Below are 51,179 nucleotides of genomic sequence, written 5' to 3'. Positions count from 1 at the left end.
GAAAGCCGCGATGAACCAAAAAAATGCCGTTGATTTGATCAGTCTAATCAACGGCATTTTTGGATCTGTTAAGCAGCTAAGCGATCAAGCAGCCTAAGGCGCTAGGCGATCAATATCCCAACTGTTGTCTTGGCGTGAGAACAAGAAACGGTCGTGCAAGCGGTGTTCACCACCCTGCCAGAACTCAATACTATCCACACGAACTCGGAAGCCACCCCAGAAAGAAGGCACAGGAATCTCGCCTTTGGCAAACTTCTGTTTAAGCTCTAGATACTTACCTTCTAAAATCCCACGCGCTGAAATGCGGCTACTCTGCTTACTTGCAATCGCGGCCAATTGGCTCTCTTTTGGACGTGACGAGAAGTACTTCATATTTTCCATAGCGGTCAGCTTTTCAGCCGTGCCCGTAATATGAACTTGTCGTTCGAGTGGATGCCAAGGGAAGTGCAAACTGATTTTGCTGTTGTGCTCAAGCTGGTGCGCTTTGCGGCTACCTAAGTTGGTGTAAAAAACGAACCCGTCTTTATCCACATTCTTCAGCAGAACAATTCGTTGGAATGGCTGACCATTTTCATCAACCGTAGCAACTGTCATGGCAGTAGGGTCCGTCAACTTCGCTTCAATGGCTTGCTCTAGCCATAAATTGAATTGCTCAATCGGGTCTGCGGCCAAGTCTTTGCGTCTCAATCCACCCTTAGCGTATTCGCGACGAATATCTGTCAGTTCCATTTGGTTGCTCCTTTTAATTTTTTTGTGATTTTGCGCCGTAATCCTTTGAAACACAAGTCTAAGCCATGGTTTTGTCTCACAGAAGGTGCTCTGTGTTAACAAGATCTCGGTACTCTCTCCATCATATTGATAATCTTTATACAAACCGATGACAAGCTGAGATCCGAGTGACCAAAATACTGCCTAACCTAATGACGCCCTTTGTTTTATTCTCATTGTTATTGGGAGCTGCAGGGCTGACCGCAACCCACTTTATGGCAGTACAATTCCAAGAAAAAATCGTCACTCAGCAACTCGATGAAGCGGCGAATAAAGCCAATCTACAAATCGATTCTGAACTGGATAAATTCAAACAGATCCCGGATTTGCTCAGTCATGACCCGCGCTTGCTCTCTTATTTTGACTCATCACAACGAGCAAACAAGATTTCCGCTGCGCAGCTCAATCAATTGCTGTTTGAATGGTCGAATCAAAGCCAAGCCGACACCATCTATATTCATGACCCGAGCGGTACTGTGGTCGCTTCCAGTAATTACCAAAAGCCTCGTACCTTTGTAGGTGAGAACTTCTCGTTTCGTCCCTACTTTGCTTCTGCCATTCAAGGTAACAACACACAATATGTCGCGCTAGGCGCTCGTTCGAACGTTCGCGGTTATTTTCTGTCTTCACCGCTGTATGTTGAGAATCACATTGTGGGGGTTATCACCGTAAAAGTGAGTTTAGAAAACCTCGAAAACATCCTGACCAGCGACGACTTTGAGATCGTAGTACTCGACTCGAACCAAGTGGTCTTTCTATCAAGCCAAGCTCCATGGCTTTTTCATTCACTGTTGCCATTAACGCAGCAACAACAAACGGATATCGCACTTCAACGCCAATACGGTCAAAGCGAAATTTCGATCATCGAAGCCTTTCGTTCTTCAAGATCTCAGTCAGAAGCTAGCAACGCCAATCAATCTAGCAACCTTCAATCCAATGAAATCCGAAAAGAGCTCACCGCCAACCAGTTATTCAAGCTTGGTGCTTTTAATCTTTACCCCGCTACCATCAGCAACAACCAGTACCAAGTCGTCGCCCTAAAAGAGACCAGAGCTGAACTTATTAAAATCTTTCAGATCGATGTCATCTTCGTAGTGATTTACAGCTTGGTGATGCTCATCGCTTGGTCGTGGCGCCAGACTTATCTCGCGAAAGTGGCGTTGACCCGACTCAACCAAAACCTAGAGCAAACCGTTGATAAACGTACCCACTACTTGAAGCAATCCAATCAGCAGCTGCAACAAACCCTTTTTCAATACCAAGAGTCGCAGTCGAAGTTGAAACAGACAGAACAAGAGCTGACACAAACCGCGAAACTAGCGGTACTCGGTGAGCTGTCAGCCAGCATTAACCACGAAATCAACCAACCGCTTGCAGCACTGCGAACCTACAGTGAAAACAGCTTAAAGCTACTGGAAATGGAACGAACCGATTTAGTGAAAAGCAATCTTGAGAAAATGATTGGCCTCAACAACACCATTACCGACATCATCGCGCGACTCAAAGTCTTTACTCGCAAGGTCACCAAACAAGAACATCATGTGGCGAACCTGCATCAAGCGGTCAATAACGCCACTAGCATTCTCAGTGCGCTGATGATCAAGCAAGGCATTACGCTAAGGCTAAGCACGGTGCCAGATGACATCAATATTGCGATTCATCCAACCGAACTCGAGCAAGTACTAGTGAACCTGATTCACAACGCGACTCAAGCGCTGCAACAACAAGTTCTTGAACACAAAATCTTGCAGGAGCAACAAAACCTGGAAAGCGTTGACCAACAGGCTAGCCCACAGATAGGCATCGAATGGCAACTGCATCATGACTCTTGTCAGCTGATCATTTGGGATAACGGAATTGGCATGCCGAACGATAAGCTAGAACAGCTGTTCGACCCGTTTTTTACCACCAAACCGGAAGGTTTAGGGCTAGGGCTTTCAATATCGAAACGGATTATTGAAGCGTATCACGGCACGATCAGCGCGAACCGGTTAGAGCCTTCAGGCATGGTATTCTCGCTAAACATCCCGTTATATAACGATAAGGGCTAACACGCCGTTGTTATCGTTGATTAGAAAACGAATCTCACCTACAGCTAAGGACTCGACTTTTGCAATCTATGCCTAAACTCTATTTTGTCGACGATGAACCCACCATTCGAGACTCCGTAGAACAAGCCATGCTCATTGAAGGCATCGATATCGTCTGCTTTCCCAATGCTATTGAGGCATTAAAGAAAATAGATACCACGCAAGCCGGAATTGTCGTCACCGATATTCACATGCCGGTGATGGATGGCATTCAATTGACGCAAAAGTTACTGAGCCAAAATCCTCATTTTCAGGTCATCGTACTTACCGGACATGGTGACGTGCAAACCGCGGTGTCCTCGATGAAAGCCGGCGCTTACGATTTTCTGGAAAAGCCATTTGTGGTCGATGCCCTACTCACTGCCGTTAAAAAAGCCGCAGATAAGCTCGCACTGGTTGAAGAGAACAACCTATTGCGTAAAGAGTTGGCAATGCAAAATCAGGTTGGCCCGAAACTGATTGGTCAATCACCATCAATGCAGGCATTACGCCGAGAATTGATCACCCTAGATACCAAAACTAACCCACTTCTATTATTTGTTGGTGATTTAGGGACGGGGAAAAGGGTCACAGCACAATACACCCATGATTTACACAGTCATCAAACCGCGGAGCTTTGCCCTGTCGCTGCGTTTAATTTGCCACGCAGTGACGAAGCGACATTCCATCAGTTTATTTTGCAACTGTTCTTGAAGCATCAAGGTGGAACACTCTATATCCATGAGACAGAAGCACTAACTCAGGATCAATGGCTGTGGTTAGCGAACCTAAAACCCACTCTACTTCGTGAAAACTCATGCAAGACCAATGCAACTTGTATCATTATCGCAACTACAGTAGTTCCTACTACAATTACAGGTGAACTGCGCCGATTTAATTTACTACCCTTGGCGCAAAGAACGGAAGATATTGGCTCTTTGTTCAAACACTTTGCTCGTGGTGCAGCCAGTCGCTATCAACTGCCGCCACCCGTCATTACAGAAAAAGAGATTCAGCGACTCATTGCAACACATTGGACGGAGAACATTCGTCAGCTTCGCCAACATGCTGAACTCAGAGTGCTGACTCAAATTAAGCAGCCGTCGCTCGACAGCGATACTGATGAGCAAAATGAACTCGATATGAGCATTGAAGAGCAACAACAGTCGTTGAACCAACGCACCGATAGCTTTGAACAAATTATCTTGATTGAGGCGCTACATCGCCATCAAGGTCGTTTAAAAGAGGTACAACAAGAGCTGCAGGTGTCGCGAAAAACACTGTATGACAAACTAAGAAAGCACCAACTCGATAAAACAGATTTCAAGAACCGATAAGTCTTAAAAAATATATAAATTCAAAGATTTAAAGGAGCAAAATCTTAACATTTATCAAAAGTAAGAATACACTCAATAGGCTTGCACTTTTATTTAGCGAACAAGGACTGTTATGAGTCAGAAAAATTTCAGCAAATTGAACGAGACCGAGCTTGAGTATGTCGATGATAAAACAGCGGCACTACTCCTCAATACGCCCACCAGTGCGCGAATTATGTTGTGGGTGATCGTTCTGTTTTTTATTGCTGCTATTGGGTGGTCTGCATGGGCAGAGATCGACAAAGTTACCGTTGGCCAAGGCAAAGTGATCCCCTCCTCTCAGATCCAAGTGGTACAAAACCTTGAAGGTGGCTTGGTTAAAGAGATCTTAGTTAAAGAAGGCCAACGCGTTCAAAAAGGTCAGCAGCTACTGTTGATCGATGACACTCGATTCCGTTCGGACTTCCGCGAACGTGAACAACAAGTGGCGAACTTAACCGCCAACGTGTTGATGCTATCCGCTTCATTAACCAGTGTCGTCATTAACGAAGAGTTCTCTGTTGAAGAGTGGAAAAAAAGCGTGTTGCTTGATTACGGTAAACTCGCCTTTCCACCCAAGTTCTACGAGCTTCAGCCTAAACTGGTTAATCGCCAAAAAGCCGAATATCGTCAAGATCTGAATAACCTAAAAAACCAACTTTCTGTTTTTGATCAACAAGTTGAACAGAAACAGCAAGACCTAGTTGAGATTAAGGCGCGGGTTCGCAACCTAAAACAGAGTTACCAGTTTGCTCGCCAAGAACTGGATATCACCAAACCCCTCGCCGATGAAGGTGTGGTACCACGAATTGAATTACTTAAACTGCAAAGACAAGTGAACGACACTCGCCGAGAAATGACCTCAAGCGAGCTAAAAATCCCTCTGCTACGCTCAGCAATCAAAGAATCCATGCTCAGCCGTATTGATGCCGCACTGAACTTCCGCTCCGAACAACAAGAAAAGCTCAATCAAGCGCAAGATAAGCTCTCTGCAATGACCGAATCGGCTGTTGGCCTTGAAGACCGAGTAAACCGTACTGTGGTGGTTTCTCCTGTAACTGGCACCGTTAAAACATTGGGTATTAATACTGTCGGTGGTGTTATCCAACCGGGTATGGACATCGTTGAGATTGTACCGACAGAAGACTCTTTATTGGTTGAAGCGAAAATCGCCCCGCAAGATATCGCTTTCCTACGCCCAGAATTGACTGCCATCGTTAAATTCAGTGCCTATGACTTCACTAAATACGGTGGTCTAGAAGGCGTGCTAGAGCACATCAGTGCCGATACCACTCAAGATGAAGAAGGCAACAGCTTCTACATCGTGCGTGTGCGCACCGAAAAACACAATTTTGGACAAAACGAAGAGTTGCCAATCATTCCGGGCATGACCGCCTCAGTCGATATCATCACAGGCAAAAGAACCGTGCTTGAGTACATGTTGAAGCCACTATTAAGTGCTCAAAACAATGCACTAAAAGAGTAAGGACGTTGGATGTTTGATAACGCCTTTCAGTACGCAGTAAATAGACAAGAGCAGAGGCTATGAAGTCTCGGATTTCGCTATTGCTGCTAGTTCTTACCTCTTTTACCTCTGTGGCGCTCAACAAGAGCGACCAAAGGTGGATAGATGCGGTGACCAAAACCTACGGCGATAGAGCCGGAAAGCGAGTGGCAACGTGGCGTTCAAACATGACGTCATACGACGGATTAAGTGAAAAAGAGAAGCTCAGGTCAGTGAACCAATTCTTCAACCAGATGTACTTTGTCGATGACAACATACTGTGGGGAAAAAACGACTATTGGGCAACACCACTGGAGTTTTTAGGCAGCAATGCTGGTGACTGTGAAGATTTCACTATCGCAAAATACTTCTCTTTGCTTGAACTGGGCATCCCAGATAAGAAATTGCGATTAGTGTACGTAAAAGCACTGGAGTTAAACCAATTCCATATGGTGTTGGCGTACTACTCAACACCGAGTGCAGAGCCACTAATTTTGGACAACTTAAACCCTGAAATTAAACGCGGTTCCAAACGCCCAGATCTACGACCGATTTACAGTTTCAACGGTAAAAATCTTTGGCTGATAAAATCGGCAGCGGGCAGCGGTAAATTAGCAGGGAAATCTTCAAGATTGAGCTTATGGAACGACTTACGTTCTCGTGAGCGCTCTCTAAAATTAAACAAACCCATTATCAATTACGATGAGTAGGTACAATGACTTTATATAAACAGCTTGTGGTCGGGATGGTTGCAGTGTTCATACTGCTGATGACGTCAGTTTTTATGATCGAATTCAATACCACCCGTGGATACTTAGAGGAGCAGCAACGCTCTGAGGTAAGTAATACCATTAATACTGTTGGACTGGCTCTCGCCCCTTACCTAGAAGAAAAAGACAAGGTGGCAGTGGAGTCTGTAATCAACGCTCTGTTTGATGGCAGTTCTTATTCCGTCGTTCGATTGATCTTTCTCGACAGCGGTGATGACATTCTCCGCTCATACCCTGTAAAGCCAACTGGCGTACCGGAGTGGTTTACCAACCTAAACCTGTTCGAGCCTGTTCATGACCGCCGCGTGATCACCAGTGGCTGGATGCAACTGGCAGAAGTAGAGATCGTAAGTCATCCAGGCCCTGCCTACGATCAACTTTGGCAAGCATTCATCCGCTTATTAAGCATCTTTGGCACGATCTTCTTGCTCGGTTTAGTGTCTATCTCTTGGATCCTTAAACGCGCTTTACGCCCGCTCTCGTTGATCATTACTAAGATGGATCAGATCGCCAAGAACCAGTTTGGCGAACCTCTAGCTCGTCCAAAGACAAAAGATCTAACCTTGGTTGTCGACGGTATCAACCACATGTCGACTCAAGTTGAACTGGCATTTAAAAACCAAGCGAAAGAAGCTCAAAAGCTGCGTGAAAGAGCATATATCGACCCTGTATCTCAGCTAGGTAACCGTGCTTACTACATGTCTCAGTTAACTCAATGGTTAGAGGAGTCGAGCTTAGGTGGTTTAGCGGTACTTAAAGCGGAGTTTATCAGTGAAGAGTACGATGAAAAGGGCTATCAAGAAGGTGATGCCTTGGTTCATCAACTGGCTGAACAGCTGCAAGCTTCAATTTCATCTCCAGATATCACCATCGCTCGTATTTCTAGTGACGAGTTCGGTTTCATCATGCCAAACATTGATGAGAGCGAACTGAAACTTGTCGCGAGCAGCATCGTAAACTGTATCCAGAGCCTAGGTTCAGACCCAACAGGCACTGCGAATCCACATATTGCTCTTGGTGTGACCTACAGCAACAGGCGTAAAACCAGTACTGAAATCATGTCGCTGGTGGATAACGCACTCTCAAGTGCCAAGGCGAATCGAGAGCTGTCTTACGGCTACGTAACCGCAGACGATCACGGTGCTGTGATGGGCAAACAACAATGGCGCATGTTGGTCGAAGAAGCGATCATCAACGACCTCATTACCTTCCGTCTGCAGGCTGCAAACAATGCCTTTGGTAAAACGTATCACCAAGAAGTATTCTCTGCGATTGAAAAAGATGGCGTGCGTTACGGTGCCAACCAGTACTTATACGCGCTAGAACAGCTTGAAATGAGCCACATTCTCGACCAATACGTTATCGAGAAGATGATTGAAAAGCTCAATGCAAAAGAAGTAACCAGCCCTGTCGCTATTAATATTTCACCAAGCAGTATTTCTCAACCAAGCTTCATCCGTTGGATCGGTAAGACGCTTGAACAGAATGCTTCAATCGCTCACCTGTTGCACTTTGAGATTCCAGAAAACTGCTTCATCAACGTTCCGCACTACACGGCACTTTTGTGTAACACCATTCGCAACGCTGAAGCGGTGTTTGGTGTCGATAACTACGGACGTAACTTCCAATCACTGGATTACATCAACGAATACCGTCCAAGCTATGTGAAGCTAGATTACCTGTTCACACATAACCTTGATGACGAAAAACAGAAGTTTACCTTAACGTCGATCTCTAGAACCGCTCACAACCTAGGCGTCACCACCATCGCGTCTCGAATAGAAACTCAGACTCAGCTAGATATTCTGTCTGATAACTACGTAGAAGTGTTCCAAGGCTTCATTGTTGATAAATAGTTGTAAGGGTTATATCACATGCAAGATCCACTATTGAACTCACTGATCTACGTTAGCCGGTATTACGGGTTAGCTAACTCGCCCGAAGCGTTGATCAATGGGCTACCACTATCCGATGGAAAGCTAACCCCTTTCCTATTCCCACGCTCTGCTGAACGAGCAGGATTAGTGGCAAAAGAAAACCGTTCCGACTTAGAAAAGATTCCTCACCTGATACTGCCTGCGGTCTTACTACTTAAACAAGGTGAGGCGTGCGTTCTCAACAGTATCGATTTAGAGAAGCAAGAAGCGGAAATCATTACTGCGGAAAGCGGAATGGTGCCAATCATCATTCCTGTCGAAGAGCTGAAAGAACAATTCATCGGCCGCTACTTCTTGGTAAAGAAACAGTTCCGTTATGATGAACGTTCACCAGAAGTTCTAAAAACACGTAAAGGGCATTGGTTTTGGAGCACGATTTGGGAATCTAAAAACATCTACCGAGATGTGTTGATTGCCTCCATTCTTATCAACATCTTCGCGATTGCCGCGCCGATGTTTACACGCTTGGTGTACGACAAGGTAGTTCCCAACCTCGCCTTTGAAACTTTGTGGGTGCTGGCAAGTGGTATCTTTGTCGTGTTCCTATTCGATTTGCTGCTCAAATTGATGCGCAGCTACTTCATTGACGTTGCCGGTAAGAAATCCGATATTCTCATTTCCTCCAAACTGTTCAGTAAAGTACTGGGGATTCGTATGGAAGCGAAGCCTGCTTCTGTCGGTGCTTTCGCTAAAAACTTGCAAGAGTTCGAATCCATTCGTGAATTCTTTACCTCTGCAACCATTGGCTCGTTAATCGACCTCCCCTTCGCACTGATGTTCTTAGCGCTAATTTGGTTAATGGCTGGAAACCTTGTGTTTGTTCCCGTTGCTGGCGTGGTCATTTTGATCGTCTATGCATTGCTAATCCAAGGTCCACTGCGCCGTACCATTGAGGAAGGCTCTCGTCTTGCTTCGCAGAAGTACGCGAACTTAATCGAGAGTTTGGCAGGGTTAGAGACGGTTAAGCTGTTCAGTGCGCAAAGCCAATTCCAATTCCGTTGGGAAGAAGCCGTTGCTCACATGGCGAATTGGAATATCAAAAGTCGACGCATCACTGACAGCATCCAAAACACCGCCGGCTTTGTTCAGCAAAGTACTAACGTTGGTATGATCATCTTTGGCGTGTATCTAATTGCAGAAGGTGAACTTACGATGGGTGGCTTGATCGCTGCAACCATGTTGAGCGGCCGAGCGATTGGCCCGCTTGTTCAACTGTCTTTGCTTTCGACTCGTTACAACCAAGCGAAGTCATCAATGACTCTGATTGAGCAAGTCATGTCGATGCCAGATGAACAAGAAGAAGGTAAGCGCTACATCCACCGCCCTATTATTCAAGGTCATATCTCGCTCGACAAAGTGACGTTCCACTACCCTGATTCGCCCGTGGCTTCTATCAGAGATTTAACTCTGCATATTAAACCCGGTGAGAAAGTGGCGATCATTGGACGTATCGGTTCAGGTAAAACCACACTAGAACGTCTGATTATGGGCCTCTACAAGCCCACAGAGGGCCATGTACGCATTGATGACACCGATATGGAACAACTGCATCATGTCGACGTACGACGCAATATAGGCTGTGTGCCGCAAGACAGTAACTTGTTCTACGGTTCGGTAAGAGACAACATTACTTTAGGTCGCCCTTTAGTAGATGACCGTGACGTGATGGATGCAGCAAACCGTGCAGGGGTAACCGCGTTTACTCAACAAGATCCGGCAGGTTTGGAACGCCAAGTGGGTGAAGGTGGTGCCTTGCTGTCTGGTGGTCAACGTCAGTCAATTGCCATTGCTAGAGCCTTCCTTGGCCGTCCGCCAGTGTTGTTGATGGATGAGCCGACCAGTGCTATGGATAACCGTTCAGAGATGCACATCAAACACCAACTTAACCAATTGCTACCAAGCGAGACGTTAATTCTGATTACACACAAAACGTCGATGTTGGACATTGTCGATCGAGTGATCGTAATGGAGAAAGGCTGCATCATTGCAGATGGTCCAAAAGCACAGGTTCTTTCAGACCTTAAACAAGGCCGAGTGAGAGCCGTTAGTTAGAGCGCTCAAGCCACCTAAATAAATAATTATCAGTAGAAACCAAAAGGGGGAGCATCAGCTCCCCTTTTTTTATTTGTCAGTATCGGCACCTTAACCATACGTAACTTTGTGTTCAGCACAAAAGTCTACAAAGCAATATCCTCTTGCTCCATCTTAAACGAACATTGGATCTCGTATTGGTTGAATGAGAAAACACTTCCGCCGTGGGTCCGCTTGGTTGTGACTGTCTCATCACCAAATTGAATCGTCACTCGGGTATACACTTTTTCGTGTACCTCTACAGTGCATTCAGCAAGGTTGGTTGCAAACTCCGCTTCGAGTGTATCTAGCTGCGACTTTGTGTTTTCTATTGCGAGGTTATTCTTCTCACGTTGCTGCTCTATTTCTAGGGCTTGCTCTTCGCTTCTCTCTGCTTTCGGGCGCTTCTTAAATTCTAACTCTTGGCGAATCACACCCATGGTTTGCTCTTGAGTGTATTTATAAGTTTCCTTCAGCTCGGCTATCTTTTGGCGGTAACCATCGTAGCGCGCAAAACCATGTACCTTAGTTGCGGTGTCTCCCTCAACACCTAAGAAGACACATTCTACTTTTCCGCCAACTTTGGCTTCACCACCGCTTAGCGTGCCGTGTTTTTTCAAACTGTCCATCACGATAAGGTTGTTACCACAGCGAATGTCATTACTCATACTGTGTACACCAAGTCGAAGGTCGTTGGCCGTTTGTAGCTCAGCATTCTGTGCGTAGCTTGCTGTGATAGAGCCTTTACTGAATACCTTACAACTTTTTGGCTCACCCTCTTTGGTCGTGTGGCCGATAATGCCTTTGGCGACTTTTATATCCCCCTGAGCTTGCACTTCGGCCGATTCGATAAAGCCACCAACCGTAACACTTCCGGTCGCCTTGACGATCATCCCCGGCTCGATGTTGCCAGAGACAAAGACATTACCTTTAAATTTAACGTGCCCAGTTGAGACATCGACGTTGCTGACACATAAGGCGTCATCCACTTCGATGGTTCGGTCTTTAATGATGGGCAATCCAGGGTGTGAGGCGAGTAGTAAATTGGGATCTTCAGGGGAGATGTAAGTGCCCTTTCCAGGCTTGATTAAACTGTCTTGTCCAGGAAGCGGTGGGATAATTCGGCCTTGAACGGTAAAGCCAGCGATGCCTTTGGTAGCGGGGGTTCGTTTCATTAAGTGATCATTTTGACCAACGGTAATGGTTTGTCCCAAGTCTCGCATATCAATCTTGCCTTCGTCTTTACTGCGAGGCTTCAATACTTGACGAGTAATATCTTCAACCAAAGCGGCAAACTTAGCGTCTTTACCTTTTACTGGTTGTGTCCCTTTAGCGGCTGGCTGAGTAAACTTTTCGCCGGGCTTAAGTTTGCTACTCATCATCAGAACTTTTCTGAGCGCTAACTTATTTATTCCTTTTGTTATTTGAGCTTGAGATAAACAATGAATGATGTCGCTGCCACGCAGTGGGTGTCCATTGTAGGGACCAGTGACCACGAGGCTCGCCAACATCTCATCATCAGACAGTTCGACCGCAACAGTGGCATTTCGAACTTCGGCAATCAAGATTCCTTCATAAGCTTCACCCTTACCTTCTTTAGCAAGAGTAACGAAACGCAACACCTCTTCTTCGAAAAGAAAATAGTTTGATGCATTCAAAGCTTCCAAGGTTGGTGGCAGCGTCTTGTTATCAAAGCTTGCGTCAACCACAGTCCCGGTTGGCAGACATGCCATTACTTGTTGCTTGTCTTCCGACAATGTAACGATGTTATCCCACATTCGAATTGAGTATCCCTAATGACTCAGTTGTTATTCAGTCTATATAATTCATTCTGCGCTGAGTATCACATTATTAGAATAATCAGCGTCACATCACTTACTTTCGATTCTGCAAACATGACTCATAAATAAGACTTACACATTTTATGATCTGCTTCGCCTTTACAAATACATAGGAAAATTTTTTCAGAATATTTCGTGCGATTGAATGTTGATTCGATGTAGGGCTAGATAGTAAAGGCGAATAGCTTTAGAAGATTAAAGGCTGTACTGGAGAGATAAAACAGAAATGATGTAACAGATAATCAGGGTAAAAACGGGTTTCAATATGGAGCTTCAGTTTACAGTGTAAATCCAATATTCTAATTTACACTGTAAATCTAATTTGTTGCGGTCAGTCTATTTAAATGATGGCTAGCCTATTTACACTGTAAATTTGCTAACAGAGCATCGACATCTTTACGAAACTGAATCTCTGCTTGTTTACGACCAACAAGATTAAACTGTTCAACACAAGTCCCCCACTCTTTCTGCTGAACAACCTTTGCGATGAGTAAGTCAGAAATACCTATGTTTCGATCGTTACTGAGTAGAATCAAGTTCAGTACGCTGAAGCTGATCGCATCATAACTGTTGCCACCGTTCACGTAATTTCTAACTAACTGAGTTTCAAACTCACTAACGGTGTGAACACTCTTTGGCAGCAGTGCTCGCACCATATCGGTTTCAAGTGAAACCAAAGAACCTGAAACAAGAAAACAGTAGCTACGCTCGAAGTGATTTTGAACTTGGTTTATCCAGCCTTGAGAGTTTGAGTTAAGCGCCTTAACCATCAGAACCGAGTGACAGCCACTGGCCTGATCTCGCTGGTGGCCGATGTGCACAGCTTCAAATTCACTACCACGCCAAAAAGAAATCAATTCGCTGGTCGCGCCAAAACTTGTCGCCAGATAATCTGCTTGGCTGGTTTGCTGTGATAACTGAGCCAACATCCAACGGCCAATACCCAAACCTTGATGACGCGCTGAAACAGCAATGCGCATCACTCGAAGGCAACGACTGCTCGCCGCATGAGTACAGCCAAGTTGGTTTGCCAGTAATACTGGAGCAAGGTGACCTTGAGGCCTGCGTTTTCCAAGTTGAATTTGAGTAATCAACTCGCTGTCCAAACCACCCTCTTCCGTCACCAACATACAACCTAAACATTCACCTTGCTGCCAAGCGGCGTATAAACGGATTGCTGGATTGTTGAGAAACTGCATTAAGTCATTAGGCGAGGTCTGATAGTGCGCATCCACAAGAAGAGAAAAACATTGTTGTAGCTGCTCAGGATTAGCCAAGCATTCTGCTTTTGATAACTCGACTAAGTTTAATTTTTTGATTGCATCAGCAGAAAAGCCATCGAGTTCATCAACCGCCGATTCAGTGACTGATGCGTCATTACCAAGTAGAAAGCAATCAAACAACCAATCCTCTAGCGGATCTTTGTTGTTCCAACGAATCGGTTGTTCGAGCTTAAAGCCTTTCCACCCCGGACGATGCTCAGAAAGCCAAGACTCAAACTTAATACCGAACCCTCGCCCACTGCCTTCGTAACCATGTACCGTGGTTGAAAAGACCATACGGTGATAGATGTCGACCATGGATTTAAGCATCGGAATTGGAATTGCAGCTGCTTCGTCAACCAATAACAGATCGCAATCAGGCTTAGATTTAAGTAATTCATCTGTTGCGACGAATCTTAAACTGCCACCTTGATGACGAATGTGAGTAGCGTTTACCACTTCGCAAGATTCCAACCCTTGGCTAGCATGGGAAAATACCGGCTCTACCGCTTTCACTGAAGGTGCGGTAACAACAATATTAAACCCGTGACGCTCAACTAACAGCTGCGCAGCGGCAATACCCAATGTCGAACTTTTACCACGCCCTCTATCCGCAGTGAGAATCAAAGGACGTTTACGGTGTCCAGACACCACTTTTTTGACTAATTCAACAGCCGTGTTTTGCTGTTCAAATTTATCCAATCCGTTTTGGGCGCTTTGCATCTGAGGAAGAACGTGAGTTGCTTGAACTACATCGCAGGCTTCATTGTGTTGTGAAACAGACATCAGTTTATCGAAATGACGTTTTAACCAACGTTGACCAAAGCTTTCACTATCTTCAGAGGCATTAACTTTTGGCGGCAACACCAACAACAGCCCACCACCAACTAACGAACCCAACGCGGCACTAAAACCATTCGCATCGAACTGCTCTCTAAAATCACAAACAAGAACTTGGCACTCACGACCAAGCAGTTGTTGGCCTTTTTTTACTGGAGCATGAATCACACCTTCAAATGGCGTACCGCCAACCTGGAAGATGCTCGGAGTGTTTGAATCTTGAAGGAAGGTAAAAACAGCAGAGTTTTGCCAATAAAAATCGCCATCAAAGACCACGCCGTAACGGTGATCGTTATGCTGAGCAATATTAGAAAGTGTATGTAGAAAAGTGTTGGTTGGGTTTGTCATAGTTAGCGTCCAGATTCATCTAAACACAGTTTATCACAGCCAAATAAAAAGCCGCATTAAGCGGCTTTAGAGGAGTAATGAAAAGTCGTCGACTTAGTCGAGCTTCGATTGAACGAAGGCGAGGATTTCTTCCATTGTTGCATCATCAACTTTCTTAAGGTTCAACGCCAAGTTTGAACCCTTACGGCTGTATGATGCGCGGCCCTTAATAAGCTCAACTTTTGGAGAAGCTTTCTTCGCTGGCGCTGGCGCCAATTCAAGAATCCAACCTTCCAATGTTTCGGTCACGTCTTTGGTTAGACGAGTTACGCCTTGAGCTTCGCTACGCTGCCATACGAAACCTTCAGAAGCATCACACTTAGTCAGCAGTGTTTGCTGCTGTTCACTCGTCAATCCACCAAACTGCTTGTGCAGTTTAACAATAGTTGGACGACCAAGGTCGCTCACATTTGGGTAAGCTTGTAGCAATTCAAGTGGTAGAGCAGCTGCTTTCAATGCACCACTCACTAAAGCTTCACTGCACTGGAACATTTTCGCCAGTGCTTTCTGGTCTTCAGCTTCGCCTTTGTCCAGCTTCGCTTGCATCTCTTTGCCCTTCTCGTAAAGAGAAAGCGGTTTATGAGCGTTAGCTACGTCTGATAGGAACTTAGCGTGTTCGCCGTTAATGTTTTCAGCAACATAGATTAGGAACTCTTTGTCAGCCAAAATACATGACATACGACGACGACTACCATCAAGAACTTCAATCTTACCGTCTTTGTTCTTACGACCAACTGCTGGGTATTGCTGACCACGTTCTTTCAATGTTGTAAGAACATCAGAAAGCGCATGCTCGTTTAAGAAAGATTGCTCACGAGCATTCTCTTCAAAAACAACCGTTCGAGTTACCACTTCAGCCGCAGGAATTCGAACCAATTCAAATGAAACCAAATCTTCGCCAGCAACAGAAAGCTCAATCACTTGAGCCTGCTCTTTTGCCGCTGTTTGCGCTTCTTGTGGTGTTGCTACGCGACGTTTGTTTGCTTTACCAAATAGCTTTGCATTTAAGTCAGATGTTTTAATTGCCATTGTTGTTATCCCTGATTAAGTGAAGGCCAGTTGCTATGTAATACGCGCTCTAATTCTAGAGCACTTTTTTGTACTGCGTCTTGAGCAACAGCTAGAGTTTTCTTACCGCCCTCAAAGTCGCTTACCGTTAGATCGAAAACCGTGCTGTAAGTGTCAGCACAGGTTTCAAAAGCACGGCTTCTTGGAATGGTTGCCATCATTACTTGATCATTCAACAGGTAGTTCATTTCCGTCAGAACTGACACCTGTTTCTTGTTGTCGTCTTCAAACATGGTTGGCATTAGACGAACAAACTCGAGACCTTTCCAATCATCCGGGAACATTTCGTAAACCGTTGGTAAGTGCTGGAAGAAGTTAACCGTTGAAGCCCAATCCAAACGCTTAGCTGCACATGGAATCAGAAGTGCGTTCGACGCGTACATTGCATTCCATACTAGAGGGTCAACGTGCGGGCCGGTATCAATCATAATCACATCGAAATCATCGGCGATTTTGTCGATAAGCTTCTCTTTTAACAGACGAACAATATCAAGTGACTGATCTTGTGAAAGGCTTTGCCACGCTTCAGCGTTAAACATCGCATCTTCTGGGAAAGCAGAAATTGTCTTCAGGTTTGGATACTGAGTTGGCAATAGTACGTTCTTACGAAGAAACTCTAGATCGACATCTTGGCCTTCAGGCACATTGTCCAACATGATATCGACGGCAGAATAGATGCTGTCGTGCTCTGCCCCACTAATTTGTGGATTTAGGAACAGACGCAAAGAGCCCTGTGGGTCCAAGTCAATCAGACAGATACGGTAGCGCTTATCCAAATTCAGAGACAAACAAGCGGCTAAGTGAACTGCTGTCATTGATTTACCCGTACCACCCTTCTGGTTTTGTACGTTGATAATCCATGGCTTATTGTCAGCGTGCTGCTTACGTTCATGGAACTTCGGCACTTCTGCCGCGTCCATCAACATGTGAGCTTCTGTCAATGAAATCGAGTAATGATTAGCGTTGTTCTTTGTGAACTGATGGCCATCAGCTTCAAGTTTAGTGATCGCTTCATCGAGCTTACGACGCGTTAAACCAGAACGAGTCTCCATCATAGCTTTAGACATTGGAGGGAAATGTTCATCACTTCGCTCTTCCAAAATAATCTCAATTCGGTCAGCCTGAACTTGTTGAGTTTGTTCGGCTAGCTGATAGAGCTTATCAATCGTTTGTTCTCTTTTCATTGCCAGTTTCCGTAATGATTAACTAAGTACAAATTGTACAGCGATTAACAGCAAACACAACAAAAACATGAACATACATTTATGAGTAAAATCACATAAAATAGACCGCGTTTTTACAATTTGATGAAACATCGCCTTAGACAAACACAAAAATGACTGTTTCTATCATGTATAACCATGCTATTTCTAGTCTACATTTTAAATGTTACAGCATCACTTATTTACAATGTAAATGGAATTTCAACGAAAAACCTTCGGAACGATTGAAATACAACCGTAGATTACGGTTGGTGTGATTTGCATTCGAATTTATAGATTTTCAATCCAATAAAAATTAAAAAACACTCAATGACCAAAAAATTCAAAACAGAAGAGAAGATGGGGTGTCAAAAAACAACAGAGGATTGGAACCTAACCGGAAGAATGATCATGGAGCACATCCAGTGTAAGATAATTGATAACGCCAAATTATGAAGCATGATCAAGGCGTAAACTGAGCAATATTGATCCGAGCAACTGCACATTGAAAATGATCAACCTCCGGAAAAATGATCAAGTAAACATAGTTCCGGAAGCATGTAATTTATGAACTAAGTTACGGACAAATGCTTTTGGAATGGGGATTCAACGCCTATAAGGGCTCAATGATTGAAAATTCAATCGACACAGACCAAGAATACACAAACATGACAATTTCATGATCATGCTTCCTAGTTAAGACCCACCCGCTCTAAATACATCAAAGCAATCCATTTCCAGCGGATACAGACTAAATTTTGCACTCAATAGGGTAGGAACGATAAAAAAGTATGCTCTCTTGATCATTGTTCCGATAGATTGGCCACCACAAGTGTCCACTTAGACAAGTCAAAAGCGACTTAGAAACCGATGTTGAATTCCGATCTGTGGATAAGCTGTATAAGTATAATGATCATGCTTTCGAACCAATAATGATCATGCTTACAATGACTTAATGATCATCGTTCTGATGTTCTGTGATCATGCTTTCTTAAGTTTAATGATCATAGTTTCGGAACCTTTATGATCATGCTTTCCAAGGCGATTTATTTTAATGCTTTAAATTCAGCCACTTATAAGCAAAGTTGCGTCCAGATCATTAGATCACTTAATCATTTAAGATCATATTAATCAAAAAGATCAGTTATTTAAAAGCCAATAAATTCTCTTTATTTATGATCATTCTTTCTTTATCATTCAGGAACTATAGTGAAATTACGGTTAGTGTGATACGGATCAAAAATGAAACCAGAAGAGAAATTGTTAATTAAGGCACGAAGCCACAAAGATGGTCATTTATTTGAGGTATCTGAAACAGCCGTTGAATGGATAGAACAATATCAACACTTCAAAGGTGTCACCAAAAGCATAGTTGAGCTTCTTAACCTAATTTCACTTCGTGGGTTTAGCAGTAAAGACGGGTACGTTTCCACCACTGAGATTATTGAATCAACCGATGGTCAAGTCACTCGCGCAGCCTTACAGCAAAGGCTGAGAGCTGCAGTTAATACCGGATTGTTCAAACAAATCCCCGTTCGCTTTGAAGAAGGCCTTGCTGGTAAAACCATGTTGCATCGCTTTGTGAACCCAAACCAATTGATATCGGTGCTGGGTGCCACCAGCTTAGTGACAGAAAGCGTGAAGCAAAATGAAAAGCAAAAGCGCTCTAAAGCCCTAGCTCAAACCAAAGTAAACAAGCGCTTACTGAATGAACATGGGTTGAATACCCCACCAACGATGAAAGATGAAGCGGATCAATTCATTGTTTCGCCAACCAATTGGGCGGGGATTATTGATCAAGCGTTAGCGCCACCTAGAACTCGTAAGAGCTACCAGAAATCCATGGTTTCGATCTCTGGCACTCGAGCTGTGATCGAGACAAGATCTTCTAAAAATATCATGACCGTTGACGATCTGATGACGTTATTCGCGTTATTCACGCTCACCGTTCAATATCATGATCACCACCAAGATGATTACCATCTAGACGCGAAACACACGCCGAACAAAACACCACTCTACATCACTGATATTTTGTCTTTACGTGGCAAGAAAGACAGCGGCCCTGCTCGTGATTCGATCCGCGATAGTATTGATCGTATCGAATTCACGGATTTCCAACTGCACGAGCTTACAGGCCGTTGGCTTAGTGAGAACATGCCAGAAGGCTTTAAGAGTGATCGTTTCCGATTCTTAGCTAGAACCATTACCGCATCGGAAGAAGCGCCTACAGAGGGCTCTGACGGCGAAATTCGCATTAAACCGAACCTATACATCCTGGTTTGGGAACCTTCGTTCTACGAAGAGCTGCTGACGCGTGACTATTTCTTCCTATTTCCGCCAGAAATCCTGAAGCAACATACCTTGGTCTTCCAAATGTATTCGTACTTTAGAAGCCGCATGGCACGTCGTCATTCAGATAGCATGTTGCTCAGTGAGCTCAACCAGAAATTGGCGCGTAACATCGATTGGCGTCGTTTCTCGATGGATCTGATCCGCGAGCTCAGAAAGCTGGGTGAAGTCGGGGATCACGAAGATACCTTCCTGGTTAATCTTTGGGGTTATCACTTGACGATCACCGCGTTGATCGAAAAAGGGAAAACGACCGATTATCAGGTAGATATCAAATGTAATGTGGAAGAGGTCTTACGTTACTCAAGAGCGCGTACCACTAACGCGGGTAAGCGTAATATGGCACCAACGCTGCCGAACCCACTTCGTAACGAAATGGTGTCTAAGCAGAAACTGGAAGAGCTGTCTGAGATTATCGACGGTGAGTTTGAGCCAATTCAGCGTAAAGCACCGTCGCCAAGAGGTAAATTGGGACGTCGAGTTAAGCAGCGTAAACACTCTGTTGAGATCAACGCTGACGAGATCATGATTACTCTCTCTAAATATACCTCTGCAGAGGCTCTAGAACGCAGCATAACGGCTTTATCTGCTATGACAGGGCACTCACATGCCTCAATCAAAGAAGAGTGCTCAGAGCTCATTGAGAAGCTTGATTGGTTGAGAGTAGGGGAGGACGTTATCCCATACGAAACACTGAGTCGCTTGATTGAGCTATATAACGACCGAGATAGCACCAGCAATCGACATCTGTCCATTGAACGTTTGATCTCTGGTTTAGCGGTGCGTCGTAAAGTGTGTAAACAAGTTCATGAAGGTCATTTAGACGAAAACGTGTTCCTTGCGCTCGATGAAATGGCGATTGGCCACTAGTCATTATCCTATCGCGATAAGCCTGTTTTACCGTCGCTGAATGGATAGTTTTGAACACATTAGGTGCTGATTAAAATCGCACCTAACGCTGACAAAGTGATGACAAAGTAGCGCATCTAGTTGATTATTATTTATCCCGAATAGACAACCTTTGTCCTTTCTTGTGATTAATAGATTGGCTCATATTTTGTTACATCATACTGAATAGATTTTTGCGAGTTCCCAAGGGACTCGCTTTTTTTTGCCTAAAATTCAGTCAATCATTAAAATTCAATAGCTTACAGAGTTAAACGCCGAAGCATGATCAAGGCTCGATCATGCTTTCTACGGATCTAGCTCTGGTGAGATTCTGATTTGATGCTTGATCGAGAAGGGCTTGATCAGTGGAGATGGCGTTGAATAATGCCTTGATCATCGTTTCGGGGATGGGTTGCCATAAAGCGTACATGCGACTCGATCAATTTTTCAGACTCTGCTTTCCAACGTGGTTCTTGCTGTTGGTTCGTAAACTCCAAAGCCAATACACACAAGTGTTGTAGCCGCTGTGTACACCACTCTTGCAATCCTGCTTCTGATTTTGGGTCACATGACACCGCTTGCAGCTTACTGTAGGCAAACATTAGGTATTGGTAGGCTTTATCTTGATGGCTTGAGCTGCTGGCCTCCTGCGAAGCCAAGTCCGGATTCGATGAATCCGCGAGGTGGCGATAGAAAGTAAAGATTCTCAGGCATCCGTCTAGCCAACATGCGATACCTTTGCTCTGCTCATCTGTGATCAATGGCCCCCAGAGCGCATCTGGAGGCGTTAAGATCAAAGGTTCTAACCGGTCCACTTGATCATGCTTTCGGTCTTTGTACCAATCTCCGATCCGCTCTAACCAAGTGTCTAGTTCATTCATGCAACGTTATCCCACTGTTTTACAAAGTGATTATCAGAAACTTGTTTGATTTCATGCTGTATTTCACTGCTCTGCTCTCGAATACGATCAGCGTCTATTGAATAGTTTGGCTCATTTTTGACGAGTTCGCCAAATGGCAGATCGGGATCTGGTACGGCAGAGATCAACAACTTAGTGTACGGGTGTCGTGGATTGGTTAAGATCGACTGGGTTGATCCCCATTCGACGATCTGTCCTTTGTACATAACCGCTGTCTCTTCTGCGATGTAATGTTCTGTGGCAAGATCGTGGGTTATGTACAAAAAGCCAATCCCCAACTCTTGCTTCATTTTTTGCATCAGGTTCAACACGCCAAGTCGAATCGAAACGTCCAACATCGAGGTGGGTTCGTCAGCAAGAATAACCTCAGCGCCAACGGCCAGTGCTCTCGCTAGGTTAACCCTCTGTCTTTGGCCTCCACTGAGCTCGTGCGGGTATTTGGCGAGCGTTTCGATGGGTAACTCCACCAGCGTTAATAACTCTTTGAGGCGTTCTGTGAGAGCCTGTTTAGTGGCTACCTGTTTATGGATCTTAAGTGGGCGCGTTAAATGGTGCTCAATGGTGTGAGTGGGATTAAGTGAACCAAAGGGGTCTTGAAACACCATTTGCACACGGCTGCGATAATCCAAGATATCTTTACGGCTTTTCAGCGTAGAGATGTCTCTGCCTTTGAACAGTATCTCTCCCTCTGTCGCAGGGTAAACCTTGGTCATCAATCGTGCGCAGGTGCTTTTCCCGCAGCCTGATTCTCCGGCTAAGCCGAAAATCTCGCCTTAGCCTATGTGAAAGCTAACGGATTTGATTGCATTGAAAGAGGGGAAAATGAGAGTTGGATCAAACCACATTTCTTATGGGGAATCTTTTAAATATAATTGCAGAAAATGGCTTTGGCAAAGTTTAAATGAGGCATTTATTAATTAGCTTTGTGAAGCGTCGGAATCATCACACTTCAGTACAGAATTTCTTAACAAGCGAAAAAGCATTTGCTACAGATTACCTGTCCATTACATGGTGCTTTTCGGAGGAAAACATGTCCATTAATTCTATCAACCATGATGAAATGACAAATATTGCAAACAAGTGGGATGCTGAAGAAGAAGTATCTTTCAAACCAGAAAAGAAAATGAAGTCTGCTGAAGCTCGTCGTCGTATCGAGACTCTAAGAGAAATTAGAGAAAGCGGTTTGAGTCTGGAAGAAGCGAGGGAGCTAGGTCTTATTCACTAATAATCCCCATTGCATTTAGAAGGGTGGCACAACGCCACCCTTTGATTTATAAGTTTTTTTTCATGTTTCCTATCCAGATTTAATCAACTCCTTGATTCTTTGGCTCACTGTTCCGTTTAGCCTATCCCTTGTGATATTACGCTTTTCAGATGAAAAACACGCACATGGCATACTCTTGAACTAAGTTGTTTGACAGTCATATTCAACGCCACTAATTTTAAAGTTAAAGCAAAAATATGCGATGTCGTTGGTAAGGAGAAGGCTATGTCTAATTCTGTGGCTCAAGCTAAAGAAGTGCTGTTTTACGAACCCGAAGATCCGAACGGATACCTGTCAAATTTTGCCGCTTGTCCTATCAAGGTAGGTGATCAAGTTTGGGCAACCAGCGAACATTATTATCAAGCGATGAAGTTTGCCTCCGAAGCGCTACGTAATACCATTTTGGAAGCCAGTACACCTGCTGAAGCGTTCTCTTTAAGTCGTGACTACGAAGACCAAGTTCGCGAAGATTGGTATGACATTCGTGTTGAAGTGATGCAGTTCATCGTCACCGAGAAGTTCAGACAGAATCCACAGTTTGCGCTGTTTCTTACCAATACCGGAGATTCGGTGATCAAAGAACATTCGCACAAAGACCACTTCTGGGGCGATGGCGGCGATGGAACCGGCGAGAACCATTTGGGTAAGATTCTGATGGCAGTGCGTCACCAGCTTCGCACTCAGCAACTGCATTTAATTGCTTCGCACTGATTCGTCGATTCAGATAGCGGCATGCTTATCATTACTCCTTAGACGCATTTAAAAGGCCGCCCTGCTATCTAGTATGAAGCAGGGCGGCCTTTTCGGTTTTAGAGAGTCAGGCATCAACGAGAGTTAACGTACGTGACTAAGCTATGCGTTGATAAGTTCTACGTTACGCTGGTGCTATAAGTAACTCTGTACGATGTCGTCAAGCTGTCCATCGTCTTTCATTTGGTCTAGGCGTTGGTTGATGAAGCTTTGCAGCTTAGGATCCATCTCAGGGTCAAACGCCAAATGGATAGGGTAGTTATTGATGACAGAACCAAACTCATGCATCTGGTAATCATCAATACTCAGTTTTTGCTCGTTTAGGTTGTATTTGATTCGTGATTCCATTTCCACAAACACGGTGTCGCCAGGTGCTCGGTTCAGGACACGAAACGCAGCAGTGTAATCTTTTACTCGAATCTCGTTGAGCTTGCCCTGTTGGATATAAGGTTCCAAGTTCGGATACTCAAATCCTTTCAGCAATACCACGGCTTTCCCATCGAGATCATCGATTGTATTGAACTCAAATGGCTTTTTACCGCTGCTGAGTAATACGTGTTTTACATTGTAAATCGGGTCTTCAGATAGGTTCGCAGATTGAATATTCCCCCAACTAGGGCTGCCATAGGTAACCCAGTTTGGATTCTCTCTCGCATCGAGCTTGTCGATCATTCGATTAAAAGGGTAGGTGTGGTAGTTGATCTCATATTGGCTGTCATCAAACACGGCTTCCACAATATCTGAAACAATTCCTCTGTGAGATGACCCGTCAGTTTCGATTTGAAAAGGTTGCGCTTGGCTCGCAATAATGTAGTAGTGAAGAGGTTCGCTTGCAGAAGCATAACTGCTTGAAAACAAACTGACTATGGATGCAACGATAAGATGTTTTTTCATAACCTTCCCTAGTTATTTGATGAATGACTACTATTATACTAGTTGAGTAATTGTAGTTTGCTAGGATAACAATAATGGTAATTTGTGTATGGTGACAAAAGGAAAACGCTACGTTGGACTCTCCCGACAGTTGATCGGGATGATAATAGCGATCAGTACCTTATTCACAGTTATAGTGACAGGTCTCGGGTTGTATGTAGAGTACCAAAGTCGAGTTTCTTTTATCAGCTCTCAGATCGAGCAGGTCAAGGCTGGCTACCTTTCTGGTTTAACGGCAAGTTTGTGGGTTGAAGATCGAGAGCAATTGTTTGTGCAAGCCGAAGGCATCTCTCGCCTCCCTTCGGTCAGTTACCTTCTTATCGAAAGTCCCGATGAAAAAATTCTAGAGTTAGGTCAAAAGACCGAAGGCCAATCTTATTCTCAGTCTTGGGAAATGGTGCACCAGATGGGCGGCACAGACTTCCCGTTGGCGACGCTCACGGTGCAATCAGACTTGAGCATGATCCTAGATGACTTTGAAGAACGAGTGTTATTGTTGCTCGCCTTCGAAGCCGTTAAAATCTTCTTGTTGTCTCTCGTATGTTTAACCATCGTCTATCGTCTTGTCGTAAAACGTTTGATGACCATGTCTTCCCAAATCAACCAACAACAGGTCGAAGACAACAAACCGCGCTTTATAACGCCAACTCACTCTACTTACAAAGATGAGATATCGACTCTAGAGAGTAGCTATAACCGATCGGTAGAACGTATTCGTCAACAATATCAAGAGCTGGAAAAAGCCAAAGACGTTGCTGAGGTGGCCAACCGCAATAAAAGTGAATTTCTTGCCAATATGAGTCACGAAATCCGTACACCAATGAATGGGATTATCGGGTTGTCGTCTTTGCTCTCTGAAATGGATATGCCGAAAGAGCAAAAAGAGTACATCAACATGCTCAACACCTCTTCGCTTACGTTGCTCGACTTAATCAACGACATTCTCGATTACTCGAAGATCGAAGCGGGGCGACTAGAGCTTCAGCAAGAGCCGATGAAAATGATGGGCATTGCGGCCGACGTTGAATCAACCTTTCGAGTGAAAGCCGAACAGAAAGGGCTTCGATTCCAATTAGCGATCGACCCTAAGATCCCAACCATGGTGATTGGCGACGGTACACAACTAAGACAAGTCCTAAATAACTTAGTAGGTAACGCGATTAAATTTACCGAGCATGGCCACGTCACGCTCTCGCTTCGTTTGGAAGAGGTGGTTGAGCCTGAGCAAAAACTCAGAGTGAGGTTCGAGGTTGTCGACAGCGGTATCGGTATTGCAGAAGACAAACAGAAATCGGTGTTCGATAAGTTTCAACAAGCCGACGGCAGTACCACACGTATTTATGGAGGCACAGGGCTTGGTCTAACAATATGCGAGAAGATAGTGACATTGATGGGCAGCAAGCTTGAACTCACCAGTGTTGAAGGTAAAGGCAGTACCTTCTATTTTACGGCTGACTTTGACCCGTGTTTAGAAGCCGATGAAAGCAATATCGATTTCAATAAGGTTTCGGTTCTGCTTGTGGATGATAGCCAGCTGAACATGCGTATAACGTCTACACAGCTTCAATCCTTTGGCGTTAAGTCTGAGTGCTGTGAAACGGCAAACCAAGCGTTAGAGTTGGTTTCAGAGTCTGTGGCTCAGTCATCACCTTATGATCTCGTTCTGATAGACAAAGTAATGCCGTCCGTTGATGGCTTTCAACTGGCGAGAAGCTTAGTTGAACGCTTTGGTAGCGAGTGTCCCAAGTTAGTGATGATCTCTGCTGACCCTAGAAAGCAAGATGAAGCTCGTGCTAAACAAGTCGGTTTTGTTGCCTACATTGCGCGTCCTTACCAAGATAATCAGCTTAAATGGACCATCAGTGAGGTACTCGCGAGAGCGGCTGATACTTCAGTCTTTACCTATCCGAACAGAGGAGAGGTTGCGTTTAAAGACAATGAACCTGTGCCGTTAAGTAAACCTGCAGCGGTTGTTAAAGATGCTCCCATTGTCTCTGTAAACGCCACACCAGCCGATAAACAAGCTCCAATTCAAGCAGAGTCAAAACCTGTCGCAGTTGCCGGAGAATTTAGTGGTACAGTTTTAGTTGTTGAAGACTCGCGAGTAAACCAACAAGTCGCCAAGATGATGCTCAAGAAGCTTGGCTTTGAGGTTGATATTGCCGACAACGGTGAAATTGGTGTCGAGAAATTCAAAGTCAACGAATACGAGATGATTTTTATGGATTGTCAGATGCCGGTTCTCGATGGCTTCGAAGCGACCAAGCAGATCCGAGCGCTCGAAGAAGGGGCTGCAAAGCATATTCCAATCATTGCGCTGACGGCCAACGTCGTGCAGCGAGACAAGCATTTGTGCTTCGATGTAGGCATGGATGAGTTTTTACCTAAACCGGTTAACCAAGGCAAACTGAGAGAGATCGTAGCGAGTTTCTTGTCGAAAGAGACGGAATCAAACAAAGAACATGAGCAGCAAATTGTTTAGTTGAGTATCTCTAATCTTACTTTCATTAAAAGAGTAATGAGGCGAATTAGACATAGTCTTTTATGCCGTTGGTTATATTTGAAGTATCGTGTGAAAGAAATGATAAAGGTGGCCTGAAAAGACCACCTTTTTTGTATGTGTCGGTTTGAACTTAATCTCTATCGATTGCGAACGCAGACCATGCTTGACGTGTCGGCATCACTTCGACTCGGTTAATGTTGATGTGATCTGGCAAGGTTGCGATATAAAACATCTGCTCGGCAATATCCTCTGCTGACAACGGTGTAGTGCCTTGGTAAAGGTTGTCTGAAGCCGTCTGGTTACCTTTAGTTCTTACAAGAGTAAATTCCGTTTCTGCAATACCAGGGGAGAGGTCAGTCACTCGTACCCCTGTGCCTTGTAAGTCACAACGTAGGTTGTAACTGAACTGCTTTACGAACGCTTTGCTGGCACCATACACATGGCTTCCTGGGTAAGGCCACTGTCCGGCGATTGACCCAACATTGATGATTGAGCTTCCTGCGCCTTTTTTAATTAACGTAGGCAACAGCGCATGAGTAACATTAACCAAGCCTGTGACATTGGTATCGATCATAGTGTGCCAGTCTTTCAAGTCCACATCAGGCGCGCCTTCTGGTGCCAAAGCTAACCCAGCATTATTGACCAATGCGGTAATCGATGAAAATTCAGCGGGTAATGAATCAATGGCTTGTTTTACGGCGTCTGCGTCTCGAACGTCGAGTTGAATTACATGCACAGGCACCGTTAATTCTTCCTTTAGGTCGAGTAGCCTTTCGATTCGACGACCAGACAGCACTAACGACCAGTTATCTTCTGCGAAACGTTTTGCTGCCGCTTTGCCGAAACCAGAGGTTGCCCCTGTAATGAACGCTATCTTATCCATAAATACATCCTTCTAATTTGAAATTAACATAAGTAGTGCCATGCCGATCAAAATCGGCGCGGTCGTTGTTTTTGCAGACAAGTTCGGTACTGATAGATACAGTTTTTGCCCCAGTACATTGCCAATCAAAGCTGCCGGTAATAGCCATAAACCTGTGATGAACGATTCTTGGTTAAATGCGCCAATCCATATGAAGCCGATCAGTGAAATCGCTGAACTCAGCAGAAAAAACACAATCGCGGTGGCTCTCTGTTCACTGGTTTTAATGGTCAGGTTCATCAAATACGTCACTAATGGCGGACCTCCTGAAGAAGCGGTGGTCATGCTAAACCCCGAAATGGCTCCCGCCCAAAACGCGTGTCGTTGGTGCAACCAAGTGAGGCGTAAGTCCAAAATAATCAGCGTGCTAGCGACCAAAGACATCATCGCGATAAAGGCCTTCAAGCCTGATTCCGATATCGTGCTAATGAAATACAGCGAGAAAGGCACCGCAACCAACATGCCAATACACAGCGGCGCAATAAGCCGGATATTGATGGTGGTTTTACTTCGCTTGAGCAGAGGAAAGGCACTTAAAAAGTCCAACAAGATAGCGATGGTTACCGCTTGCAATGGTGGAACAATAAAGCTGAGGGAAAGCGCTACGATAATCGCAAACCCAAATCCTGAATAGCCTCGAACTACTCCTGCAAACAGAATCAATGTCATCGCTAATCCTAATTCCACTCTTGCTCACCTCTTTGCTTTTGATATTGCTGCTGCGTTAATTAGCGTTCGATGAGACCTGTCTCGTCTGCCTTTCAATCTATTCACACCTAAGAGTTTTGAATAGAGCCAGATCGACGATTGGATTGGGTCAGGCAGTTTGTTGGATCGGGGATGAGACTTGGGCTGATGTACTGGCCCAATGTTTTGTTGAAACTGACACTATGACCTCCGCCCTGTTTGGGATGAAGATTATTCCATCCGATAGCGCAGCCTTTTCAATGTCGTGTTTTGTGTCTTTCATTCTCGAAGACGAGCCAAGCACGAGCGGCTGTGAATCTAGTGTTGTTAATGGAGACGATGAAATGGAAGTATCAACAGAACAGCTTGTGAACCAAGATATTATCGACCTCGACAAGAGCGTATTTCATTCTTGGTCGATTCAAGAAGCAGCGGAGCCTATCGCCATTGCGGGTGGGCAAGGATGCAAAATGTGGGACTACGAAGGTAAAGAATACCTTGATTTTAGTAGCCAACTGGTTAACACCAACATTGGTCATCAGCATCCACAAGTGATCAAAGCGATTAAAGATCAGGCTGATTCATTAGTGACCGTTGCCCCTGCGACCGCCAACCTCACTCGTGGTTTGGCGGCTAAGCGTATCTTGTCGAAAGCGCCAAGCTCGTTTAAGAAGGTGTTCTTTACCAATGCAGGGGCAGATGCCAACGAAAATGCGATTCGCATGGCGCGACAATTCACAGGGCGCGACAAGGTGCTATCTGCTTACCGTTCTTACCATGGCAATACAGGTACTGCTATTGCTGCGACGGGGGATTTTCGTCGAATTCCAAACGAGTATAGCCGTGGGCACGTTCACTTCTTCAATCCATTTCTCTATCGAAGCGAATTCAACGCGGCGACTGAGGCAGAAGAGAGTGAGCGTGCCCTGCAGCATTTAGAGCGAGTGATTGAATGCGAAGGACCAACGGCGATTGCGGCGATTATCCTAGAGACGATTCCGGGAACGGCTGGTTTTCTCATTCCGCCCAAAGATTACCTTATCGGCGTGCGTGAGCTGGCAACCAAACATGGCATTCAGTTGATATTCGATGAAGTCATGGTCGGCTTTGGTCGCACGGGTAAGTGGTTTGCGTTTGAGCACTTTAATGTCGTGCCAGATCTGATTACTTTCGCGAAAGGGGTGAACTCGGGTTATGTGCCGGCTGGTGGCGTGGTGGTCAGCGAACCGATCGTTGAGCACTTTAAGTCAAACTTCTTTATGGGCGGCTTAACGTACTCTGGTCACCCTTTGGCGATGGCTTCTATCGTTGCAACGCTCGATGTGATGGAGCAAGAGGGCATTGTCACACATGCTGATAACGTCGGTAACAGCGTTCTAGGGCCGCTCCTACTGAGCCTTCAAGAGTTGCACCCTATGATTGGTGATGTGCGCGGTAAAGGGATGTTCTGGGCGGTTGAGCTGGTGGAAGATCGTGAAAGTAAAACACCTTTAAGCAATGAAAAAATGGGGCAATTGAAAGCGCAATTGACCAAGCGAGGCCTGTTGACCTTCATTGTGAATAACCGCATTCACGTTGCGCCACCTTTGGTTATTCAGCCAAGCGATATAAAGAAAGGCGTTAAGATCATTGATGAAGTGTTGTTTGAACTCGCTTCTTAAGTCTCCAATAAGATAGCCAGCACAGCAACCAAGGCACTTTGACAAAGAATTCCCCGTTCTTTTCAACGTGCCAAACCTAACCTTCAGAAACGACAAAAGAGCATCGATTGATGCTCTTTTTACGTTCTTTCACTAAATCAGTCTGGTCAAACTGCTCTTAAGTGATGCTAGATCTTCATCACCTCTGACAGCTCTTTGATACCGGGTGCGATCAGATCTTTGTCGATGGCGTGAAAGCCCAATCGAAAATAGGAATTGGGGTCATATTCTGACAATGCTTCACAGCCCGATTCCGTTTCGGTATTCGTCATAAAGTGTGAATAGCCTGTCTCAATCAATATGCCCTTTTGGGCGGCTCGTGAAGCTAAACGCTGGCTATTGATGTGGCTGGGCGTTTGTAGCCACAGAGAGTTGGCCTGCTCGCTTTGAGCCAGTCGCTTGCAGTCAGGTAAGTACTTCAAGACAGCATCGTTGATCAGCTTCCAGCGCTGGCGAGTGTTTTCTCTAAAGCGCCTCACAAAGCTGTCGTAGTAGCCTTGTTCAATAAAGTGCGCTACTTCCATCTGAACACGGCTTGGCGCATGTCGGTACATCAAGCGACGCAGTATTCTAAGGTCGTAGATTAACTCTTCAGGTGCCACGATGTAGCCTAACCTCAAGCCGGGTGCCAGTAGCTTAGAGAAGCTGCTGACGTAGATGACTCTCCCTTCCTTGTCATTGGCTTTTAGCGCGGGTTTAGGATTCCACTCCACGTTGCACTCGGCGTCATAGTCATCTTCGATAATTACCGCGTCATTGGCTTTGGCCATTTCAAGTAACTGAGTTCGACGCTCATCACTCATGGTGACGCCGGTTGGAGCTTGATGGCTAGGCGTGACATAGAAGTGATCACACAGTGAAGAGTGCTCATTGAATCTCAATCCTTGTTCATCCACTTGATGCGGGTGTAACTGCGCGCCAGAGAGATTGAAGATGTGATTCGCTTCTTTGTAGCCGGGGTTCTCGACTCCGACTCGACTCTGATGGTTCATGAGCAAAGTCGAAATCAAATACAGCGCATTCTGCGAACCTAAGGTTATGAGGATCTCATCACTTTGGGCATGAATACCGCGCTGTGGGAGCACCCTTGTGCGTATCTGTTCGACCAGCATGTCGACGTCTTTATCGACCTTGTCGCAAAGCCAGCGGTGATCATGTGGGTCTGAGGTGACCTTTCTTGTCGCTTCTCGCCATTGAGCTAATGGGAAGTCATTGATAGAGGGTTGGCCAAAAATAAATGGGTATTGGTAACAACTCCAATGCGAGGGTTTGACGATGCGTGGGTATTGGCCCAATTGCAGCTTAACGCGTTTGCTCCAATCCGGTGCATTGTCGCTGTCGGCTGATTCAAAATGATCCAAACTCGCGTCGATAGTATCACTCGGGTTTTCATACTTTTCTGAAAGGTAATAACCACTGCGAGGCTTACTGATGAGGTAGCCATCGTCGAGCAAACTGTCGTACACCAAGGAGACAGTATTGCGTGAAACACCCAATTGGCTAGACAGCTTACGACAAGACGGAAGCGCTTGTTCAGCCGGAAAAATACCATTCAATATCGCCGTCACCAAATAGCTACGTACTTGTTCTTGCAGGCTTCTTTTGGAATCAAACTCGATGAAACAATTGTGATTTATCGCCATGAGATACAGTCCTTATTCTCAGTGAACCTCAGTCCAATTTGTATAAAAGAGCAAGAAATGCGCCAGAGTTCATATTGATGTTTTAAGAGTGTGTTTTGCTCTCTCTCAACCCCGAAAATTACGTTGTCCCAAACTAGAAAATCGTTCTGTCCCAACCTGAAAATTAAATTGGCTCTACGTCTCCGATGCATTCCGTTCATAAAGTAAAGGCAGGCAAATAATCTCGATAAGGAAAGCGTATGAAACAGGGAATGACGATGAAGGCATGGGTTTCAACAGCGGCAGCGACAGTTGTACTGGGTTGTTTTGGAGTCGCACAAGCATCGGAGCTTGCAGCCATCGAAAAGCAAGGCTTCATGAAAGTGGCGACAGAAGACAACTACTCTCCATTCAACTATATCGACCGCGGTAAGCCTGCGGGGATTAACAAAGATTTGCTTGATGAGTTACGTGAATATTCGAAGTTCGATATCGAACAAGAGATCTTACCTTGGACAGGACTACTCGCTTCGGTATCTGCGGGTCAATATGATGTGGCGTTAACTGGCGCGATCATTACCGATGCTCGCTTGAAGGCCTTTGATTTCACTCCACCTATCGCTTCAGCGCAGCATTACTTCTTAACCAGAGCTGACGCGGAAGATATTAATACGGTAGCCGATTTAGATGGAAAAACAGTGGGCTTACAAGCGGGCAGTGCTTTGCTAGAAAGGCTTCCAGAGCTCGAAGTGATGCTCGAAGCACAAGGCAAATCTTTGGGTAAAGTGGTGCAGTATCAATCCTACCCAGAAGCGTATTCCGACTTGGCAATCGGCCGAATAGACTATGTGATCAACAGTGTGGTTTCAGTTAACGAGGTAGTGAAATCCAAGTCAAAGGTATTCAAAAAAGGCGAGGCGGTGTCTGGTCCTGGTTTCGTGAGCTGGCCTGTTCCTAAAGAGAACCCTGAGCTTTTGGCATACCTAACGGAGTTTTTCCTGCACCTAGAGCAAACAGGAAAAATGGCGGAGTTGCAGAAGAAGTGGTTCGGTGAGTCGTTCGACCAACTCCCTTCAGAAGCCATCACTTCGGTTGAGCAGTATCACAAGCTAACAGCCGTTCAATAGATGAATAAGCATGCGCCGACACAAACAGTTAGCGGCTGTTTGTGTCCATGCCAATGGGTTCAAAGCGGTTTAACCCATGAGTCTTTGGCGCACAATCTATCGAAAGAAGTCGCTGATCAAAGAGGTCGTTTATGGATTATTACGCTTGGGAACAGTTACTACAGGGCGCGTGGGCAACGGCATGGATATCGGCAGTATCGATTGTATTAGGTGTCGTCATCGGCTTAATGATTGCCTTGGTTAGAATGATGAAAATCCCGTTTGTGGATCAAATGTTGGGCATTTATGTTAGTTGGGCACGAGCAACGCCTTTGGTTACGTTGGCTCTGTTTATTTTCCTTTCTTTTCCGTCATTTGGCATCAATTTAGATAAACACGTTTCTGCCATTTTAGCTCTCACACTCAATACATCGGCATTCAATGCAGAGATTTGGCGCAACGCCTTTCTTAACTTTTCAAAAGGGCAAATGGAAGCGGCTGAAGCCATTGGTATGAGACGCATCACTTACTTTCGCCGCATCATGTTCCCGCAAATGGTGATCATGAGCCTACCAGCGCTAGTCAATGAGATGTCGTTCTTAATCAAAGGCAGCCCAGCGATTGCGGTGATCGGCATCGTCGACCTAACTCGTGTCACCAATCGAATCTCTGCGGTTACCTATGAACCACTTGGGCCGATTCTATGTGCCGGTGCCATTTACATGTTGATTATTGGCGTGTTGGTGAAGTTGCAAGCGGTGGCTGAAAACCGAGCTACTTATCTGCAGTAGTAAGTGTGGCTATCAGTAATCTACCTCAGTCACAGCTAACAACAACAACCACAGTTTAGCCGTCATGGCTACTTGGTCAGAAACACCATTTACCTGCTTGTGATGCGTTATTGAGCGGGTAAGTTTAAGGAGTAAATATGGAAGAATGGAATATTATCTGGCAACAAAAAGAGCTGTTTGCTTCAGGGTTTGTGACCACATTTTATCTTTTTGTTTCGTCTTCAATCTTGAGTTTCATCATTGGCATCGGTTTGTTGTATTGCCTCGAAAACTCAAAACTTGGTGTGAAGTACACCATCAATAGTTTGATAGGCATGATGCGCACCTTGCCGTTTCTTATCTTAGCGTACCTGCTCTATTACGGGTTGCCGCAGGTTGGTATTCGACTCGATGCGATTACAGCGGGAATCATCGCGCTAAGTCTCTATCACGGTACCTATTTTTGTGAGATTTTCCGAGGTGTTCGTAAAGGATTAGAGCCAGGTTACATCGAAGCGGCGCACGCTTATGGCTTCTCTAAATTCAAAACATTTACCCGAGTTATTACCCCAAATGTGTTGTTTAAGTCGGTTCCACTGATCACGAACCAACTCATCATCTGCTTAAAAGACACTGCGTTTCTTAGCATCATCACCGTCGCAGAAATTACCGCGGCCGCCAACAGCATTCAATCAACGTACTTCATCCCATTGAATGCGTTCATCATTGCTATCGCGCTCTACTGGGCCGTGAGTATTGCACTTGAAACCATCACCAAACGAATCCAAACCAAAGTTGAACTTAGAGGGCTTAGCCATGCTTAAACAATCAGAGATTATTGAAACGGAAGCACCGATTAACCCTTCTTTGGGCGTGAATTTGGAAGTGATTGAGTGCGAACCACTATTGGAAGAACGAGAGACGATCATCAAGGTTGAAAACCTGTCGAAACAGTTTGATGGCATCGAAGTACTGCGAGACATCAACCTCAACATCAACAAAGGCGATGTGGTGAGTATTCTCGGCTCGTCAGGTTCGGGGAAATCGACGCTACTGCGTTGCATGAACTGGTTAGAGCAGCCAGAGCGCGGCACGATTTTTATGGGTGATGAGCGTATTGGTATCAACTCTGAAACGGGTAAGCCACTCAAATACAAAGAGTTGGCGAAACTTCGAGAGCGTCTTGGAATGGTTTTCCAAAGCTTCAACTTATGGCCGCATCTCACCGTGTTGCAAAACGTCATGGAAGCGCTGGTTCATGTTAAGAAGATAGCGAAATCAGACGCCGAGGAGATGGCTCGTAAGCAACTCGACAAGGTTGGGATGTCACACAAACTAGAGAGTTACCCAAGCATGTTATCGGGTGGGCAAAAGCAACGTGTCGCGATTGCCAGAGCTCTCGCGATGGAACCGGATGTATTGCTGTTTGATGAGCCAACCTCCGCGCTCGACCCTGAATTGGTCGAAGAGGTGTTACTGGTAATGAAGAAGCTATCGCAAGAGGGTTACACCATGGTGGTGGTGACTCATGAGATGGAATTCGCGCGTCAGGTGTCGGATCAGGTGGTATTCCTTGAGAAGGGCATCTTGATTGAGAAATCCAACCCTGAGAAGTTCTTCACTAACCCAGATTCAACAAGGGTAAGGAAGTTCCTCAAGCTTGATTCATGAGCTAGATGATTCGCGCACCTTAATGTTTGATTGTTAAAAAACTCCGACTGAATCAGTCGGAGTTTTTGTATTTGTGTTGCTACCGCATTAAGAGGATGTGGTACTAGCCAATGCTATCAATGTGGATCACTACTGAGTCTGGTCGCCAGTATTCCAGTTCGCAGTCCATCAACTCGCCATCTTGCTTGTAGTTCACACGGCAGATCTTCAGCACCGGTTGACCCTCAGCCAAATTTAGCGCCTTAGCGACATAGGCTGGGGCTGAAGTGGGAATTACATCAAAACGCGAGCGTTGGGTCTCGTAGCCGTATTTTTCTCGGTAGATGCCTGTTAGTGACATGGTGAGGTTTTCCGACAAGACACCATCAAATAAGGGCGCTTTCAGTACATTTTCAACAAACAGCACTGCTCTACCATCAATAAAACGCAAGCGCTCAATCACGTGTATTGGCGTTATCTGCTCTATCTCTAATGCTTTGGCGTAATCGCCTGTCGCCATCTCTGTACGGGTGCTGAGCAGTCTGGTTTCTGCTATGCGGTGTTGTTCACGAATCATTTGATGAAAGTGAGAACGTGATAATGGGTTATAGCGAACACGTTCGGGTGACACATACCAGCCTCGGCGCTCTTCTCGGTATATCAGACCTTCGGTTTCTAATGACACCAACGCATCTTTGAGCGTGATTCGTGTGGTGGAAAACAGTTCGCTAAGGTTTCTTTCTGATGGCAGTTTTTGCCCTTCAATGAAGATACCTGATTGAAGCTGCTCTCGAATACTCGCCTTAATTCTTCCTAACTGTGTCCCTGATTGCCCGGTGCCCAATGTTCTCATTACTGATCTAGTCCATAAGTTCGTGTGCTTAATAAGGTAAACCATGGAGTTAACAGGAATGTGACAGTAAACAATGGCTTATTGTCATATGAGTGAAATATAACTGCCACGTAAATGCACTCGAACTGTCAAATAACTTACGGCAAACCGTCACATTCCGGCTATAGCATACAAAACGAACTTACTGACCTAGTCCAGAAGGATAGAGACAATGAAAACTTTGCTTAGCCGTTCAACTGTATCACCAGCTAAATTAATCGGTTCACCTGCAAAATTGATAGGCACAACCGCTAAATTGATTGGTGTAACAGGACTTACGGCAACACTTTCAATGCCAGCGATGGCGAAGGATGCTGATCTTGAGTCACTGATTGAAGCCGCTCAAAAAGAGGGTGCAGTTTACAGTGTGGGTATGCCAGACAGTTGGGCAAACTGGAAAGGCACATGGACTGATCTGAAAGCAAACTACGGTTTGAAGCATCAGGATACCGATATGAGCTCGGCTCAAGAGATCTCGAAATTTGAAGCAGAGAAAAGAAACGCAACTGCAGATATCGGTGATGTTGGTTTCGCCTTTGCACGTGTCGCTGTGCAGAAAGACGTAACGCAGCCATACAAGCCAACGACTTGGGATGACATTCCAGATTGGGCGAAAGACAAAGATGGTCACTGGGCTCTGGCTTACACAGGTACTATCTCGTTCATTTCAAACAATAATCTTGTTGAAGATGCCCCAAAATCTTGGAGTGACCTACTAGAAGGCGACTACAAAGTCACTGTTGGTGACGTAGGCGTAGCAGCACAAGCAAACAACGCGATTCTAGCGGCTGCATTTGCTAACGGTGGTGATGAGTCGAACCTAAAACCAGCGATTAAATTCTTTGGTGAACTAGCGAAGCAAGGCCGTCTATCTTACACAGATCCAAGCATTGCGAACCTTGAAAAAGGCGAAGTGGAAGTCGCGATCATGTGGGACTTCAACGCATTGAACTACCGCGACAAGATCGACCGTGAGCGCTTTACGGTAAGCATTCCACAAGATGGCTCAGTGATTTCTGGTTACACCACCATCATTAACAAATACGCACAAAACCCGAACGCGGCGAAGTTGGCTCGTGAATACATCTTCAGCGACCAAGGCCAAATCAACCTAGCAGAAGGTTACGCACGCCCAATCCGCAGCAACATTACGCTACCTCAATCAGTACAAGACAAGCTGATCTCAAACGATGAATACAGCAATGTTCACCCAGTGACTGACTTCTCAGCATGGGAAAAATCAGCACGTCGCCTGCCACGTCAATGGCAAGAAAGCGTATTGATTCACCAGCAATAACCCCGCTTAACACACCACCTGTAACGGGTGGCTTATAGAAACAAGCAATAGAGATTAGACCATGAGCAATAAGGTTATCCTTGTTGTTCTAGATGGACTGAACTATCAGGTAGCCCGTGATTGCATGGGCTACCTGAACGGTCTTCTAGAACTAAGTGATATGCAGATAAAACAGGGCGATTCGTACAATAAACAGAGCACTTCGCAGAGCACGCAAAAAAATAAGCTGCGCGCCACGCTTTACCCTGTGCAGTGCGAACTGCCATCTATGTCACGCCCACTGTATGAGTGCATTCTGACCGGTGTTCGCCCTGTCGAGAGTGGTATCGTCAACAATCAAATCGTGCGTTTATCGAATCACGAGTCGGTATTTAGCTTGGCGAAGTCGCAGAACAAAGTGACGGCAGCTGCGGCTTACCATTGGGTGAGCGAGTTATATAACCGAGCGCCATTTGATGCAGTACGCGACCGTTTCACCAACGATGAGACCATGAACATCCAACATGGTTGTTTCTACCACTGGGATCACTACCCAGACGAAGCCTTGTTCTTGGATGCAGAGCATCTGCGCGTCACTCATCAACCTGATTTCTTATTGATTCACCCAATGAACATTGACGACATGGGACACAAGCATGGGCTGGATTCTCGCCAGTACCGTAATAGTGCTCGTGGCGCGGATATCTACCTATCGAACTACCTTGAGAAATGGGTAGATGATGGTTATCAAGTGATCATCACCAGTGACCATGGCATGAACAATGACCTGTCTCATGGTGGCATTCTGCCTGAAGAGCGTGAAGTGCCTTTCTTTGTGATTGGCGATAAGTTTACACACCAAGCATGTTCAGTGAAACAGACCGATATCTGCGGTAGCGTCTGTCAGTTACTCAACCTTGAACACGATAAATCTTACACTCAGGAATTGTTGGCCCTATGAGCAGTTCTGTAATCACGCAGAGCGATGTCTCTGCGCTTCAACCCAAAACCAAATCTTTGTTTCAACGCTTCAAGCCTGCTTTGTGGCTTGCGCCTTTCGCGCTGTTTTTCTACTTGTTCCAACTGGCACCTATGGTTTGGGTGCTGATCAACAGCTTCTTCTATGACGACGAACTCTCTCTCGAAAACTATTCTGAAATATTCGATTCTGCCTTCATGATGCAGGCCTTCGGTAACAGTTTATGGTTGTCGATTTGGTCGAGCATTGTTGGCTTAGCGATCGCGACTCTGCTCGTCTCATCATTGCGCCGCGTTGATTCTAAAATCCGCGATGCGGTGATTGCCTTCACCAATATGAGCAGCAACTTCTCAGGCGTGCCTCTGTCGTTCGCATTCATCATCATCTTGGGCACCAACGGTGCGATCACCTTATTGCTCAAGCAGTATGGATTACTGGGCGATTTTGACTTGTACGGCAAGTGGGGTTTGCTGGCGATTTACATCTACTTCCAGATCCCATTGGCGGTGTTGTTGCTCTATCCAGCGTTTGATGCTCTGAGTGACGACTGGCAAGCCGCTTCGGCACTGCTTGGCGCGAAAACTTGGCAGTACTGGACCAAAATCGCGCTGCCTGTGCTATCTCCTGCCTTGTTCGGCACCTTCATCATCTTGATTGCCAATGCGATTGGTGCGTATGCGAGCGTGTATGCGTTGACCTCGGGCAACTACAACGTGATTACGATTCGAATTGCGAGCTTGGTATCGGGCGACCTGTTCCTAGAACCCAACCTAGCTGCCGCAATTTCCGTGATTCTGATGGCGATGCTGGCCTTCATCACCGTGATTAACCAATGGCTGATCAGCAAAAGCTACGCAGGGAAGAGAAAGTAATGAACACCGTAAATACTCGCTTTCATAAAAAGGTTGTCTATTCGATTGTCGGCACCATGATGATTCCGATCTTAGCGACCTTTATCTACTCGATCTCCTCGCGTTGGGGCGCCACTATCCTGCCGGATGGCTTCACGTTAGATTGGTACATCAACCTGCTGACGGATCCTCGCTTCTTGCAAGCCTTTGGTCGTTCGCTATTTATCTGTGTGGCGGCGCTGTCATTGAGTGTGGTGTTGGTTCTGCCTGCGATTTTCGTGGTGTTTTACTATTTTCCGAAACTCGACAAGGTGATGAATATCCTCATCTTATTGCCGTTCGCAGTGCCGCCAGTGGTGTCGTCGGTGGGTTTGCTTCAGCTGTATGCCGATAGCGAAATCTCACTGATAGGTACACCATGGATTCTGATTGGTACTTACTTCACCATCGCGCTGCCATTCATGTATCGCGCGATTGCCAATAGCTTTGAAGCGATCAACCTGCACGACTTGATGGACGCTGCTCACCTGCTCGGTGCAAGCACCACCAAGGCGTTCTTATTGATTATTCTGCCAAACCTTAAGAAAGGCTTAATGGCGTCGCTGTTCTTATCGTTTTCGTTCCTATTAGGCGAGTTCGTGTTCGCCAACATCTTGGTAGGAACACGCTACGAGACACTGCAAATCTACCTATACAACATGCGTCAAACCAGCGGCCACTTCACGTCAGCCCTAGTGATGACGTACTTCCTGTTTATTTTCTTACTGACTTGGTTGGCAAGTCGTTTCAGCCAGGGAACAAAATAATGAGCTATGTAAATGCGAAAAACCTCACCAAGCGCTTTGGTGACAACACGGTGTTTGAAGATATTGAATTTTCCATCGAGAAGGGCGAATTCATTACTCTGCTTGGCCCAAGTGGCTGTGGTAAATCGACTCTACTGCGCAGCTTGGCAGGCCTGAATCCTGTTGATGGTGGCGAGATCTGGGTCAACGGTGAAGAGATTACTCACCAAGTGCCACAACAGCGTGGCATCGGCATGGTGTTTCAATCTTATGCGCTGTTCCCGAACATGACGGTTGAAGGCAATATTGCGTTTGGCCTTAAGATGAAAAAGCTTGCTGCTGACGAGATTAAACGTGAAGTGGCGAAAGTGATTGGACTGGTGGACTTAACGGGTAAAGAGAAGTTCTACCCGCATCAGTTATCGGGCGGTCAGCGTCAGCGTGTTGCCTTGGCAAGAGCCTTGGTGGTCAAGCCGCGTATTCTATTGCTCGATGAACCGCTTTCTGCACTGGATGCCAAGATCCGTAAACACCTACGCCAACAGATCCGAGATATTCAAAAAGAGATGAACCTGACCACGATCTTCGTGACCCACGATCAGGAAGAAGCGATGATCATGTCTGACCGCATCTTCTTGATGAATAAAGGTGAGATCGTACAAGCGGGGACACCCGAAGAGATTTACACTCAACCTGCCAATGAGTTTGTTGCTGGGTTCATGGGGCACTACAATCTGGTGCAAGCGAACAAAGCCAAGCAACTTTTCAATATTGAAACCGAGTGGAAAGTGGCGATTCGTCCTGAATCTATCTACGTTAAAGAGCAAGGCCGACAGTATGGCGAGCATATCTCCGCGCCGAAAACGGGCACCATTCGCAACCACCAACTGCTAGGCAACGTGATTCGCTACCAAGTGGATGTCGATGAATGTGAATTAACTGTCGATTTACTTAACCGTTCCTCTGAGCGACTGTTGGCAAACGGCAGCCAACTTGAACTCCTGTTTAACCTTAACGAAATTCAACCTGTGAGAGCCTAAGATGTTCAAACCTTTGTATGTATTTGATATGGATGAAACGCTGATCAATGCCGATGCAGCGATGCTCTGGAATGAGTTCTTGGTTGAAAAGGGCATTGCCACAGCGCCCAACTTTATTGAAGAAGATAAGCGCTTAATGGGCTTGTATTCGGAAGGCAAACTGAACATGGAAGATTACCTCACGTTTTCCATGCAGCCTTTGGCCGATATGCCAACAGAGCAAGTCACCGCATTGGTGGAAGAGTGTGTTGAACAGCATATTTTGCCTAAGCAGTTCAAACAGTCGAAACCTTTGATTGAGCAGCTTGAGAATGATGATATCGACATGTTGATCATCTCAGCCAGCGTCACTTTCCTAGTAGAAGCGGTCGGCCGCAAGATTGGTATCGAGAACGCCCTCGGTATTGATTTGATTGAAAACCAAGGTCGTTTCACGTCTCAAATATCAGGCGTTCCAAGTTACCGAGAAGGTAAAGTGACGCGTTTGAAAGAGTGGTTAGACAATCAAGAAACTAACTACTCAGACATTCACTTTTATACGGATTCAATCAACGACTTACCTTTGTGTGAACACGCTGATTTTGCTTACCTAGTAAACCCATGCCCGCGTTTGAAAGCACTGGCTGATCAACCGAATTGGTCGATTCTCAACTGGGATTAACGCGAACCTTATATTCGATTTAGGTTCGTTCTAGAACTCATCAAGCCGCTGACTACAGCGGCTTTTTGATTCGTATTATTCTATTTCTAGTTTGTAACCTATCCCGTAAATGGATTTAATGTAGTCACATTTTTCATTTATCGAGACCATTTTTTTGCGTAAGTTTTTAATATGGCTATCGATAGTGCGATCACTGACCACTCTTCTATCGTCGTAGATTTTATCAATCAATTGATCGCGACTATAAATGCGGCCAACATTTTGATAGAGAAGGTGCAAAAGCCGAAACTCAGCTGGCGTTAAACTTAGCTTAATACCACATAGGACGGCGGTCATACTCAATTCATCAATATCAATGGCGTTCGTTGTTGACGTGGCTTGGGGCTTGTTGGAACGGCGCAAAATATTTTTCACCCTCACAACCACTTCTCTCGGGCTGTACGGCTTACATATATAATCATCTGCACCCAGTTCAAGCCCAACGAGTCGATCAATCTCTTCGACCTTGGCTGTCGCCATAACCACTGGGATGTCACTGAACGTTCTCAGCTCTCGATAAATATCCAACCCGTCTCGATTGGGTAGCATGAGGTCGAGAATAATGAGTTTAGGCGATGCTTGCTTTACCCAGTCAATGACAAGGTTACCATCGATAATATGATGACTTTCAAGGCCAGAGTGCTCTAAGTACTCACACAGTACACTTGCTAATGCAGGCTCATCTTCGACGACTAAAATCACGATTTTATTTCCTTTGGTAACGCTATGATGATTCGTAGTCCACCCAATTCTGAGTGGTCGGCAGTAATGTGTCCTTGGTGCGCTTCAACGATATTTTTACAGATAGATAAGCCAAGTCCAGAACCGCCACTTGAGCGACTGCGCGATTTATCAACGCGGTAAAGCCTCTCAAATAAACGTGGAAGTGATGCATCAGGTACACCTGGATCACTGTCTTCAACGTTGATAATAATACTATCACTAATGTCGGTAACATCTATCGATACATGCCCATTATCGCTAGTGTATCGTGCGCTATTTTCCAACAGATTCACAAACAGTTGTGTCAGTAATCTCTCATCACACGAGGTAAACAGTGGCGCCGAATGGTCATAGTGCTTTGTTAATGTGATGTTTTTTTGTTCTAAACGGATCGAGTTTTGAACGATCACAGAATCAATCAGTTTATGTATATCAACGTTGTTTTTAACATTGAGGTTAAATCCGATGTCATACAGGGAGAGTTGGTGAAGATCCTCAACGAGTTGACCCAGTGTGATGATTTGTTGATGTAACGAGTCGATGTATTTTGGTTCAGGTGATCGAATACCGTCTTGTAGCGCCTCTAGTTCACTTCTAAGCACGGTGATAGGCGTTCTAAGTTCATGTGAAATATCTGATAACCACTGTTCTCTAAGTGTTTTCTGTTTTCTTAGTGTCTCGACAACACCGTTGAATATTCCGATGAGATCGGACAATTCATCATTGCCGCTTTTTTTAATGTAGAAATCGAGATCGCCATTTTCGATAGATTTGGCACCTTTCGACAAAGCACGCAATGGTTTCAAAAATCGCCTAACAAGAAACAAAGAGATAAGGAATGAAAGCAACACGGTAATCGATGCGATAGTGCTTACATGCGTCGTTTGTTGTTTGAAAAAGCTTTCTGCTAAAGGCCCTGATATTTCATCCATCTGGACGATGGAGATATACCCAATAACTTGATCATCCAGTGTTATTTCGACTAGCGCTTGATGCTGACCATCTTCAAGGTGATGTAGGTTTTCAGGCGGTCCAATTATGGCTCGCCCGTCTTGATCTAAAATGTTGAGTCGTTGCCAAATAGGTTGAAGGCCTGGCGCTTCCGGCTCTCTTAATGGTGGTGGCGATGGGTGTCTGTCACGAGGATGTGGTCGTGAGGGGCCGCCAATGCTACTGGCGATTAAATGTGGTTCACGCTCTAGCCGCCTCCATTTTTCGGAAGGTGAGTAATATTGCTTTAAGTTATTGGCGAGTTCTTGAGCTAGGGCAATCTCATTATTATTTGTGAAATCTTGGAGCCCTCTTTGAAAACTGGAGTTAATAAAATAGGTCAGTACAAAGAGCATGGTCACGCACACCATTAGTATTGAAACAAACAGTTTGGTGAAAATTGATATGCGCACGTTCTCTCCAGAAATTAAAGTGAATTAAGACGATAGAGTGAGTTAAGACAATAAAATGAGATAAACCAATATTAGCCCTCGATCGTGTGGGAAATATGGACATTGATTTCTTTATTCATCTTAGGCCATGTATAAGCACTCTTTTGTTAGAAATGAATAGCGAGCTGACAGGGTGCTATACCCCATCAGCTCGCATTGAATTATCACTATTTTAGGATAACCCTCTAACCATTATTGACGTCTTGGTGGTGGTGGCGGAACTTCCTCTTCCGATAGACCACCGCTTCCATCTGCGTCTAGTTTATCAAAGTCATCGGCGAGTGGACCTCTGAGCTCTTCTAATTGTAATTCGCCATCACCGTTTGCATCCATTTCTTCAAAGCTTGGCATTTCTCTTGGGCCTTCACGGCTTTCAGCACACGCTTGAAGCGCGAATGTCGATGTCAGTAAAAGTAATGCTGTCGTGATTTTGTTCATAATTTAATTCCTATTCGTAACCAAATATAAGTGTATTTCTTTGACGCAAATAGGTTAGCGATCAAATTAGCAGAGAAAATGGATAAATCTAGGAGATGAAAGTTAGCGTTTAACTTTAATAGGGCATCAGATCATCAGCCCATCAAGTCAGGTTGTTTAAACCTCCATTGTTTCTACATAGTTTCCACATTTTCTATTTTTATCCTAGTCCACTATTGAACTCATGAATTTAATGCCTTTAGCAATAAAGGCAGAAAGCTATCGTTGGTATTGAAATGGATTATTTTTTAGGAGCCGTAGAATGAAGGCAATGGTAAAAAAATCAGTCGTTGTCTCTTCTACGTTGTTGGTTGCTTCTTATAGTAACGCTGCGCTTTATAGGGTGGTTTTGGAGGAATCACCAGTAGAAACTGAATCGGTGTATGGGGTCGCAGTTGAACCAGAGCTTGGTACAACGGATTGCTTTAGTACCAGTTGTGGTGACACCGACTACGCATTCGCAGGGGAAGCTCAAAATGCAGAACCAGGTTTTTCCTTTAAAGAGGAGGTCCCCTTTGGTATCGATAACACGTTCTACTATTTGGATTATGACGATATCTATAGCTACTGCACGAGCGAACTTGGCTACGCGACTTGTGAAGCTTGGAGTTCTTTATTGTGGTATGGCGATGATGATGCGGGCATTGGAGGCTTGAAAAATGAGCGTGATGCGTATTACGGGCTGAGCTATCAGACCAATTCCACGGCTTTTTATGATTCTTCTTCGCTAAGCGAGATCCCAGATGTTGGCAGCAACCCACCTGATGTGAGCAGTTATAGTTATTCCTTTGTTGATGGAACAGAGGAGAAGGTCATCACTAAAGTTGACGAGAATGGTTTTGTTCTTGGTAACACCAGCAGTGGTTACTACAGTTATAACAACCAATATATTCAGTTGTATAGGCAGCGTGGTTACTACGATACAGGCACTGAATTTACGGTTCTCCAACCTGAAGCCGATACCAGCATTACGATTAGCGATGCTGACGGCGAAGCGAATATAATATCCCAAATGGGAAGAACGATGGCTTTTGACTCTTTCAGTTATGGAGGGGAAAGCTATGTGGTCGGAAGCGCGTCCGTTGCGACTTTTTATTACAGTGATGGATACAAAGATTATGACTCTCCGTACACATCCGACAGTGATGCTGAGGATCTAGATAATTGTATCGATGAAGATATTGAGCCTGCTTTATATCCAGAGTGTCAGAACTTTGCTTTTGCTAATCGAGCTTTTGTCTGGAATATAACCGATGCGAATGGTCCCAATGATGATGGAAACCGTTTTGCAGTATCCGATTGGGAAACCAGTTCGACCTATTACTCTTACAACGATGATGAAGCTTCAGCACAAGCGAGTGTGAGGGCTGCAACGATTTCGTCTAGAGGGACATATAGCTCTTATCCTGTTTTAGTTGGTTACAATACGGAACTAGATGATTCAGATAACTTTCTTATGCAGGCTGCTGTGTTTAGGCCAAGCAGTACGTCAAATTTCAGCGTTTCGGAAAATGCTTGGACGACTACATTTATCGCTAATGCGACGGTAGAAGTGAGTGATTCATACATTCACAGTAATTCTGTCGCAACAGACATTAATGAAAACATGATGGTTATTGGTTATGCAAAAAGAGATGGTGATTATCCGTCGGATCGTGTGTCTGATAATCGTATGTTCGTCGCTGATGCGAATGACACAACGCCAACAGCCACATTCTTCGCAAGTTTAGGTGAAGACATTTTCTTTGACAGTGCAGAGGGAAAAGCAAGTGAGATCAACAGCTACAATGAAATCGTTGGCTATGTTGACGCCGAAACTCACGCTGAAGTAGACGGACATGAAAGAAGGCATCGCGGCTTCATTTTCCCTTATAACGACACTGGTACCGATGCTGATAGACGTGCAAGATATAATGATCAAGCTTGGTGGTTAGACGACCTAACTAACGGTGGTGACGACAGTGATGCCAACAACCACTTTAGAATATTGGACGCAACCGACATTAATGACGCGGGTGTTATCTCAGGGACGGCAATACAATGTTTTGCGAGTGAAAGTAGCTCCTCTTCTATGGCTTATGATTCAACCGCACACTTTGCTTATTGTAATGATGGAGTAGGTGACGAGAGGGTGGTGGCTGTAAAACTTATCCCGATATCTGGAGCAACAAGTGAAGACATTGCTGAAAGAAGTGATGATAGCGCTGAAGATGTTGAACGTAGTGGTGCCGGTACCGGGCTATTGGTGCTTATCAGTTTAATGTCCGTGCTTTCAGTTCGCTTGAAAAAGTCTCGTTCTGTGATTGCCTAAATTGATGACGTGCTCACGAGAGAAACAACCTCTATTTGACCGTCAACCATTAAAGTAATGGGTTAGGTTTGATACTTCGTCCCATAAGAATACCGCTGGGATATGAAGCTTTTTAAAAGAGCATCACCTGTTTTGTGATGCTCTTTTTACGTTCAACATACACTTATCTCTTTCTGCTTTAGCCAAAAAAATCACTTGTAACAATTAAGTAACATCTCTTGCTTTGCTGTAAATCAAACCACCACTCTTCAATCCCTTGATAGCACTCACTTTCCTGTTGTGAGGGTTTGTGTGTAACAATTATTTTACAATTTGACGGGTTTTTAGCGTTATTGCCCATTTCCTTCGATGCATTCCAATCTTTCCGCTTGTGGGCCAAATTTAATTAAGGACAAAAAACACGTAATACAAAACCAATAGGTACAAGGAGAAAGTTCATGGTGGATACATACAACCCGCTTGGTACGGATGGATTCGAGTTTGTTGAATACACGGCCGTTGACCACAAGGGAATCGAGCAACTTAAAGCGCTGTTTGTGTCACTTGGTTTTGCCGAGATCGCTAAGCACCGTTCAAAAGAGGCTTGGCTGTATCGACAAGGTGACATCAACTTTATCGTCAATGAGCAGCCACACAGCCAAGCGGAAGCGTTCGCTAAAGTTCACGGCCCATCGGTGTGTGGCATGGCTTTTCGTGTTAACGATGCAACTGCGGCAATGACACAAGCTTTCAGCGGCGGTGGCGAAGAGTATAAAACAGAAATTGGACCGATGGAGCTGAGCATTCCTGCCATTTACGGCATCGGTGAAAGCCTGCTCTATTTTGTGGATCGCTACGGCAAGCAGAGCATCTACGACGTTGACTTCCGATTCTATGATGACGCGGAAGAGCGCATGGCGAAAGCCGATGTTGGTCTTTATGAGATCGATCACCTCACGCACAACGTGAAACAAGGCAATATGGACCTGTGGTCTGGTTTTTATGAGCGTATCGGTAACTTCCGTGAAATTCGCTATTTCGACATTGAAGGTAAGCTGACAGGCCTTGTGAGCCGCGCCATGACCTCACCATGTGGCAAAATCCGCATCCCTATCAATGAGTCTTCAGACGACAAATCACAAATTGAAGAGTTCATTCGTGAATACAACGGCGAAGGTATCCAACACATCGCACTTGCTACGGATGATATCTACAAAACGGTGAAAACCTTGCGTGATCGCGGCATGGACTTTATGCCAACTCCTGACACCTACTATGAGAAAGTTGACGATCGTGTGAAAGGCCACGGTGAAGACACCGAACTGCTGCGAGACCTACGTGTTCTGATTGATGGCGCGCCGACCAAAGACGGCATCTTGCTGCAAATTTTCACGCAGACGGTGATCGGGCCTGTGTTCTTTGAAATCATTCAGCGTAAAGGCAATGAAGGCTTTGGTGAAGGTAACTTCAAGGCGCTGTTTGAATCGATTGAAGAGGACCAGATTCGTCGAGGAGTATTAGACGATGCATAAATGGATCTCGTTTCCTCATCGGGAGGGGGTGTGCTCTAAACAAGCGCATGCCGACTTCCCCGAAGAGGCAATTTATGAGCGAGAGGCGGGCCGAAGTGGATTCTTCGGCCCTGCCGCTCATTTTCATCACCAACATGCCCCAACAGGTTGGTCGGAGTGGGAAGGTGATTTACGCCCTCGCGCTTTTGATTTTACGCTGGTGGAAAAAGCCAGCCAGATAACCCCTTGGGCGGTGCCTCATCTTTTGCACAACGCTGACTGCAAAATCCGAGTGTGGCGCATGGACGAGAAGATGGATTTCTTGGTGCGTAATTCTGATGGTGATGAGCTGCTGTTCATTCACCAAGGTAGCGCCGATCTCTATTGTGACTATGGTCATCTAGCCGTGAGTGAAGGGGATTACGTGATGATCCCGCGCTCAACCAACTGGCGTTTAGAGCCAAGTGAGCCGATGTTCATCTTGATGATTGAGAACACAGACGCGGCTTACTCCCTGCCAGAGAAAGGCATGGTCGGTAATCACGCGGTGTTTGATCCGGCGGTGCTCGACATACCTTCTATCAATGAGCAATTCCGCGCTCAGTATTCAGAAAATCAAACTCAGGTTCAGGTGAAACGCCACGACAAAGTCAGTGTGATCACCTATCCGTTCAATCCATTGGATGCAATTGGTTGGCATGGCGACTTAGCGGTGGTGAAAGTGAATTGGCGCGATATCAGACCGCTGATGTCACATCGTTACCACTTGCCACCGTCAGCACACACCACTTTTGTTGGCGCAGGCTTTGTGGTGTGCACCTTTGTACCACGCCCGATTGAGAGCGACCCCGGTGCATTGAAAGTGCCTTTCTATCACAACAATGATGATTACGATGAAGTGCTGTTCTATCACGCTGGTGACTTTTTTAGCCGCGACAACATTGAAGCGGGCATGGTGACCTTTCACCCGGCGGGGTTTACGCATGGGCCTCATCCAAAGGCCTTCAAGGCTGGGCAAGCGCACAAGAAGAAGTTTACCGATGAAGTGGCGGTGATGATCGATACTCGCCATGCGCTGCAGTTCTCTGAGGAACTCGATAGCGTTGAAAACAAAGAATATGTCTACAGTTGGCAAGAGAAGTAAGGGGCAACAAGGATGAAATTAGCAACCAAGAAAAATGGTACTCGCGATGGCCTATTGATGGTCGTGAGTAGAGACCTTAAACAGTGCGTGCCAGCGACGGAGATTTTCCACGCGATGCATCTGGCGCCAACCATGCAAGTCGCTTTGGATAATTGGGAAAGCGTTGCGCCTCAGTTAGAAGAGTTATACACCTCGTTAAACAACGGGCATGTGACGGGCAGTGAAGTGTTTGCGCCTCAATATTGTGAATCGCCTCTGCCACGCGCTTATCAATGGGCAGATGGCAGTGCGTATGTAAACCACGTTGAGCTGGTGCGTAAGGCTCGTGGTGCTGAAATGCCAGAAAGCTTCTGGGTTGACCCGCTTATGTATCAAGGCGGCTCAGATGCCTTTATTGGGCCACGTGACAACATTGAATTTGCCAGTGACGAATGGGGTATCGATTTCGAGGGTGAAGTTGCGGTTGTCACCGGAGATGTGCCAATGGGAGCCAGCGCCAAGCAAGCGCATGATTCGATTCGTCTGCTAATGTTAGTGAATGATGTGTCGCTGCGTGGTTTGATTCCGGCTGAGCTCGCTAAGGGCTTTGGTTTCTTCCAATCCAAGCCCTCTTCAGCGTTCTCTCCGGTTGCTGTTACGCCCGATGAGCTGGGTGAACAGTGGAAAGGGAGCAAAGTGCACCTGCCACTGACTTCAACCTACAACGACACACCTTTTGGTTGTCCGAATGCCGGTGTGGATATGACTTTCAATTTTGCCGAGTTAGTTGTGCATGCTGCGAAAACTCGACCACTGTCGGCAGGGGCGATCATAGGTTCGGGCACGGTTTCTAATAAGCAAGGCACTGATCACGGTACCTCGATTGCGGAAGGTGGAGTGGGTTACTCCTGCATTGCTGAAGTACGCATGATAGAGACGATTCGTGATGGTAAGCCGTCGACTCAATTTATGTCGTTTGGTGATTCGATTCGTCTAGAGATGTTCGATGCAGCGGGTGACTCGATCTTTGGCGCGATTGACCAAAAAGTCAGTCAATATCGACCACTCTAATTACAATGACAAGAGTAAAACCACAGAGAGGCACGTTATGAACGAGGGCTCTTTATGAACAAGAAGATCACACTCTATGGTTATTGGCGCTCTTCGGCAGCCTATCGAGTGCGTATTGGATTGAACCTCAAGCAACTTAGCTATGAGTCGAAATCGGTGCATTTGGTGCGTAATGGCGGTGAGCAGCATGATCTACAATATCGCGAGCTCAATGCCAGTGAGTTAGTGCCTGTGCTGGTGGATGGTGAAGTTAAACTCAATCAGTCGCTGACTATTTTGCAATATTTGGATGAAAGCTATTTATGTGAGAGCAGCCCAGACTCATTGTTGATTCCCGAGCAAACACCATTGCGCTATCAAGCACTGGCGATGGCTCAGGACATTGCGATGGAAATTCATCCTCTTAATAACCTGCGCGTGTTGCAGTATTTGGATCGAGAATTGTCGTGCGAGCAAGAGGTGAAAATGGATTGGCTTCACTATTGGATGAGCCAAGGTTTCTGTGCTCTAGAAGAGAAGTTGGCAAAGCACAGAAAAGCACATGGCGACTCGGTGTATAGCCTCACCTATTCACCTTGTATCGTCGATATTTGCTTAGTGCCACAAGTCTATAATGCACTGCGTTTTGGCGTTGATATGTCGCCGTATCCGTTGATTAACTCGATTGTTGAAGCGTGTAATCAGTTACCCGCTTTTATTGGGGCGATGCCAGAGAACCAAGCGGATGCGAATGCACCGATGTGAACGGAAACAAAGATTTATTTTGCTAAATTGAGGATGTTTTTTGAAAAGAGGGGAGAAACCTGGACTGAGTATCCAAATATTTAACCTGTTCTAATAAGAGTTCGAACGCATGCTTTTGTCTTTATACCAATTAAA

The 51,179-nt window shown here is 45.4% G+C and carries 40 protein-coding genes and 1 pseudogene; 26 read left to right on the top strand and 15 right to left on the bottom strand.

The genetic code is table 11. The features are described from left to right. Window positions 1-93: 93 nt before the first annotated feature. A complete protein-coding gene (gene pdxH / locus AB4154_RS16655; RefSeq protein ID WP_017061203.1) occupies window positions 94-729 on the bottom strand; it encodes a pyridoxamine 5'-phosphate oxidase in 636 nt (211 codons plus the stop codon). Between the two features lie 167 nt (window positions 730-896). On the opposite strand from pdxH, the gene AB4154_RS16650 reads away from it, so the two are divergent. The 6 genes from AB4154_RS16650 to AB4154_RS16625 all read left to right on the top strand — a co-directional run bounded on the left by AB4154_RS16650 (window position 897) and on the right by AB4154_RS16625 (window position 10,455). Beyond that, window positions 897-2,819 (top strand): ATP-binding protein, encoded by a 1,923-nt coding sequence (locus AB4154_RS16650; RefSeq protein ID WP_372123613.1) that lies wholly within the window; start codon window positions 897-899, stop codon window positions 2,817-2,819. 68 nt (window positions 2,820-2,887) lie between these two features. Further along, a complete protein-coding gene (locus tag AB4154_RS16645; protein WP_372123615.1) occupies window positions 2,888-4,174 on the top strand; it encodes a sigma-54-dependent transcriptional regulator in 1,287 nt (428 codons plus the stop codon). 112 nt (window positions 4,175-4,286) lie between these two features. Continuing rightward, complete coding sequence (locus AB4154_RS16640; protein WP_048660519.1) at window positions 4,287-5,678, top strand: HlyD family type I secretion periplasmic adaptor subunit; 1,392 nt, start codon at window positions 4,287-4,289, stop codon at window positions 5,676-5,678. 59 nt (window positions 5,679-5,737) lie between these two features. Next, complete coding sequence (locus AB4154_RS16635; protein WP_372123611.1) at window positions 5,738-6,406, top strand: transglutaminase-like cysteine peptidase; 669 nt, start codon at window positions 5,738-5,740, stop codon at window positions 6,404-6,406. 5 nt (window positions 6,407-6,411) lie between these two features. Continuing rightward, the gene (locus tag AB4154_RS16630; protein ID WP_372123609.1) at window positions 6,412-8,322 is read left to right on the top strand and encodes a LapD/MoxY N-terminal periplasmic domain-containing protein; all 1,911 of its coding nucleotides are present in this window, start codon (window positions 6,412-6,414) and stop codon (window positions 8,320-8,322) included. A gap of 18 nt (window positions 8,323-8,340) precedes the next feature. Continuing rightward, complete coding sequence (locus tag AB4154_RS16625) at window positions 8,341-10,455, top strand: type I secretion system permease/ATPase (RefSeq protein ID WP_372123608.1); 2,115 nt, start codon at window positions 8,341-8,343, stop codon at window positions 10,453-10,455. A gap of 125 nt (window positions 10,456-10,580) precedes the next feature. On the opposite strand, the gene AB4154_RS16620 is transcribed toward AB4154_RS16625, so the two are convergent. The 4 genes from AB4154_RS16620 to AB4154_RS16605 form a co-directional block, all read right to left on the bottom strand. Continuing rightward, window positions 10,581-12,251: a DUF342 domain-containing protein gene (locus tag AB4154_RS16620; protein WP_017071245.1), complete on the bottom strand. Its 1,671-nt coding sequence runs from the start codon at window positions 12,249-12,251 to the stop codon at window positions 10,581-10,583. A 419-nt stretch (window positions 12,252-12,670) separates the two neighbouring features. Further along, window positions 12,671-14,764 (bottom strand): GNAT family N-acetyltransferase, encoded by a 2,094-nt coding sequence (locus AB4154_RS16615; protein ID WP_372123606.1) that lies wholly within the window; start codon window positions 14,762-14,764, stop codon window positions 12,671-12,673. A gap of 93 nt (window positions 14,765-14,857) precedes the next feature. Next, window positions 14,858-15,832: a ParB/RepB/Spo0J family partition protein gene (locus AB4154_RS16610; protein WP_372123604.1), complete on the bottom strand. Its 975-nt coding sequence runs from the start codon at window positions 15,830-15,832 to the stop codon at window positions 14,858-14,860. Between the two features lie 5 nt (window positions 15,833-15,837). Beyond that, window positions 15,838-17,055: a ParA family protein gene (locus AB4154_RS16605; protein WP_017061213.1), complete on the bottom strand. Its 1,218-nt coding sequence runs from the start codon at window positions 17,053-17,055 to the stop codon at window positions 15,838-15,840. A gap of 1,260 nt (window positions 17,056-18,315) precedes the next feature. On the opposite strand from AB4154_RS16605, the gene AB4154_RS16600 reads away from it, so the two are divergent. Further along, the gene (locus tag AB4154_RS16600) at window positions 18,316-20,295 is read left to right on the top strand and encodes a replication initiator protein RctB domain-containing protein (RefSeq protein WP_372123602.1); all 1,980 of its coding nucleotides are present in this window, start codon (window positions 18,316-18,318) and stop codon (window positions 20,293-20,295) included. A gap of 380 nt (window positions 20,296-20,675) precedes the next feature. Here AB4154_RS16600 and AB4154_RS16595 read toward each other — a convergent pair whose 3' ends face one another. Continuing rightward, window positions 20,676-21,194 carry a transcriptional regulator gene (locus AB4154_RS16595; RefSeq protein ID WP_372123600.1) on the bottom strand — a complete coding sequence of 173 codons (519 nt, stop codon included), beginning with the start codon at window positions 21,192-21,194 and terminating at the stop codon, window positions 20,676-20,678. Next, window positions 21,191-22,078 (bottom strand): annotated as a pseudogene (locus tag AB4154_RS16590) (ABC transporter ATP-binding protein). Before AB4154_RS16590 ends, AB4154_RS16595 begins: the two are co-directional and overlap by 4 nt. A gap of 185 nt (window positions 22,079-22,263) precedes the next feature. Between AB4154_RS16590 and AB4154_RS16585 the strand changes: the two are divergent. Together AB4154_RS16585 and AB4154_RS16580 are read left to right on the top strand one after the other, a co-directional pair. Next, complete coding sequence (locus tag AB4154_RS16585) at window positions 22,264-22,458, top strand: hypothetical protein (RefSeq protein ID WP_017061218.1); 195 nt, start codon at window positions 22,264-22,266, stop codon at window positions 22,456-22,458. Between the two features lie 189 nt (window positions 22,459-22,647). Continuing rightward, window positions 22,648-23,208 (top strand): NADAR family protein, encoded by a 561-nt coding sequence (locus tag AB4154_RS16580; RefSeq protein ID WP_050643559.1) that lies wholly within the window; start codon window positions 22,648-22,650, stop codon window positions 23,206-23,208. Between the two features lie 174 nt (window positions 23,209-23,382). Here AB4154_RS16580 and AB4154_RS16575 read toward each other — a convergent pair whose 3' ends face one another. Next, window positions 23,383-24,141, bottom strand: a complete 759-nt coding sequence (locus tag AB4154_RS16575) for an ABC transporter substrate-binding protein (RefSeq protein ID WP_136974558.1) — start codon at window positions 24,139-24,141, stop codon at window positions 23,383-23,385. A gap of 88 nt (window positions 24,142-24,229) precedes the next feature. On the opposite strand from AB4154_RS16575, the gene AB4154_RS16570 reads away from it, so the two are divergent. Continuing rightward, a complete protein-coding gene (locus tag AB4154_RS16570) occupies window positions 24,230-26,662 on the top strand; it encodes a response regulator (protein WP_136974559.1) in 2,433 nt (810 codons plus the stop codon). Between the two features lie 151 nt (window positions 26,663-26,813). Here the strand turns inward: AB4154_RS16570 and AB4154_RS16565 are convergent, their stop codons facing one another. Next, window positions 26,814-27,566 carry an SDR family NAD(P)-dependent oxidoreductase gene (locus AB4154_RS16565; protein WP_017061222.1) on the bottom strand — a complete coding sequence of 251 codons (753 nt, stop codon included), beginning with the start codon at window positions 27,564-27,566 and terminating at the stop codon, window positions 26,814-26,816. Window positions 27,567-27,578: 12 nt separating this feature from the next. Next, window positions 27,579-28,274, bottom strand: a complete 696-nt coding sequence (locus tag AB4154_RS16560) for a sulfite exporter TauE/SafE family protein (RefSeq protein ID WP_017066352.1) — start codon at window positions 28,272-28,274, stop codon at window positions 27,579-27,581. A gap of 362 nt (window positions 28,275-28,636) precedes the next feature. Here AB4154_RS16560 and AB4154_RS16555 point away from each other — a divergent pair, with 362 nt between their 5' ends. Further along, window positions 28,637-29,953: an aspartate aminotransferase family protein gene (locus tag AB4154_RS16555; protein WP_017066353.1), complete on the top strand. Its 1,317-nt coding sequence runs from the start codon at window positions 28,637-28,639 to the stop codon at window positions 29,951-29,953. 167 nt (window positions 29,954-30,120) lie between these two features. On the opposite strand, the gene AB4154_RS16550 is transcribed toward AB4154_RS16555, so the two are convergent. Further along, window positions 30,121-31,635 carry a PLP-dependent aminotransferase family protein gene (locus AB4154_RS16550; RefSeq protein WP_017066354.1) on the bottom strand — a complete coding sequence of 505 codons (1,515 nt, stop codon included), beginning with the start codon at window positions 31,633-31,635 and terminating at the stop codon, window positions 30,121-30,123. Window positions 31,636-31,874: 239 nt separating this feature from the next. Between AB4154_RS16550 and AB4154_RS16545 the strand changes: the two genes are divergently transcribed. The 4 genes from AB4154_RS16545 to AB4154_RS16530 all read left to right on the top strand — a co-directional run bounded on the left by AB4154_RS16545 (window position 31,875) and on the right by AB4154_RS16530 (window position 35,161). Next, window positions 31,875-32,741, top strand: coding sequence for a transporter substrate-binding domain-containing protein (locus AB4154_RS16545; RefSeq protein WP_017061226.1), 867 nt, complete (start codon window positions 31,875-31,877; stop codon window positions 32,739-32,741). Between the two features lie 131 nt (window positions 32,742-32,872). Beyond that, complete coding sequence (locus AB4154_RS16540; RefSeq protein WP_017061227.1) at window positions 32,873-33,511, top strand: amino acid ABC transporter permease; 639 nt, start codon at window positions 32,873-32,875, stop codon at window positions 33,509-33,511. A 137-nt stretch (window positions 33,512-33,648) separates the two neighbouring features. Next, a complete protein-coding gene (locus AB4154_RS16535) occupies window positions 33,649-34,314 on the top strand; it encodes an amino acid ABC transporter permease (RefSeq protein ID WP_017061228.1) in 666 nt (221 codons plus the stop codon). Beyond that, a complete protein-coding gene (locus AB4154_RS16530; protein WP_017065130.1) occupies window positions 34,307-35,161 on the top strand; it encodes an amino acid ABC transporter ATP-binding protein in 855 nt (284 codons plus the stop codon). Before AB4154_RS16535 ends, AB4154_RS16530 begins: the two co-directional genes overlap by 8 nt. 103 nt (window positions 35,162-35,264) lie before the next feature. On the opposite strand, the gene AB4154_RS16525 is transcribed toward AB4154_RS16530, so the two are convergent. Beyond that, window positions 35,265-35,993, bottom strand: coding sequence for a UTRA domain-containing protein (locus AB4154_RS16525; protein ID WP_102428102.1), 729 nt, complete (start codon window positions 35,991-35,993; stop codon window positions 35,265-35,267). A gap of 211 nt (window positions 35,994-36,204) precedes the next feature. On the opposite strand from AB4154_RS16525, the gene AB4154_RS16520 reads away from it, so the two are divergent. The 6 genes from AB4154_RS16520 to AB4154_RS16495 all read left to right on the top strand — a co-directional run bounded on the left by AB4154_RS16520 (window position 36,205) and on the right by AB4154_RS16495 (window position 41,624). Next, window positions 36,205-37,329 (top strand): ABC transporter substrate-binding protein, encoded by a 1,125-nt coding sequence (locus AB4154_RS16520; RefSeq protein WP_136974561.1) that lies wholly within the window; start codon window positions 36,205-36,207, stop codon window positions 37,327-37,329. A 61-nt stretch (window positions 37,330-37,390) separates the two neighbouring features. Beyond that, window positions 37,391-38,269, top strand: a complete 879-nt coding sequence (locus AB4154_RS16515; protein WP_372123598.1) for an alkaline phosphatase family protein — start codon at window positions 37,391-37,393, stop codon at window positions 38,267-38,269. Beyond that, on the top strand, window positions 38,266-39,159 hold the full coding sequence (locus tag AB4154_RS16510) for an ABC transporter permease (RefSeq protein WP_372123596.1): 894 nt from the start codon (window positions 38,266-38,268) through the stop codon (window positions 39,157-39,159). Before AB4154_RS16515 ends, AB4154_RS16510 begins: the two co-directional genes overlap by 4 nt. Further along, the gene (locus AB4154_RS16505; RefSeq protein ID WP_372123594.1) at window positions 39,159-39,944 is read left to right on the top strand and encodes an ABC transporter permease; all 786 of its coding nucleotides are present in this window, start codon (window positions 39,159-39,161) and stop codon (window positions 39,942-39,944) included. The genes AB4154_RS16510 and AB4154_RS16505 overlap by 1 nt, the downstream gene beginning before the upstream one ends. Then, window positions 39,944-40,963, top strand: a complete 1,020-nt coding sequence (locus tag AB4154_RS16500) for an ABC transporter ATP-binding protein (RefSeq protein ID WP_004732593.1) — start codon at window positions 39,944-39,946, stop codon at window positions 40,961-40,963. Before AB4154_RS16505 ends, AB4154_RS16500 begins: the two co-directional genes overlap by 1 nt. Window position 40,964: 1 nt before the next feature. Continuing rightward, window positions 40,965-41,624 (top strand): HAD family phosphatase, encoded by a 660-nt coding sequence (locus tag AB4154_RS16495; protein ID WP_017091954.1) that lies wholly within the window; start codon window positions 40,965-40,967, stop codon window positions 41,622-41,624. A 75-nt stretch (window positions 41,625-41,699) separates the two neighbouring features. Here the strand turns inward: AB4154_RS16495 and AB4154_RS16490 are convergent, their stop codons facing one another. From AB4154_RS16490 to AB4154_RS16480, 3 genes are all read right to left on the bottom strand, one after another. Beyond that, window positions 41,700-42,365, bottom strand: a complete 666-nt coding sequence (locus AB4154_RS16490; RefSeq protein WP_017094156.1) for a response regulator — start codon at window positions 42,363-42,365, stop codon at window positions 41,700-41,702. After that, the gene (locus AB4154_RS16485; protein ID WP_017061238.1) at window positions 42,362-43,732 is read right to left on the bottom strand and encodes an ATP-binding protein; all 1,371 of its coding nucleotides are present in this window, start codon (window positions 43,730-43,732) and stop codon (window positions 42,362-42,364) included. Before AB4154_RS16485 ends, AB4154_RS16490 begins: the two co-directional genes overlap by 4 nt. A gap of 288 nt (window positions 43,733-44,020) precedes the next feature. Beyond that, window positions 44,021-44,266: a hypothetical protein gene (locus tag AB4154_RS16480; protein WP_017072318.1), complete on the bottom strand. Its 246-nt coding sequence runs from the start codon at window positions 44,264-44,266 to the stop codon at window positions 44,021-44,023. A gap of 301 nt (window positions 44,267-44,567) precedes the next feature. On the opposite strand from AB4154_RS16480, the gene AB4154_RS16475 reads away from it, so the two are divergent. The 5 genes from AB4154_RS16475 to maiA all read left to right on the top strand — a co-directional run bounded on the left by AB4154_RS16475 (window position 44,568) and on the right by maiA (window position 51,044). Continuing rightward, entirely contained in the window at window positions 44,568-46,616 is a 2,049-nt protein-coding gene (locus tag AB4154_RS16475) for a DUF3466 family protein (protein WP_065584491.1), read from the top strand. Window positions 46,617-47,053: 437 nt separating this feature from the next. Continuing rightward, on the top strand, window positions 47,054-48,127 hold the full coding sequence (gene hppD / locus AB4154_RS16470; RefSeq protein ID WP_136973994.1) for a 4-hydroxyphenylpyruvate dioxygenase: 1,074 nt from the start codon (window positions 47,054-47,056) through the stop codon (window positions 48,125-48,127). Next, the gene (locus AB4154_RS16465) at window positions 48,120-49,250 is read left to right on the top strand and encodes a homogentisate 1,2-dioxygenase (RefSeq protein WP_136973995.1); all 1,131 of its coding nucleotides are present in this window, start codon (window positions 48,120-48,122) and stop codon (window positions 49,248-49,250) included. The genes hppD and AB4154_RS16465 overlap by 8 nt, the downstream gene beginning before the upstream one ends. Window positions 49,251-49,262: 12 nt before the next feature. Continuing rightward, window positions 49,263-50,300, top strand: coding sequence for a fumarylacetoacetate hydrolase family protein (locus AB4154_RS16460; RefSeq protein ID WP_136973996.1), 1,038 nt, complete (start codon window positions 49,263-49,265; stop codon window positions 50,298-50,300). 54 nt (window positions 50,301-50,354) lie between these two features. Continuing rightward, complete coding sequence (gene maiA / locus AB4154_RS16455) at window positions 50,355-51,044, top strand: maleylacetoacetate isomerase (RefSeq protein ID WP_372123592.1); 690 nt, start codon at window positions 50,355-50,357, stop codon at window positions 51,042-51,044. Window positions 51,045-51,179: the final 135 nt, after the last annotated feature.

Origin of the sequence: Vibrio sp. 10N.286.51.B11 (assembly GCF_041469245.1) — a bacterium.
Lineage (GTDB): Bacteria > Pseudomonadota > Gammaproteobacteria > Enterobacterales > Vibrionaceae > Vibrio > Vibrio crassostreae_C.
The sequence above is the reverse complement of the archived record's forward strand: the minus strand, read 5'-3'. Positions and strand labels throughout refer to the sequence as shown.

Coding starts and splice junctions, on each gene's coding strand:
- hppD (WP_136973994.1), top strand. CDS start 47,054: ATGGTGGATACATACAACCCGCTTGGTACGGATGGATTCGAGTTTGTT.
- AB4154_RS16515 (WP_372123598.1), top strand. CDS start 37,391: ATGAGCAATAAGGTTATCCTTGTTGTTCTAGATGGACTGAACTATCAG.
- AB4154_RS16520 (WP_136974561.1), top strand. CDS start 36,205: ATGAAAACTTTGCTTAGCCGTTCAACTGTATCACCAGCTAAATTAATC.
- AB4154_RS16630 (WP_372123609.1), top strand. CDS start 6,412: ATGACTTTATATAAACAGCTTGTGGTCGGGATGGTTGCAGTGTTCATA.
- AB4154_RS16545 (WP_017061226.1), top strand. CDS start 31,875: ATGAAACAGGGAATGACGATGAAGGCATGGGTTTCAACAGCGGCAGCG.
- AB4154_RS16645 (WP_372123615.1), top strand. CDS start 2,888: ATGCCTAAACTCTATTTTGTCGACGATGAACCCACCATTCGAGACTCC.
- AB4154_RS16595 (WP_372123600.1), bottom strand. CDS start 21,194: ATGAATGAACTAGACACTTGGTTAGAGCGGATCGGAGATTGGTACAAA.
- AB4154_RS16485 (WP_017061238.1), bottom strand. CDS start 43,732: ATGCTCTTTGTACTGACCTATTTTATTAACTCCAGTTTTCAAAGAGGG.
- pdxH (WP_017061203.1), bottom strand. CDS start 729: ATGGAACTGACAGATATTCGTCGCGAATACGCTAAGGGTGGATTGAGA.
- AB4154_RS16460 (WP_136973996.1), top strand. CDS start 49,263: ATGAAATTAGCAACCAAGAAAAATGGTACTCGCGATGGCCTATTGATG.
- AB4154_RS16605 (WP_017061213.1), bottom strand. CDS start 17,055: ATGAAAAGAGAACAAACGATTGATAAGCTCTATCAGCTAGCCGAACAA.
- AB4154_RS16585 (WP_017061218.1), top strand. CDS start 22,264: ATGTCCATTAATTCTATCAACCATGATGAAATGACAAATATTGCAAAC.
- AB4154_RS16575 (WP_136974558.1), bottom strand. CDS start 24,141: ATGAAAAAACATCTTATCGTTGCATCCATAGTCAGTTTGTTTTCAAGC.
- AB4154_RS16525 (WP_102428102.1), bottom strand. CDS start 35,993: ATGAGAACATTGGGCACCGGGCAATCAGGGACACAGTTAGGAAGAATT.
- AB4154_RS16560 (WP_017066352.1), bottom strand. CDS start 28,274: ATGACATTGATTCTGTTTGCAGGAGTAGTTCGAGGCTATTCAGGATTT.
- AB4154_RS16465 (WP_136973995.1), top strand. CDS start 48,120: ATGCATAAATGGATCTCGTTTCCTCATCGGGAGGGGGTGTGCTCTAAA.
- AB4154_RS16620 (WP_017071245.1), bottom strand. CDS start 12,251: ATGTGGGATAACATCGTTACATTGTCGGAAGACAAGCAACAAGTAATG.
- AB4154_RS16500 (WP_004732593.1), top strand. CDS start 39,944: ATGAGCTATGTAAATGCGAAAAACCTCACCAAGCGCTTTGGTGACAAC.
- AB4154_RS16535 (WP_017061228.1), top strand. CDS start 33,649: ATGGAAGAATGGAATATTATCTGGCAACAAAAAGAGCTGTTTGCTTCA.
- AB4154_RS16615 (WP_372123606.1), bottom strand. CDS start 14,764: ATGACAAACCCAACCAACACTTTTCTACATACACTTTCTAATATTGCT.
- AB4154_RS16505 (WP_372123594.1), top strand. CDS start 39,159: ATGAACACCGTAAATACTCGCTTTCATAAAAAGGTTGTCTATTCGATT.
- AB4154_RS16540 (WP_017061227.1), top strand. CDS start 32,873: ATGGATTATTACGCTTGGGAACAGTTACTACAGGGCGCGTGGGCAACG.
- AB4154_RS16510 (WP_372123596.1), top strand. CDS start 38,266: ATGAGCAGTTCTGTAATCACGCAGAGCGATGTCTCTGCGCTTCAACCC.
- AB4154_RS16635 (WP_372123611.1), top strand. CDS start 5,738: ATGAAGTCTCGGATTTCGCTATTGCTGCTAGTTCTTACCTCTTTTACC.
- AB4154_RS16600 (WP_372123602.1), top strand. CDS start 18,316: ATGAAACCAGAAGAGAAATTGTTAATTAAGGCACGAAGCCACAAAGAT.
- AB4154_RS16555 (WP_017066353.1), top strand. CDS start 28,637: ATGGAAGTATCAACAGAACAGCTTGTGAACCAAGATATTATCGACCTC.
- AB4154_RS16530 (WP_017065130.1), top strand. CDS start 34,307: ATGCTTAAACAATCAGAGATTATTGAAACGGAAGCACCGATTAACCCT.
- AB4154_RS16570 (WP_136974559.1), top strand. CDS start 24,230: ATGGTGACAAAAGGAAAACGCTACGTTGGACTCTCCCGACAGTTGATC.
- maiA (WP_372123592.1), top strand. CDS start 50,355: ATGAACAAGAAGATCACACTCTATGGTTATTGGCGCTCTTCGGCAGCC.
- AB4154_RS16610 (WP_372123604.1), bottom strand. CDS start 15,832: ATGGCAATTAAAACATCTGACTTAAATGCAAAGCTATTTGGTAAAGCA.
- AB4154_RS16550 (WP_017066354.1), bottom strand. CDS start 31,635: ATGGCGATAAATCACAATTGTTTCATCGAGTTTGATTCCAAAAGAAGC.
- AB4154_RS16495 (WP_017091954.1), top strand. CDS start 40,965: ATGTTCAAACCTTTGTATGTATTTGATATGGATGAAACGCTGATCAAT.
- AB4154_RS16475 (WP_065584491.1), top strand. CDS start 44,568: ATGAAGGCAATGGTAAAAAAATCAGTCGTTGTCTCTTCTACGTTGTTG.
- AB4154_RS16480 (WP_017072318.1), bottom strand. CDS start 44,266: ATGAACAAAATCACGACAGCATTACTTTTACTGACATCGACATTCGCG.
- AB4154_RS16625 (WP_372123608.1), top strand. CDS start 8,341: ATGCAAGATCCACTATTGAACTCACTGATCTACGTTAGCCGGTATTAC.
- AB4154_RS16640 (WP_048660519.1), top strand. CDS start 4,287: ATGAGTCAGAAAAATTTCAGCAAATTGAACGAGACCGAGCTTGAGTAT.
- AB4154_RS16565 (WP_017061222.1), bottom strand. CDS start 27,566: ATGGATAAGATAGCGTTCATTACAGGGGCAACCTCTGGTTTCGGCAAA.